A 57,671-nucleotide genomic window follows, 5' to 3' on the forward strand; every position below is an offset into this window, starting at 1 on the left:
GGCGCGCTGCGGGTAGTGCGGGGTGCGCCGGGAGGGGCGGGCGCCCGGCGTAGGGGGCGACCGCGGGCTGTGCGGGGATGCCGACCGCGGAGGGCGTGGTGGGTGGTGCGGGGTGCGCCGGGAGGGCGAGTGCCTGGCGCGGAGGGCGTGGTGGGCTGTGTGGGGTGCGCCGGGGGGGGGCGAGGGCTCGGCTCGCGGGGCGCGCTGCGGGGTGCGCGGGGATGCGCGACCGCGGAGGGCGCGCTGCGGGTAGTGCGGGGTGCGCCGGGAGGCGCGGGTGCCCGGCGTAGGGGGAGGGGCAGGGGATGTGGAGGGAGTGTGACGATTGTGGAAAGTCGGGTGATTCATAGTTGAAAGACCGTTGCTTTCGCGGTGCGATTGCGTGCGGGGCTGTCTGGCCCGATTTAGGGGCATCTGGGATTGGGGCGCTTATCGTTTTGCAAGGTGGATCGCGGAATTTGTACGCTTTCCAGTCACCTTATTTCATGTCAAAAAGTCTTGGCTTCGTGTAACGGAAAGGTTACAATGAAGCAACCTTTGGGATAGTTATGCCCAAAAGTGGAAATCGGGGCGTTCCGCGCGTCTCCTTCCATCGCCTAAGAGCCTGGCAAAACAAGGGCTCCAGGGTGGCATGGGGGGGGGGTGCTCTGTGGCTCGTCGCGATGACTCGAGAACCAAGGTCGGCCGAACGGCAATCGGTCGGCAGGAGAGGGTCGGCGCCGCCAAGGGGGCGGCGCGAGGCAAAGGCCCTCATAGGCGTAAGGATTGAAGCGATGGGGCAACAGTTCAGAGAAATGCTGACTCAGGCTATAACGCGCGCACGGGCGCGCAGGAGCGACGCCGTCGCGCCTGCGGCTGCTGATGCCGTCGAAGGGCGCGTCGCCGCGTGTCTTGATGACGTTGCGGCAGACGTGTCGGACGCTGGCGACTGCGTTGCGCATCAGCCCGATAAGGCGCTGATGGCCTGCGATGACGCCGCAGCTGCGGATCTCCGCGTACGCGCGGGCGCAAGCGCGAACGCATGCGCGAAGCGCGTCGGCGTGGTTTCCGAGGTGGAGGCCCTCGCCGGCGACATCGCGGCTGAGACGCCCGTGACCTGCGACGATGCCGCATCCTCGGGCTCTCGCGTACGCGCGGGCGCGCACGAGGCGTGCGATGGCGCGGTTGCCGAGGCTGCTGTCGCGCCGCAGGAGGCGGTTGCCGAGGCGGCCGGCGTGCTGCAGAAGGCGGCCGGCGACGCGACTTGCGGCACGGCCGATGGCGCGGAGGGCGCAGATGCGGCGGGCCCGGCAGGCTCTGGCGCCGCTTGCGCCGCAGGCTCCGGCGCGGCGGACGCGGATGCCGCTTGTGCGACGGTCTCGGCCTCCGCGGCCGAGGCAATCGCCTCCTCCGGCGCGGCTCGTACCTCCGCTGGCGCCGCAGGCTCCGGCGCGGCTCGCGTCGCCGCTTGCGCGGCGGCCTCGGGCGCGACCGCCTCTCGCGGCTCCGCAACCCCCGCGACCGCCTCTGCTCGCGGCGCCTCCCACGGCGCGGCGGCCCCCGCGCCTGATGCGGCCCCGACCGGCTCTGCGGTCATGGGCGGCGTGGTGGCCACTACGGCTCCGCGGGTCATGTCGCTGCCTCGCCGCGTGCTGGCGGTGGCGCTCTCGGTGCTGCTCGTGTCCACCATGTGGACGGACGCCTCCATCGCCGAGGCCCGCACCCGCGTGCTGGGCGACGCCGCCAACGTCGCCGCGAACGATGACGCGAAGAACGGCGCTGCCGACGCCGACCAGAACGCGAAGGACGCGGAAGACGCCGCCGCGACCGACGCCGACAAAGACGCCGACGCCTCCGCCGACGCCGCCGACACCGATGCCGACGCCGCTACCGCCGCCGGCGACAAGGACACCCCCTCCGACGCCGACGCCGCGGGCGACGACGCCCCCGCCGCGAACGAGCCCGACCTCGACAGCTTCCTGCCGCAGGGGCTGGTGGACGCCGACAAGGTGATCCCCTCGGTCTCCGACAAGCTGCAGCAGACCAAGCGCGACCACCTCATGACCACCGCCAGCGCCAAGGCCGACGACGTGAAGCGCGCCCTCCAGGGGCGCTTCGGCTTCGACGTGGCCGCCTCCGGCGCGCTTCAGGCCTCCGACGGCGCCTACCCGCTGGCCGGCACCGCGCTCAACCTGGCCGCTGACCTGGGCAACCTCGACGTGCTGCTGGACGGCGGCTACCTGGGCGCCGTGGAGGACACCGACGTGGTGGCCCTCACGTTCACCGCTCCCTTCGTCTATGCGCTCAACGCCGACGGCACGCCCGCCACGGCCGCGCAGCTGGCAGCCGCCGCCGGCGCCACCGGCTCGGATGCGCTCACGGTCACCCAGACCCTCTCCCAGGAGGAGTGGAAGGCCTACGGCGGCGAGGCGCTCGGCATGCGCGTCGTCCTGAGCGCCGACGAGCTGCCCGCGGGCTGGTCGGTGTGGACCGAGCACCGCGGCCGCTACCTCAAGCGCACCGCGGCCGACCTGAAGGCGGGCCTCTCCGGCACCATCGTCTTCCGCTACGAGGGCGTGCAGGACAACAACGGCATCACCGTGCCTGAGACGCGCGGCCAGCTGGCTGCCGACGCGCCGATGCCCCAGCTCACCGCCCGCATCGCCGGCGACATCCCGGCTGACCAGCGCCTGGACGTGACCGCCGGCTACGCCGTGAGCAGCTACACTGCCGCGCTGGAAGAGGCTGCCGACGGCAAGCAGGAGCCCAAGGCCGACACCGTGGTGATCCCGCTCTCCGAGCCGGAGGCGGTGAAGTTCACGCTGACCAACGTCGCGCCCCAGGTGGGCGTGGTCGCCGAGGTGGCCCCGCTGGCCGCCCCGACCATGGGCGAGGCCGAGGGCTGGGCCACCTTCGCCGTCACTGTGCGCGCCGCCAAGGGCGACTACGCGCTCAACGGCGCCGTCCTGCGCCTGACCGACCTGCCGGACATCGACGGCAAGGGCACGCTCAACGCCGCGCGCAGCTTCGCGTTTGACATGACCGACCTCACCGACGAGCAGCGCGCCGCGCTCGATCCTGCCGATGAGGAGGCCCTGGCCAAGCTGGCCGAGGATCAGGACGTGAAGATGCCCCACGGCGTGGCCGTGGGCGAGCGCGGGGCCGACATCACGTTCGACCTGCGTCCGAAGGACGCCCAGGAGGGCCCGCGCCAGGATGCCAAGAGCTCCAAGACCGCCCAGGACACCGAGCGCGTCTTCTTCGTGGCCGTGGCCTATGACGAGGACGCCCTCGTCCCGGCGGAGGACGGCACGGCCTTCCAGCCCACCGACCTGACCATGGCCCTGACCGCCAACCTCAAGGCCAAGCTCGTCCAGGAAGAGAAGATCGACGCCACCCACCAGGCCGACGCGGAGGCCGTGCTGGCCGACGAGGAGGCCACCCAGACGGTGGCCCTGGGCGCCCAGACCCTCGCGTTCCCGCTGCCCCCGGCGCCCGAGGAGCCCGAGGCCCCCGCCGAGCCGACCGAGCCCAGCGAGCCCGCCGACGACCCGGCTGACGAGCCCGCCGACGAGCCCAGCGAGCCTGCCGACGAGCCCGCCGCCGACGCTCCGGCCGAGCCCGCCGACGAGCCGGAGCCTGAGGAGCCCACCGGCGCCTGGACCCCCAACGTCCCCGCGCGTCCTAATGCCGTGGACGAATTCGATGCTCTTCTGGTTGACGAGAGCGCCACGGTTATGTCCTATGCGGGCGTCACCACGCTCGACGATGTGACCGACCCGATGAACACCCTCAACGGCGAGGATCCGGTGGCCGTGTCCCTGGCCGTCATGGCGTTCACCGCCTCGCGCGCCGGCGCGAGCCCGCGCGCGGTGTATCCCACCGGTCCCAGCAGCGGCATTGCCCTGGACGACAAGCTGTTTGACCCCAACTTGGTTCCTAGCGGAGTGTCAACCTCCCTCGGAAAGGGCGTCTACCTGGTCAACGATCAGGAGAGCCCCTCTTTGCAGCTGGCCATCAACATTGGCGCCACGAGCGGCTACTTCGGCGGATACAGCAGGTATACCGATGACTACTACGGCACCGTCGACCCCGCTACCGGCGTCTACACTCCCGGCAGCGATAAGGAGTCGCCCTCTGTCTCCACGGCCAACGACGCCATTAACCGGGCGGTGGAAGACGGGCTAACCCTGGGGTACTACACCGATGAGATCGCGAAGGCGAAAACCGAAAACGAGAAAAACTACTGGCTGCTCGAAGACTACAACTGGAGCAAGGTTGTGTGCGGCTATAACGAGATGGCTGTCTCCTTGGAGCTGAACGTCCCGTACCTCTATACCAACAGCGAGGGCGGCACGGCCTCTACCTATAGCTATCCAGAGTGGGTTGAGCACCACGGCGGTTATGCTGATGACGGCAATCCGGCTAATCCCTCGCAGGCCCAGCTCTTCGCAATCAGCCTAGGGGCTAACCAGAACCAGATGCTGAACTATTGGAGCGTCTATTTGGAGGTCCCCGGAGTTGCCGTGAAGGAGAACGATCCCTTCTATAACCTGGTGTGTCTGGATGAGTACCTTACGCAAGGCGGCTCAACTGATGAGGGAGCAGCCGTCATAGCCGAGATCGTGAAGAAGAATCCGGCCATGGAGGGGCTGAACTTCTCCCAGGGTCTGACGGGCACGCTCAAGTTCATCTGGCACGGCGAGACGGACGAGACGAGCCCGACTCAGTTCAACCAGAAGCTGTACGTGGAGGGACACATGACGCGGTCTCCCTCCGTTGAGGTGAAGATGCTTGGCGACATTCCCGAGAATGCCGGCGGCTCCATCACCTACGGCGGCGACGCCTATGTGTTCTCTGCCCTGAGGGGCGCCACGGAGCTTTTGTACTATCCGGACAGGAAACCTGGCAATAAGTATCACGCCGCCGTCGGCACGGGTACGGCCAACTCCATCCGCACCATCACGCTGCTCAAGACCAACCTTACGTGGAAGACCACCTACGAGGCCATCTCGGACAACGTGCTCTACGACCGCTACAACTATATGGTGTACAAGGTGGATACCTCCAACACGTCCACCGGCTCGGCGGAGATCGACTACCTGGAGTACTTCTTCCGCGTGCATAACACGCAGATGAACAACAACCAGGGCATCACCGAGCAGGACCTCAAGCAGTGGTACGAGTATCCGACGGGCTCGGGCGAGGCCGTCCGCAACCCGATATGGGATAAGGACTACACAGGCGACGGAGCGGGGGCCGTCCCCGACTCCGCCAAGTACATAGGCGTGCCTAACTCCGGCGGTGTACTCATCTACGACACCACCAACTGGCTCCCGCAAGACTACGACGTGCTGGACATGCGCACCTTCGCCAACATCGACTCCATCATGGCCCGAGCGGATGCCCGCCCCTTCAGCTACGTGGAGGAGACGGACGACTCGGGCAAGGTGGTCAAGCGCACCAAGGTCTATGACGATCGCAACGACGACCAGTACGAGATCGTCGACGCTCCCCTTGTCGATGGCAAGCCCGACATCAAGACCAAGCCCATCCCGTACCGCACCAACAACGAGTCCGGCCGTGTCAACTTCACCGTGTCGGGCACTGAGGGCGGTCACCTGTATCCCAATAGCAATTTGGAGGATGGAACCGACGGGCACTTCTCGTTCCTCATGGCGGTGCCCTATACCACCAACATCCAGCAGTCGGTGGGTAGCCAGGGCCTGGGTTACTACGTGGATCTCGAGCCGCGAACCACCATCTACTTCGGTAAGCTGGGCGAGGGCAAGGACTACTCCTGGTCGGACAACGAGCGCAAGTTCGCCGCGCCGTTTGGCCTGCCCGAGGCCACCATGACCGCCACCAAGAGCGCGCTGGAGACCTACCGCACCCTGGCGTCGGGCGCCATCCAGGAGAAGGATCCCGAGCCGGTGATGACCACCACCCAGAGCTACCTGGGTTATCCGGTGAGCTATCAGATCTACGACTTCACCACCAAGGGCAACATGCCCCTCTACGGCGAAAACTCCAGCAGCCTGACGGCCGGCCCCGAGATCACCGACAGCCTGCCGGACTACTTCCGCCTGTACAACCTGGAGTTCGAGATCGAGACGGACTACCCCCACGACCCGAGCAAGCCCGATCATGCCCTGGCGAAGTACTTCGACGTCTTCCCCAATGATTTCATCGACCAGGTAGCGCTGGGCAACCCGGACGGCAGCGCCGTGGCGCAGTTCCAGGTGTCGAGCCCGGCCAACGACCCGGACAACCCGGACGCGGAGGACTACGAGTGGGTCAACCTGGGCAAGCCTGAGTACGTGGAGACCCGCGAGAAGACCAACGCCGACGGCGAGACCACCTACACCCACGTCTACCGTCTGGGCGGCACCACCAAGGCCACGAGCCTGGCTGCCAAGCTGGAGGCCCGCGACATCGCGCCGCTGCCCGGCGTGGCGCCTGCGACCAACGAGGACGACCCGGATTCCGACAACCTCAAGTTCACCGGTGAGATGCGCATCGTCATGTCCACGCCGGTGGAGGCCAACATCAAGGTGCCCGTCACCCTCAAGGTGAACGGCGTCATGCCCATCCCGCAGAGTGACTACCGCAACACCATGTCGGTGAGCTACGGCAAGCGCATGTGGAACTACGTATCCCAGGAATACGCCTCCAACCTGGAGACCTCCGAGCGCGCCATGGGCGGCTTCCTGCAGGCGAAGGCGCCGGTGCCCACCGTGCAGGCGACGGCCATCTCGTCGGCCGCCTCGCTCTACGACGACAAGGCCGCCATCAGCTCCAACGACGGCACGCGGCAGCCCATCCTCAGCCGCGACGGCGCGGGCTGGCGCTTCACGCTCAACAACACCAACTACTCCAAGATGGAGCCGGCCACCTTCACCGTGGGCGACATGTACGGCTCTACCCAGGGCGCGGGCTTCAACGTGGAGAAGATCGGCATCAGCCAGGGCATCCTCGACTCGTCCGAGATCACCAAGCTCACCCTGCGATACCGCACCGCACCCGGCGCGGGCGGCGGCGCGCTCACCACGCAGACGCGCGTCATCGAGGGCGAGGAGCTCAAGGCGCTCATGGCGAGCCACAAGGAGGTCATCACCAACCCCGACGGCTCCACCAAGGACAACGGCATCGTGCTCACGCCTGAGCTGTGGGCCGGCACGCTGCCGGGCCAGCAGGGCTACTTCGTGTCGCTGGAGATCGGCTTCGACTCGTTCAACGGCCGTCAGGGCATCGCCGCAGGCGAGAAGCTGTGCGTGGAGGTGCAGGGCTCGCCTGAGGAGCTGGACACCATGTCGCTCACGGGCCGCTTCTCCACCGCCTACGAGCAGATTGCCCCCAACCTGAGCAACCGCAACGTGGCGGCGAGCGCCACCGCGTCGTTCACGTCGCGCAAGGCCCCCTACAACCTGAAGGTGAAGGTGGAGGGCATGCGCGAGAGCAAGGTGCCCGGCGACCCGAGCGCGCTGCTGGGCAACTGGGAGTACAAGCGCAACGACGACGGCAGCATCGTGATGGAGAACGGCAAGCCGGTCATCGAGAAGGACGACGCCGGCCGCGACAAGGTGTTCGAGGGCTACATCGGCGACCCGGGCACCGGCTGGCGCATCACCGTGTCCAACGACTCGAACTACTCCATCGGCAACGCCGTGGTGAAGGGCGGCTGGGTGCTCAAGGAGTCCCAGGGCCAGGGCAAGCCGGTCTCCAAGACCGACGAGGACCCGCTCAAGGTGCCCTTCAAGACCAACGGCCGCACCGACTACGATTCGCAGAAGATCGTCATCAGCCCGGCGCTGTGGAAGCCGATGACCGTCTCGGTGGACGCGAACGGCAACCGCGTGCCCGACGGCTCAGCCGCGGCGGATCACACCGAGGACCGGCTCCTGGGCGGCGTGCTCTCCGACCTGCGCCTGACCTACTGCCTGGAGGGCGACGCCAACGAGACGGCGCCCACCGAGAAGAGCGACTTCATCATCGACGGCGCGCTGCTGCGCGCGGCCACCGGCACGCTCACGGCCGAGGACCAGGCGGCCATCACCGCCGGCACGCTGGACGTGTCGGCCCAGCGCATCGCCGACGCGGGCATCAGCGTGACGGCCGACGGCTTCGTGGTGGTGTCGCTCGAGGACAACGTGGCCTGGACGGACGCCCATTACCTGCGCGGCTTCGAGCAGTTCTTCACCGACTTCGGCTCCGGCCTCACCCCGGACGACGGCGGCTACATCGACCTGAACGGCACCATCGTCAACCAGGACACCATGGAGCTGGGCGGCATCTTCAGCACCAACTACGCCAAGGCCACCTGGAACACGGCCACCGACTCCAAGGGCAAGTTCGAGGGCATGCCCTACCCGGCTGACGGCACGCCGCTCATCGAGGCCATCGCCAACCTGGCCGCCGACGGCAAGAGCGACGACATCCACATCACCGAGGGCAGCCGCTCCAAGTTCGCCACCGGCACGGTGGAGGAGGACGTGGCCGGCTTCCAGCTGGCCAAGCAGAAGGCCTACTACGACTACGACTCGGGCTACAAGGTGACCGTGGCCAACGACACCAAGTACGCCATGAGCCTGGGCGGCACGCTCACCGTGGGCCCGCTGCCCAAGTCCACGCTCGCCGACGCCCGCGTCGAGAACGCCCCGGAGGAGTTCGTCGACTACGAGACGCGCCAGGTGGTGCTCTCGCGCGAGCTGTTCCAGGTGAACCCGCAGGGCGGCGTGACGGCCGGTGACAAGCAGGCCGCCTACGCCGGCGACATGATGGACGCCTACATCGAGTACTATGACATGACCGACACGGCCAACCCGCAGCTCAAGACCCTGCCGCTCAAGGAGGTCGTGGAGTGGGTCTACGGCCACGGCATCGACGCCGAGGGCAAGGACGACGGCACCGCCGTCACCGCGCTGCCGGGCTGGGCCACGGCCAAGGTGCTCGACGAGGAAGGCAACCCCACCGCCACCGACGTGGTGTCGGTCAACGCCGACGGCGACATCGTCATCGACTGGCAGGCCTGGGGCAACGGCTACCTGTCCGGCCTGGTGCTGGACTACAGCAAGTTCAACGGCTGGGTGAACAAGGCCACGGACGCCTTCGTGGAGCTGCGCGGCACCACCACGAACCGCGGCGAGTTCCGCCTGGATGCCAAGTTCAAGACGAAGCAGGCCATCGACGACTGGACGCGCTCGTGGACGAGCTCGGTGGCCCTGGACTCGGTGCTGCCGCCCATCCGCCCGAACTCCGCCATCGGCGCCTACGGCTCCGAGACCAACGCCAACCACGCGCAGGCCGTGGACGGCCAGATCCTCAACCCGGGTACCGAGGACCTGACCACCATGCACATCAACCAGGACACGCTCTACGCCCTGGGCACCGTGCGCGAGAAGCAGCAGTTCGCGCAGAACTACTATAACCAGTACCCGGTGGTGGCGCAGGAAATCAAGATGGACAAGCCCATCGCCTACCGCGAGGAGCGCAACTCGGGCTACCGCGCCATCGTCACCAACAAGTCGGACTTCCCCATGTACCTGGGTGCCAAGCTCACCATCGGCAACCTCGTGCCGCGCTGGGACAGCTACGGCAAGGCGCTTGACGAGACGCTCGGCTACCACACCACCGACCTCACGCTCTCCGAGGGCCTGCTCGCCCATTCGGAGATCGACCGCATCACCGTGCGCTATGTGCCCGCGGGCACCAAGATGCGCTCGGGCAGCGGCTCGGGCCTGCTCACCGGCCTGCCCAACACGTCGACCAACACGTCTACCCAGGTGGGCGGCAACCAGGCGCAGATTCCCGGCGGCCTGAGCGTGGACCTGAAGTGGAACGACCTCAAGCAGTACTGGGACGCCGACGGCGACGGTACGCTGGATGCCGGCAACGTGTCCATCCCACACGATGAGTGGAACAAGGGCGAGGCCTACTACTTCGAGGTGCACTTCAAGCGCATCGACGCCAACGTCACCGAGGCCGACAAGGCGTGGGCCGACCTGTTCGGCTATGCCATCGACTCGGCCAACGTGTCGCTGGCCACCGACCCGTACCATGCAGAGTCGGATGACCCCAACGCGTACGCCAACCAGTACGACATCCTCCATGCCGGCGCCACCCACGGCTGGGGCTGCACGGGCGGCGGCTGGAACGTGCAGCTGCGCTACATCGGCTACAACGCCTACGTGGGCAACTACTACGTGACCATCCAGGCAGACAGCCGCCTGAAGGCCACCTACCCCAACAAGGACTGGGACCTGCTGGGCAAGGCCGGCCACACCACGGCCGCGGGCGAGCTCACGTTCTCGGACGACCAGGCCAACCTCTATGCCATCGCCGGCATGCCGCGCACGAACGTGACGGCCAACGCCTACTTCGACAACGCCAAGACGGCCGACGAGGCCATGGCGGCGTCGGGCATCGGCGGCGCGGCCACGCCGGATAACTACGGCACCGGCGCCAAGGCGTTCTGGGGCGAGGACGGCGCGGGTTACCGCTTCCACGTGTACAACGGCGGCGACGACGGCAAGGGCAACGTCCTGCCCGGCCGCAAGATGTTCGAGTCCGAGCTGCAGATTGGCACCGACTCCCAGAAGCTCTACACCGACCCCGAGACGGGCGCTACCACCACCAAGCCCGAGGAGAGCCCCTACAGCACCGAGATAGCCAACGAGGACATCCCCGGTCGCGACGACGTGGAGGACTACGAGAACGCCAAGCGCGGCTACCAGTCCAAGGCGATCATGATCTCGAAGGGCCTCATGGCCAACTCTGAGATCAAGGAAGTGGAGGTCACCTACTACCCGCAGGTGGCGGACGGCGCGCCTGCGCCCGCCAAGCAGACGAAGGTGCTGGCCTACGCCGACCTGCTGGCTGCCGGCTACGTCAACGGCGACGGCAACCTCGTCATCCCGTGGGACGAGTGGGGCCAGGGCTTCATGACCAATGCCGTGGTGCGCTTCACGTCCGTGGGCGTGGGCGCCGGCCTCAACACCGACGACTGCTACGTAGACGTGTGGGGCGAGGCCAACAGCGTGCTGGACATGCCGCTGTCGGCCTGGTTCGGCTGCACCTACAAGCAGGACGGCTGGCACTACCGCCTGGATGAGCCCAAGCAGCCCTACGGCGCCAACGTCAAGGGCTACGCCAAATACAAGTGGGACGGCACGAGCGAGGGCGCCTACGCCTACGCCACGTCCAACCGCTGGAAGGCCGGCTGGCCGAACAGCTGGGCCCAGGGCGCCACGTGGCCCAACGGCTGGGGCAACGGCTATACGCGCATCGGCGACTTCGTGAGGTATGGTTCGGATGGCGGCACGGTGTCTGATGTCACCAAGCCCGAGAACGCCTACGACGCCACTCGCGCACCGCAGTTCAAGCGCCTCATCGCCCAGTGGGAGAAGTACTGGCGCGGCGCCAACGTGTGGCAGGCCGGCGCGGCCACCGCGTGGGTGTACGGCCGTCCCTACGAGGTGAACGAGGTGGTGACCGCCCAGACGTTCATGCGCTCCGACGGCCCCGCCTCCGACAGCGGCTATGGCGATACCGCGCCCTACAACGGCACTGCGGACCAGACCAACGGCAACCTCAAGCGCAACACCACCACCACCGCGTACTGGGAGGAGTCCGGATCGGGCTTCCGCTTCACCCTGGCCAACGACACCGACTACCGTATGCGCAAGGCGTACTTTGCCACCGAGGCGCTGCCCTACAACAAGTACGAGGGCAACCTGGTCAACTTCACCACGGAGGCCGTGGTGGTAGGCGCCGGTATGTTTACCAAAACTAACTTGCGCGACCTCAAGCTCTTCTACGCAGCCTACGACGCCGCTGCCGACGCCGTCACGCCGGGTGACGTAACCCTCTCCGGCGACGACCTGCAGACCTTCGCCAACGCCACCGACGCGACGGACGCGGACGTGGCGGCCCTGGTGGGCACCGCCGATTGGTTTGACGACATCCGGATGGCCGACGGCTTGCTCACCGCGTTCGACGCCGACGGCACCGTGACGATGCAGCGTGACGCCGACGGCAACGTGGTCATCAACAAGGCGCTGTGGGGCGGCCACTACTTCCTCAACGTCGAGGCGCATATGCGCGACTTCGCCGCCCGCACCACCAACGCCGACGACGCCTGGTTCGAGTTCTGGGGCACCGGCTCCTACCGCTGGCTCGACAAGACCATGTACGGCACCTTCCGCACCGACTGGATCACCCAGTGGTGGAACACCAACAACAAGAACGACCAGTACGCCGCGAACAGCAGCTACGGCACCCTGGTGGTGAACAACGCGCGCAACAACGTGTTCACCCCCGCCTGGATCGCCAACGCGCGGGCGCACGCCTACACCTACGGCACCGCCAGCTACGACTACAACCCCTACAGCACGCAGAAGGGCAACACCGCGGCTCCCGCCAAGCCGGCGAGCCTGAGCGGCAACGCGCCCTATACGTCCACCGTGGGCGCGCGCCTGAACGTGGCGCTGCCGCCGGTGCGCCCCAAGGTGGAGATGTGGGGCTACAAGAACGCGGCCGCGGCCAACACCGAGCACAGCCTGCTCACCGACAAGTACGCCACCGCTGGCAGCGCCGAGACGGCGCGTGACATTCCGCGCACGCCCACGCTCACGCCGCGCCGCTCCGTCGACTGGGGCACCGAGCCCCGCGCCTACTGGCAGGACGAGCACGTGGGCTACCGTGCCGTGGTGACCAACGACTCGCTCTACGCCATGCCGCATGGCGCGCAGATCAACATCGGCCCCATTCTGCCGGTGTCTGACGAGGCCGCGCCGGCGTTGCTGCAGAACGCGGGCTTCCGCACCACCCAGCTCACGCTCTCGCGCGCGCTGTTCGACGCGGGCATCGAGCATGACGTGAAGCAGGACGACGGCACCACGGCCGACGTGAGCCGCATCAAGTCCGTCACCTTCAGCTGGTATGCGAAGGACGCCAAGGCCAACTCCCAGTGGAACACCACCACCTGGCAGGGCGACGTGCACGGCACGGGCGGCGTGAAGAGCACCGTCACCGCCCGCACCGGCAAGCTGGGCAGCGAGCTGCACACCACCACCTACGACGCCGACCAGGTGAAGCAGTGGTTCGACGACGCCGCCGGCGACGACGTGGTGCTGACGAGCGAGAAGTGGCTCGACGGCGACCTGGCCGGCGTGACCATCGAGTACGACTACTTCCAGAAGGGGCTGACCGGCACCGACGCCTACGTCGACTTCTTCGGCTACACCATCGACTCGCCCGATGTGGACAAGCGTCGCGCCATCACCGACACCTGGTGCATCAACGACGGCTGGGAGGCCGACGACGGCAACACGGTCACCCAGTTCTGGGATTGGTACTACACGGTGGTGCAGCTGCCGTCTGAGTTCCGCACCACCTACGACGTGGCGGAGTGGAACTACCTGTACGCGGGGTCTGACTACGGCGCGGGCAAGAAGCCCAACGGCTACAACAGCTACAGCCCCAACAACTACGACGAGCTGACCAACACGCGCGACTGGGGCGAGCTGTTCGCCCACATGCCCGCCTCCAGCCAGAACGTGACGGCCAAGGCGTACTTCGTGGACGGCGCCACGCCCATGGGCGCGCTGGCAGCCGGCGTCCTGAAGGACACCGAGGCTGCCTACTTCCGCTACTACGGCGCGGGCTGGCGCTTCGCGCTGACCAACTACGCCAACCCCACGGTGGTCATGGCCAACAACAACGTGGCCAGCCTGCCGGGCGGCCACAGCACGTGGGATCCGGACTCCAACGTCTACGACGGCGCCTATGAGATGTTCGACAGCTACGTCGAGGTGGGCGTCATGCCCAAGGAGGCCGTGCCCGACGGCAGCGTGAGCGGCACCGCCGACGAGCGCGATGACTACGAGAACGCATGGCGCACCTTCGATGCCAAGACCATCAGCCTGTCTGCGGGCCTGCTCCAGGCGGCCACGTGGGACAAGCTGGGCACCGCCCGTGGCAACGCGGTGAAGACCATCGCCATCACCACGCACCCGAAGCCTGCCGCCGACGGCGACGGCTCCGGCGACGGAAGCGGCGACGGGGACGGGGGCGATCCCGACCCGGCTCCGGGGGAGACGGTCGAGACCGAGACCTTGGCCGACGGCAGCACGCAGGTAACGATCACCCGCGCCGACGGCACCACAGTGGTCACGCACACCGCGCTCGACGGCACGGTGACGGTCACGCGCACCTTCGCGCTCGACACCATCCAGGCTGCTGGCGCCACCCTGGACGCCGATGGCAACCTGGTCATCCCGTCTGAGGTGTGGGAGGGCGAGTACTTCCTCAAGGCGCGCGTGGATTTCGCGCACTTCAACGCCAACGTGCGCGAGGCCGACAACGCCGCCGTGGACGTGCTGGGCCGCACCGACGTGTCGCAGAAGAACGTGACGCTGGCCGCCACGTTCAACACCTGCTACGGCGAGAACACCTCGCTCTCGGGCGCGCTGACCCCCGGCGAGGGCTGGGATCATCGTGACGACCGCTACGGCCGCTGGGGCAACGCCATCAACGGCACGAGCGTGTCGGGCGTGGCTGCCGACAGCGTGGACACGCTCTTCAACCACGTGAACCCGGCGCTGACCAAGGACACCAACGGCAACCAGGCGCTGCCTCACAAGACCCTGGGCATCACCATCCGCCAGAACAGCACCATCATCGACCGCCCGAGCCTGCTCAACCGCTCTAACGGCATGGATCTGGAGGATCGCGCTACTCTGGTGGCCCAGATCGATCCCATCAAGCCTGACGTGATCGGCGAGACGCTGCTGGGCGCCCCGCGCCCCGGCACCGACCGCGCGGCCCTTACGTGGGACGGCAGCGAGAAGCCGGAGGATCCGGGCAAGTACTTCGACGACAAGGAGCTGGAGACCCTCATGGGCTCCGAGAGCTCCGGCTGGCGCCTGAGCCTGACCAACACGTCCGATTACGCCCTCGACCACGCGCGCTTGAACGTGGGCCCGGTGTACTCCGAGCTGGTGGACGGCGTGTGGCGCGGCTTCGACGTGACGCACCTGTACCTGAGCGACCAGGCCATGGCCGCCATCCTGGCCGGCAAGATCGCCGAGAAGAACAACGCTGACTTCAAGGATCAGTACGAGACCATCGGATCCTATGACGTGCCCGCCTACAACCAGGCTGCTTACGACGCCCTGACCGTGGACGACGTGAAGGCCATGCTGGAGGGCTATACGGTGGACCTCTACACCGTGGGCCGCGAGGACGCCACCGCCGTGGGCACCACGGCCAACGCCAACGGCAGCTTCGCCGCCGCCGTCCCCTCCACGCCCTCGGTCACGCTGAACCTGGCCGATTACGTGGTGGAAGAGGACATCTACGACGGCGCCTCCGACGACGTGACCGGCAAGAAGCGCATCGTCATCGACATTCCCAAGGAGGCCTGGAAGAGCGACGCCGAGGATGCCGATCCCGATGCCGGCACCGAGGCCCATGCGGGCAACTACCTGCTCAAGGCCGTCTACCACCTGCCCGGCTTCGCCTCCAATGTGCCCGGCTTCACCACCGACTCCGCGGGCAAGCCTGCGGGCAACGGCGCGTACCTGGACGTGTTCGGCGCGCCGAGCCGCGCGGTGACCATGCGTCTGGACGCCACCTTCAGCACCGAGTACAAGACCGAGAGCTGGAACCAGAACACCGCCACCCGCACCACCGATAGCGACTACTCCACCATGCTGCCGCTGACGGCGGAGCCCTCCATTCGCACCACCTTCAACTGGACGGGCGGCACCTCCAGCGAGGATCACCGCAACGTCACCCTGGTGGAGGACGGCTACACCGACGCCGATGGCAAGGACATCGACCGGACCATCTTCAATGCCAACAGCTACGTGCCCTACCGCTGGGGCGAGGGCCCGACGGTGGACAAGAACGATCCGACCGGGCCTACCGAGTGGGCGTGGTACGAGTACGTCCTGGAGAACAACACGCGCTCCACGGCCGAGAACGGCTACTACGACCTGGTTATCAACGAGGTCTCCAATCCCAACGGCGATGCTCGCGGCTTCATTCTGAAGGAGCTGCAGGTGGACGGCTGGCAGCGCTATGCCACCACCGGCCGCCATCCCGTGCTGACCCCGGATGACTTCGCCGCGAATCCCGACGTTGCCTACGAGTGGGGCAACCGCGCCGGCACCATCGGCGAGCTGTGGATCTACGGCTATGACCAGACGGTCTACCACGACAACGGCGACCACGCGACGCCTGAGGCCACGCCCATGGCCAAGATCCCCCTGGACGACGCCTTCCTGGAGACGTACCTGGGCAGCACGGTCAAGGGCGAGCAGGGCACGCTCATCCTGCCCCTGGATGAGGCCACCCTGACGCCGTACCTGACGGCAGGGGAGGACTTCCGTCCCATCGGCACCGTGCGCCTGATATACCAGTCCATGGCCTCTAATCTGGTGTGGAATGCCGACGAGTCCCAGGACACGTCGTTTACCGCGCGCCTCTACGGTGACGTGCGCACCCACGGCACCCAGACGAGCGTGACCGACGCGAACAGCTACAGCAATCTCATGTCGTCCAAGACGGCGTACTTCCCGCTGTCGTCCTACTACGGCAACATCAACCGCACCACGGAGTGCAAGGTCAACGTCACCAGCTACTACGCCACCACCACGTCCGAGGCCTTCAAGCCGGCCTCGGCGCACCCGAATGCGGGCACGGCGACGAAGAAAGCTACGGTGGAGGACGTGCAGAAGTCCACCACCGACGGCGGCACGCGCCAGCCGCTCGCGGCCGTGGACAGCAGCAGCTACCCCTACATCCGCAACAACACGAGCCTGGCCAACGGCAACCGCGCCGTGGTGGAAGTGGCCAACAAGGCCGACGACGCGGGCTACCACTTCACCTACCGCAACTCCACCCGCGCCCGCTCCGACGCGGCCACCATCACCATGCGCATCGACTCCGTGTCGATGAAGGCGCGTCAGATGCTCACGTCCAACGCCGATCCTGCCGACGACCTGGACTTCACGCACTATTACGACGAGAACGGCACCCTCCAGAGCGACGGCTTCTACACCAACCGCGGCGTGGTGCGCGGCTTCAAGACCGAGACGCTCGACCTGAGCTCGGCCACCATGGCCATGGGCCAGTTCCAGTACGCCGACCTGACGTTCCTGCAGCCCAACGGCGTGCGCTTCACCCTGCGCCTGAGCCCGGATGAGCTGGCCAAGTACCAGAACGCGGCCGACGGCTACACGATTGACTTCGCCGCCGCCTGGGGCACGACCCTCGTGCGCGACCTGGTGGCCAGCCCCGATCTGGCCGGCAGCCGCTATGCCGCCGCGGACATCATCAACTACAACGTGCCCAAGCAGCAGTACGCCATCGACGACTGCTACCTGTACCAGATCGACCTGCAGTACGGTTCGCTCGAGCCCAGCTGGCGCCCGACGAACCACCTGGAGACGGCCGATGCCGCCGCTGACGCCCAGGGCCTGCTGGACGTGCGCGCCACGGGCGAGACCGACTGGTACAACGCCGCGGGCAACGTGGACACCAACCAGCACACCCACAACGGCGCCGCGCAGAACCGCTGCCAGTCTCAGTACTTCACCACCTACACCAGCGGCGGCGTACTGCGCTACACCAACTACTACCCGCACGACAACACGCTGCACAGCTCGCTGTTCCTCACCCAGACGGGCGCCTACGACACGCGCGCCCTGGTGGAGAAGTGCGCCGGCATCAGCGTGCCGCGCCCCCGCATGGAGGTGCACAGCTTCGTGCAGTACGGCCAGGCCGACTACACCGAGCAGGTGCGCGCGGACAGCAGCAACCCCGACGCCAACCGCACCGAGGTGACGGTGCCCTACGCCAAGAACTTCACCTTCCAGGCGCAGCTGCGCAACGAGCCGCGCTCGGGCGCGAGCGCCTATTCCAAGCTCGACGACGCCGACGTGACCGTCACCTACCCGCTCGACTTCGAGGCGAACATCGTCACGGGCCCGGGTACCACCAACAACAAGATGAGCACGTGGACGGGCTTCCATCCCGTGCAGACCACCATCAAGGACGAGTTCATCCGGTGCTTCCCCGGCGAGACGGTGGGCAAGATCCGCATCTACGGCTACACGCGCTCGCAGGTGGCAAGCGTCCGGAGCCTGGCTGCGGCGCCTACCAACGTGCCGAAGATCGTCCTGCGTCCGTACTACGAGGACGGCGCTCTGGCTGGCTTCGAGGTGGAGGACGCGCCGGAGAAGAACGCGGCGGCCAAGACGAAGTTCCCGCTGGCGGCCAACGGCGACCTGGTGCTCGAGGAGAAGGACATCTACAACCTGGGCATCGAGATCACCAAGACCTTCCAGCTGTGGTCGTGGAAGAACATGACCGAGGACGCGGTGGACTACGCCAACCAGAACATCGTGGTCCAGGGCTACACCGACACCTACTTCGAGAAGCAGCGCACCATCCGCGTGACCACCGAGAACCACCTGGACAGCTTCCGCGAGGCGCCGCTCGACCTGCCGCTGTTCACGGCGGGCCAGCCCCTCGTGGCCGGCAGCGTGTACGGCAACGCCAACACCGTGGCCGACAACTACATCGTGTCTTACACCGACAGCTCGCTCTACTTCGTGTCGAAGATGTACTACGACGCCGTGAGCCGTGCGGCCTACGCTGATGTGATGAGCGGCGAGGCCGTGGAGGACAAGAACGAGGCCGACGCCAACAAGAGCCCGCTTGAGCAGGCGGTGGGCAAGAAGTTCGAGCTGGCGGCCGACAAGAGCGCCTTCGACACCACGCTGTACTCGTTCGACGAGAAGGACGTGTGCGACGGCTACCTGACCATCCCCGAGGCCAACCTGGGCAGCTACGTCTACGGCGAGGATACCCCCGAGGCGTCCAAGACCACCGTCTACGTGTACCAGGAGAACGCCGATCCGACCAAGCCCGGCACCTACGTGGAGGCCACGCTGGGCCTGGGCGCGCCGGATGCAGACGGCAACCCCACCTACACCTACACGGTGGGCGCCCTCACGCTGCCGGCCAAGGGCGTGGGTTTCTACACCTACGACGCCGGCGCCATCCACGATGGCTACACGGCCATCCCCGCCGGCTCGGTGAAGGACTACCTCACCAACGGCAAGAGCGTCTTCGTGAACGAGGGCGGCTCCTACCAGGAGGCCGTGCTCGTGAAGGGCGAGGAGGAGGACGGCGGCTCCTTCGACATCACCTACTGGCTGATGGGCGAGGCGCTCAGCGGCGCCCCGGCCGATGAGAAGGCCACGGCCAAGTGGATCCTGCGCAACGCCAACTACGACATCGTGGTGGAGTACGCCATCAGCGACCCGCATACCGACGAGAACGGCAACGAGGTTCCCGCCGTGCCGAAGGGCCACGTCATCATCGCCACGGAGACGAAGCCGGCGGCCGACGGCAAGCGCGCCGTGGTGACGGTGGTCGTGAGCCGCGGCACCACCGAGGAGGCCGAGGGCGAGGCCGGCAACCCCATGGCCGACCTCGTGGGCAAGACCGAGCAGTACGTGCGCGACCAGATTGCCGCGATGAACGACTACGAGGCCCAGTCCGAGGTCAAGTACGAGTACAGCGACCAGGCCGCCGGCACCGTCATCGCCATCACCCCCGCGCCCGACCTGACCAAGCCCATCCTCGACGACAACGGCAACCCCGTGCTGGACGCGGAGGGCAACCCCACCTACGCCCCGCTGACCAAGACGGTCTCCGACGGCAACGGCGGCACCATCCTCGTGAACATCATGCAGCTGACCGTCTCGCTCGGCGCGTACGTCAAGGGCGAGTTCGAGGACTACCTGGAGATGACGCCCGAGGACGCCAAGAAGGCCCTCGCGGACGATGGCTACGAGGTGCTCGCCACCGAGGAGGAAGCCAACGACGACATCAAGCAGGGCGAGATCATCCGCATCGTGAAGGACAAGGAGGCCTGGGACGAGACGGTCGCCAACCCGGACGGCTCCACCTCCACCGTCCACCATCCCACCCAGGTGCACCTGGTGGTGTCGAGCGGCCTCACCCCGCAGACGGCCGAGAAGAAGCTCTTCGAGTCATACGCGGGTCAGGACAAGGACACCGTGCTCCAGGCGCTGCGTGGCCTCAACTACACCATCGACGAGGCTGACATCACCGAGGAGCAGAGCGACGACTACGGCCTGGGCATGGTCATCAGCATCGCGCGCAAGGACGCCTTCAGCGACGACGCGGGCAACCGCGGCGCGCTCTCGGTGGTGGTGTCGAGCGGCTACACGCCCGCCAAGGAGCGCGAGCTGCTGTTCGAGAGCTGCGTGGGGCTTACCCAGGACGAGGCCACGGCCATCCTGACGGATGCCGGCTACACCGTGTCCAAGGACGTGAGCTACGAGGCGAGCGACGACGTGGTGGACGGCAGCGTGACCACCCCCGGCATCGCGGCGGGGCACGTGGTGTGCATCCACCTGCTGGACGCCGACGGCAACGAGGTGACCGGCAACGACGCGCCCCTGGGCCTGAAGTCGGTCAAGATCGTGCTGTCGAGCGGCCCCTCTGCCGGCGACGGCAGCGGCGGCAACGTCTCCGGCGCCGTGGTGGGCGGCCCGTCGCATGCGTTCGGCGGCCCGGACGTCACCGACGGCAGCCTGCTCAAGGGCGACCCGGAGGCCAACCGCTTCACCAACTACAACTCCGGCTCGAACGACGGCCACCATCAGGGCCACTCGAGCTGCTGGGGCAGCTCGGCCGACGAGGGCTCGGACGACCTGGCCATCGGCTACAAGGCCCAGGGCTCGTTCCTCGTGGACTTCCGCCAGGTGGACACCGAGCCCAACGCCGCCGGCCGGGGCCTGGGCAACACCACCGGCAACTGGCCGGAGGGCACGAGCTACATGCAGCAGGGCAACTCGGGCTACTTCACCAACATCTGCACCACGTGCAACAACTGGGCGTACCACGACCGCACCTACCACTGGATGTACGGCAGCCTCAACGACGATGCGACGGGCAACATGCGCCGCATCTACCACTACAACTACGGCTACTACAACCAGTACCACAGCTGCACCGAGTACGACGACAACAGCTCCACGTCCACGTACAACAACAGCGCCAAGAGCGGCAACCCGCACTACGACTCGGTGGGTTCCTACACCTACAACACCGGCGCGCACCTCACCATGACCCAGAAGCTCCAGGGCGACGGCTTCGACGCGTACTACGTGAAGATCAAGCGCCAGGCCCTGCCCTACCTGGACAAGGTGACCGTCAACTTCAACAAGGGCAAGGCCCTGGAGGTGTCGGGCACCCAGATTCGCCAGGCGTACTACGACGAGCTGACCCGTGCCGGGTCCAAGGGCACCTCCGTCCAGCGCGACAGCGACGGCAACTACTACTTCCGCCTGAACCTGCTCAAGCGCGACGCGGCCGGCAACCCGGTGGCGTCCTTCGGCATCAACTCCGATGACGCCTACCGCGACACGTTCAACGACTACACCCAGGGCATGGACATCTACCAGGTGACGTCCATCGTCTACGACATCACCATCAACCAGGGCACCACCGACAGCGCCGGCAACGCGCTGGCGCCCGACTACGGCCAGTGGTTCGACGACCGCCTGACCGACCCGAAGAAGTGGGTCGAGAACATGTCCTTCGAGGTGACGGGCCGCTTCATCAAGGCCGGCACCTACAACGCCGACGGCTCCTACGCGCCGGCCACGGTGACCGCCGTCACCGACACGGGCATGACCATCGGCGGCGAGTACGCCGGCACGGCCACCGTGCACAAGGCGGCCCAGCGCTACGATTCCCCGAGCCAGCGCTACGACAAGTCCGGCGACGACGGCCGCGGCACGTTCTCCTACGCCAACTACCACCGCAACGGCGGCTGCCACAACACCAGCTGGTACCACCAGGGCTGCGGCTGGCACGGCCACCACACCCACTACTACACCTTCGACGAGGGCAAGATGCGCCACCTGCGCACGTCGGTGCGCTTCCTCACCTACGAGAGCCGCAACTACCTGCGCAAGTCGGTCACGCGCAACAGCGGGTCGATGGGCGTGCAGGGCAACAACTACGTGACGTCCAACAACTCCGACCAGCGCGTGTTCGCCGGCGATGAGGCGTACTACCTGTCGATGTACCGCTACCCGGCGGGCTGGAACTCCACCAGCTACTCCGACCACGACTACCGGCCGTGGGCGGGCTACCAGTCGGCGTCGGACAATATCCGCATCACCGACAACCTGCCGCTGGTGTACCCCGACGATGACATCGAGTACTTCGGCTTCGTGGGCACGGGCCTCAAGTTCCTCAAGGGCTCGACCACCCAGGCCAACTCGAGCATCTGGGCGCACCTCAACCCCGACACCAACCTGGCGGCCCACGAGCGCCAGGCCAACTTCGACAAGGTGTTCATCACCCTGCGCACCACCAAGTGGGAGAAGACCGCCGACACGACGAACTGGCCCAACGGCTGGGCGCGCAACGACGCGGCCGGCCAGACCATCCGCATCCGCAAGAACAACATGTACCGGGTGAACGCCGACGGCACCGAGACCATGGTGGACCAGAACCTGGCCACCATCGGGTCGGCCGCGGCTGCCGGCGCGGGCGAGGCGACCGACGATCCCAACAGCCCGGGCCTGGCCTACCTGTTCTCCAAGGGCCTGAACAAGGATGGCGACGCCATCATCTACTTCCAGCGCCCCTACGACTACACGCCCGAATTCATGGACGCGGCCAACTGGGCCAGCTGCCCCGAGTACGCCTACGACCACAGCACCAAGACGCTCTCCGAGACGCCGGGCAACACCGACCACGCGCCCATCACGCTGCACCTGCCCGACGGCGAGTTCGTGACCAGCTACACGCTGGACCTGGGGCCCTACGGCGGCGATGCCGACGCCACGGCCGAGACGGCCCGCGCCTATGACGGCGATGCCGGCGCGCCGGTGGCGGGCGGCAACTACGTGTCCGACTACGCCGTGCTCGGCCGCCCCTACATCTACAAGGGGCAGACCAACAAGCTCTACGGCAAGGGCATCGGCGCGGCCAGCTACATCGACAACGCGCTGACCCGCGGCACGGTGACCAACAGCCACTTCTACGATCCGAGCACCCAGGTGGCGTCGCCCAACAAGGCCACCCACTACAACAACTCCTACCGCATCACCAACGGCGGCCTCACCCACGGCACCGTGGCCGACTGGGGCCAGGCGTCGTCCGGCCGCCTGGAGTTCAACAACCTGGGCAGCGCCTCGTACAGCTGGGTGCCGCGCGAGAGCTCGAGCGACACCGCCTGGATGGTGGGCTACCGCGTGGCCTACGGCTATGCGGCCGGCATCCAGACCGAGAACAACGGCGCCCTGACGGCCAACGCCTTCAAGACGTCGAGCGAGCTGTACCGCAACCAGTGGATCAACGACCAGAGCCAGTGGAACTACAACCCGCAGGATAAGAACCTCAACCAGTCGTTCAACACCGACGTGAAGTACGTCTACGACTACGGCAACGGCGCCGCGGACAACACGACTGACGTCAACCTGGCGCCCACCCGCGCCGTGTACGAGGTGCGCTTCCAGAACCGTGCCGACGAGGGCAGCCAGACCAACCAGCGCCGCGCCGCGCACCTGAGCAACATCTCGCTCACGAGCACCTTCGACGAGAATCTGTCGAGCACCGCGGGCAAGGGCAAGGCCTTCCGCCTGCAGAACCTGTACGTGCCCGCCTACCTGGTGGGCAACGACGGCCACACCTGCGCCGACCACGCCAAGGGCACCTGCATCAGCTACCAGTACACGCCGGTCGTGAAGAACCCCGACGGCTCCTACGTGCCCTACACGGGCGAGCGCCACGTGGTGGACGGCAAGCAGAAGGCCGCCGACGGGCGCCAGATCTACCTGACCGTCGCCGGCTCGGCCTACACGGCCAGCGACAACGCCTACATCGAGGCTCTGGCCTGCACCGACGCGGCGGCCGCCACCGCCGTGGACGAGCCCGGCGTGGATTCCCACGCCGCCGCCGGCTGCCAGGTGAACTGCCTGGCCTGCGACGGCCAGTGGTTCAACGCCACCCAGTTCAAGTTCACCTACCTGGACGCCGCCGGCGCGGAGCAGTCCAAGACCACCACGTGGGCGGAGCTTCTGGCCGAGGGCCGCGTGACGGGCCCCTACGCCGTGGGCAAGGACGGCGCCATCGTCTACAAGGCCGACAACACGCCGGTCACCACGGCCGACGGCGACTACACCGTCACCCCCGCCACGGGCGACCCCTACACGGTGAACGCCGCCGACGGCGACTACGTCATCGACATCGAGAGCTACTTCCGCGACGCGCAGCCCGTGACCGGCACCGAGGTGGACGACGAGGGCAACCCCGTCATCACCCACTACGAGAACGCGGCCGTCACCAACGACGCGGGCGACCCCATCAGCTTCCCGCTGTTCAAGGCGTCTGACGCCCAGGAGACCAACACCATCGCCGGGTTCGCCGGGCTCGACACGCCCGAGAACCAGGACTACGCGCGTGCCGTGGTGACCTCGCTCAAGGTGGACTTCGCCGCCGTGAACGCCAACCGCCGGTTCCCCAACACCATGCTCGACTCGGGCCAGTGGCTCACCCGTGCCAGCGAGGCCAACCTCAAGGCGGGCAACGCCGTCAACTGGAACCACGCCTACTACGGCTACGACGCCACCAACACCAACTACGCCTTCAAGTACGACGGCGTCTTCGTCGACCGCCCGGCCGACGAGTTCACCAGCGCCACGGCCGCCAGCGCCGCGCTGACCGACCAGAACCTGCTGGTGGGCGACGCCAAGGAAGCCAACGCCGGCAACTGGGACTACGAGTCCACCCCGACGTTCGGCAAGATGGCCAACGGCTACCAGGGCACCGACGCGCGCCATCGCCTGTCGGTGGCCGTCAAGTCGAAGGATCCCAACACCGAGAGCATGGCCGCCTACGTGGACGACACCGCGGCCTACCGCGTGGCCCACAAGATGGGCATCATGGAGACCTCCTACGTGCGCGGCCGCAAGGTCGACCCGGCTATCGACTACGGCGCTGCCAAGAAGGACACGGTGTTCGCCTACGACGCCAGCACGGCTGACATCACCGTGCCGGGCACCACGTCGGCCATCACCCAGGACACCACGTCGGTGACCAACGAGTTCAGCTTCGCCGCGCCCAACGTGGTGAGCGACATCCCCGACGGGGCGCTCTACGCCGGCGACTACCTGGAATACGTGCTGTACGTGGGTGCCGACGACCTGTCGCAGCTGCCGCTGCGCCACGTGGACGCGCGCTTCACCGTCGAGCCCGGCCAGCGCATCGTCGGCTGGGAAGTGGTGCGCGAGGGCGGCAAGGTGCTCAACACCGTGGGCACCACGGCCGCGACCGACGCGGGCAACGCCGTGAGCCCCGGCGTCGTCGACCCCGACGGCAACGCCACCACCGACCCGCAGTGGTACGCGACGGAGTCGAGCTCTGCCCGCGTGACCGCCCAGATGCTCGACGGCGATGGGTTCGTCACCCTGGCCGACGTGGCCCCCTCCACCGACGTGACCAAGGTCTCGCACAAGAAGCGCGTGCCCGTCGTGCCCGTGGATCCCGAGCCCGTCGAGCCGACCGACCCCGATGAGACCGACGGCGAGGACCCGGCGCCCGAGCCGGCCGCCCTGGCCGACGAGCAGGCCTACGACGTGGTGGACACGCCTGCGGGCACCGAGCACTACGCCGAGAACCGTGCGCTCGTGTTCTCCGTGGGCAGCAAGGCCCAGCAGGTGGAGAAGGGCGAGGGCGTCTACATCCGCGTCATCACCCAGATGACCGACGAGCTGCAGGCCAACCCCGACGCCGACACCTACAACGCCACGGGCAACGACGCGTTCACCAACGACGCCGACCGCCCGTCCTACAGCGCCGCCCAGGTGCGCGCCTCCTTCACGGCCACGGCCCAGCCGCTGCACGGCTACGCCCAGTACCGAGTGGGCGAGGAGACCAACCTGCCCACCGCCAACAACTCGGCCGGCGGCGGCGCCGTCGGCACCGGGTCCAACCTGTACAAGACCCTCTACGACGAGGGCCTGGACGGCGTGGACTACTTCCACCGCACCGACATCCAGTCCAACCTGGAGCAGCGCCCGCAGTACGGCGCCCTCATCGACTCGGTGGTGCGCTTCTACAGCCACAGCGCCGACAGCCACGGCGTGCTGGCCTCGGCGGCCGCCAACGCGGCGGGGGTGGTGGCCTCCACCGCCGCCAACCGCGACGGCGAGAACCAGATGACCGGCACGTCCGGCCGTCGCGTCAATGCCAACACCACCAACACCAACCACCTGCAGGACGTGAAGATCGGCTACAAGTGGATGGGCGAGTCGCTCACCCGCCGCTCCATCGCCAACCAGGACGGCAACCCCCTGCAGCTGACCGTGAGCGGGCTGAAGAACCCCACCTTCCACACCAACGACGTGACGGTGACGGTCAACTTCACCAACAGCTACGACACCGCGGCCCAGGCGCCTGACGGCCGCCGCATCTTCGAGGTGTACGGGCACAACATCGCCTACCCCGACGGCATCCCGGCCAACACCACCAGCTCGGTGAGCTATCCGGATGACGGCGACCCGACCACCCTGGAGGGCGACCCGGCCGTCAAGGGCCCCGAGGCCGCCGAGGGCCGCCGCAACGTGCGCGTGGAGTACTACGTGCCGCTGACAGCCGCCGACCAGGCCGACCTTAACCGCGCCCTGGCCGAGTACCCGGCTGGCGTCACCCTGGCCACCAAGGACGTGACCACCGGCGAGGGCGACGACGCCGTCACCACCACCAAGACGCTCGGCGCCTGGTTCGCCGAGGACCAGGACAACGCGGCGCTCGAGGCCTTCATGCGCGGCCGCACCCACCTGGTGGCCGGCACCGCGGGCACCTTCGACATCAACCTGTACCGCGAGGCCACGGCCATGCGCTGGACCTACTTCGACGTGCCCGCCACCGCCGACGGCGTGGCGCCGTTCGCGCTGGACAACGTGGTGCTGGACGGCGTGGGCCGCTTCAACGACACCCGCAGCCTGCTGACCAACTTCCGCGACATCGCCAACTGGTACGAGGGCAAGGTGACCGTGGACGTGGCCTACAACCACTTCCACAACGAGGACACCACGCTCGACTTCGCGGACAACGCCACCCCGGTCGAGCACGGCCTGTGGCGCACCAAGCAGAACGAGTGGAACGTCACCGACACCATCCGCGTGTACCGCCGCAGCCCCAACGCCCAGTTCCAGAACCAGGTGTTCCAGACCCATGACCAGGCGATGGACACCTACAACGAGAACGCCGCCCAGAAGACGGGCTACGTCCCCGGCGAGACGTTCTGGTACAAGGACACCGTGACCACGTCCAAGCTGGCCGTGTCGGCGAGCGCCATCAGCTACACCATGTACGACAACGGCAACTGCGGCAACGCGTGGAGCGGCAACAACTCGAGCGGCTACTTCAGCACCAACCACGGCCACAGCACCTGGGCCCAGATGCGCATCGACTTCACCGTGTACAGCACCACCACCATATCGTGGCAGCAGTACGTGTCGTCCGAGAGCGCCAGCTACGACTGGCTGCGCTACTACATCTACAAGAACGGCGCGAACATCGGCGAGTACGGCAACTGGGGCGGCTCGGTGGCCTGGCATACCCGCAGCCACACGCTCGACCCGGGCAACTACAGCATCTACTTCCGCTATCGCAAGGACGGCAGCGTCAGCCGCGGCGACGACCGCGCGGGCATCCGCAACATCCAGATCGCCAACAGCCTGGACTCCCTCGCCGGCGGCACCACCATCGGCAACGGCGAGCCCAACACGATGATGATCCCCACCACCCAGGAGGACGGCGCCGGCGAGGGCGAGATCTACAACCCCGTGTTCTACGAGCGCATCCCGCTGGACTACCTGAAGCAGGCCGCGCCCGAGTCGTTCGGCGGCACGGGCCGCGTGGGCGAGGGCACCGGCATCGACGCGGCGTACCTGGAAAGCGTCCTGAACGCGCGCTACGCCGACGGCAGCTTCCGCAACATCACCTGGCGCGACCGCTACGGCAAGAACGTGACGGACATCCGCACCCGCGGCCTGAAGGCCAAGGTCACCCTCGTAGGCACCACCACCGAGGCCGCCGACTACGGCGGGTCGATGAACTACACGTCCACCGGCGGCACCCTGTGCCCCACCTCGGTCACCGACCAGTGCACCGCCGGCTACCGCACCACCGCCGGCAAGGCCTACAGCGACCTGAACCCGCGCGCCGACGGCGTGTCCAACACCACCACCTTCGGCCTGTTCAAGATCGAGTGGGAGGCCGACCCGAACTGGGCTGACGGCAACGTCGTCATCACCGATCCCGACGAGCGCGTCGCCGCGGGCAAGAACGGCCGTTTCCCGTCCGAGAACGAGATGACCACCGGATCCAAGCTGGACGAGTACAACCTCGCCCTGCGCCCGGTCGACCGCCCGGACTACGACTCCACCGTGCTGGAGGTCGGCGACGTGCTCTCCGTCGCCTTCCCCGTGCGCGCGGCCGAAACGGGGCTCCCGCAGGTGTACAAGAACCTGGACGAGTCCACCACCACGGCCACCAACGCCGACGGCACCACCAACACCGAGGGGCTGAAGCCGGCCTACCTGCCGCGCCTGGGCGAGTACTACTTCACCGCCTACCACAACTGCGACAACACCACCTACGGCGCCGGCAACTTCCAGACGCTGCCCGGCGCGGGCAACGCCAACTTCGGGCTGTCCGGCAACCTGTCCACGGCCAGCGCCAACCGCATCCAGACGCAGAACGTGCTGATGGACATGGACGCGCTGCTGCACGAGTCGGCCTTCACCGCCGATAAGCCCAAGCACGTGGACACCTACGAGATGCTGACCAAGTCGTACTCGTTCATCCCCGGCAGCTCCAACAACTACGCCGGCGACGACTACAACAGCCGCACCCGCGGCAACAACAACATCTTCATGGACGGCGACGCCCTGACGAACGCCTACCGCCAGAAGATCAGCTACATCCTGACCGGCACGCCCACCACGGGCACGGTGAACGACGCCGTGAACGGGCTGCCCACCCAGTACACCTACGTCACCGCGGGCCAGACCTCCACGGGCTACACCCGCGACTACTTCCGCTACGTCACGTCCAGCCGCATCGCCGACGCGCTGTCCACCCTGAGCAGCAACGGCGTGGCCGCGGCCCCGCAGGACGTCAACGTGACCGAGGCCTCCACCGGCACCGTGACGGTGGGCACGGGCGACGCCGCGCATCCCGTGAGCGGCGCCCAGGCCGTGTCGCCCACGCCGCTCATCTGGTCGCAGACGCGCCTGCACATGCAGAAGGCGTGGCTGGCCACCACGAGCGAGATGGTGAGCGACTACGACGATGGCTACGGCGCCGCCAACGCCGGCGACGACTACCAGGCCGCGCGCAAGTACAGCGAGGACGGCACCCTGTTCACGGGGTACAACTCCAACGTGGCCGTCACGCTGCCGGGCGCCGACCCCAACTTCAACGACTACCACAAGATGATCCGCGGCAACGGCCAGAACAACCTGATGAAGAATCAGTACGACTACCGCGAGATGGAGTTCGGCCAGTACGAGGACGCCCTGGAGCTGGGCCAGGAGTACACGAGCCAGCTGACCGCCTACAACTACGGCGACCGCAACCTCGACGGCGTGACGTTCACCTACGTGATGCCGCGCGGCGTGGAGCCGGTGCTCAAGGCTGACGGCACCGTGGACCTGGGCGCCGAGCTGCTCAAGAAGGCCAACAGCGCCTCCAACGGCCGCGGCACCGCGGCCAACGACGGCGCGCCCTATGTGGACGAGACCTACGCGGCCATCGACTCCGGCCTGGTGGACGTGGAGATCGTGCAGACGCCCTACGGCGCCTACCACGGCTACGACGCCCCGAGCGCCATCCAGGATCCGGCCGAGTACCGCACGGGCAACGTCATGACGGCCGAGGCCGACCTGTCCGCCGCGCTCGATCGCTCCACCTACACCAACGTCTCCGGCGCGGCCGCCGGCGGCGCGGGCGACAGGGTGGTCGACGGCGAGATCGTGGCCGACCCGGCGCAGATGCGCGGGGCCGCCTACACCCAGAGCTCGCAGCCGTGGGTCATCAAGGTGACCGTGCGCCAGGACCTGGGCAAGTGGTTCGGCCGCAGCGTCGACGGCACCGCCGTCAACGGCGCCGATCCCGACCCGACGTCGATGGCCGACTGCTACGTGGACGGCGGCTACAAGCTGCGCGTGAACCTGCGCAGCCGCATCTTCGGCAACAACGAGGCCGAGGCGTGGTACGACCGCCTGCTGACCGCCCCGTGGGACGACACCGCCAACACCGGCGGCGTGGACGCCGCCACGCGCGGCACGGCCGGCACCCCGGCCGACCCGGGCGCCGGCACCGCCGCGCAGCCCGGCACGCCCGACCGCGAGCCGTTCAACAGCTCGGCCTACTACCAGATCTACGACGTGGACGCCTACGAGGGCGGCGCCGCCATCCCGACGCGCCGCCAGAACGTCCAGCCCTTCGGCATGGACTACACCTGGACGCTCATGCACGGCAACCTGGCCGGCGCCCACGCGCCGCTCTACGCCCAGTTCTACGGCTCGCCCACCATGCCGGCCGTGAACGGCTACACCGTGCTGAACAACTCCGTCGTCACCGACGGGGCCGTGGCCGGCGACAACGCCGACCTGGCCTCGCTGGCGAACATGGGCCTGCGCGTCACCGATGCCGATCAGGTCAACTACGCCGACGGCCTCAAGCGCGCGAAGAACGCCGACGGCACGCTGGGCGCGCCGGTGACGGTGTACGCCCAGACCGGCACCCACGCCGTCATGCGCAAGCCGATGGTGCGCGTGTGGAACACCGTGAGCCCCTACGAGGAAGAGGTCGGCGTGACCTCCGACGCCGTGCGGGCCGTCAACGAGACCTACTACGTCGACACCGAGGCGGACCGCCGCCAGGTGAACGTGCACATCGAGAACCGCTACTGGCTCAACGACCAGCCCTACAAGTGGGAGCGCGTCAACAACAGCTGGCCCTACGCCTACAACGGCACCGTGTTCGACTCGCGCTACCGTAACAGCTACGCCGTCGACGGCGGCCAGAAGGGCGCGCTCACGCTGCCCGTGGTGACGGTGGTCCTGCCCTACGGCGTGGCCCCCTACTCCAAGGCCACCGGCCAGCCCTACCTGCCCGAGGGCGACAAGGCGGCCAGCGCCGGCCGGCCCGTGGGCTGCAAGGACCTGCGCGTGGAGGACTGGGACCTGTCCGCCGTGACGGGCGCCGACGCCGACAACTACGACAACCTGACGGCCCAGCCCGCCGACCCGTCTGACCCGACGGGCTACCAGACCCTGGCCAGCGTCAACGACAACCTCAGCGACGCCTACAAGGCGGCCAACTGGAACGCCAGCTACGACTACGAGCCCGTGACCACCGACAGCGGCGCCACCGAGTACCGCTACGTCATCCGCTTCGAGCCCAAGGCCGACGGCTACAACGACCCGCGCGACCTGGTGACCCAGATCGTCTCGGGCGGCCTGGACACGTTCAAGATCAACGTCATGACCTACGACGAGCCGAAGATGGGCATGGAGCCCTCCGTCACCGCGAAGGGCTACGAGAACATCCGCGCCTTCGTCACGTCCAAGGTGGACGGCTTCCAGTTCCTCACCGACGAGGACATCGCCGTGGTCAACGGCACCACGGCCGACCGCGTCATCCAGGCCCAAAACGGCGGCGGAACCACGTCGCTGGTGAACAGCACGGCCTTCAACCCGTTCACCGTGGGCGCCGAGGCCCAGCTGCACCGTGACCAGAAGCTGACGTGGCTCAAGTACCGCGCCGACCACAGCAACTGGACCACCATCAACTCCACCACCTACACCAACCTCTACCGCACCACCGGCTGGTACAAGGAGGACAAGCGCCTGGACGCCACGGAGTCTACCTACTACACCTACGTGGCCCAGAGCGCTGATGGCAGCAAGTACGAGGCCACGCCGCATCCGACCGGCTTCATCCCGGCCAAGTACATCAACTGCGGCGTGCGCACCAACGAGCGCGTGCCCAACAACTACCTGGCGGGCTTCAACGGCACCTACGTGGAGGGCACGGGCACCACGCGCATCCCCAACGCCCTGGGCGCCTCCGGCCCGGCCGCGCGCCCGCTCTACGGCGGCAACGTCACCGTGGGGCCGGATGGCGAGCCCATCGCCGCGGACGCGCAGGTGTCAAACGGCAAGGGCCTGCTGGTGGGCGACTATGAGTACGACAACAACAACTACGGCCTGAGCTCGGCCACCACGGCCGCGCTCAACCGCGCGGGCGATGACGCCACGAGCCACGACGAGGCCTTCGTGAGCCGCCTGACCATCGACGGAGACAACCCTGACGGCGTGGCCGCCACGCACGAGGACGAGGGCGTCTACTCCACGGTGAAGCTGCGCACCAAGGTGCCCACGCTCAACGTGGACTACGAGGTGGAGGCCAACCCGAAGGACCGCCCGAGCGACATCGCGGGCGCCAGCGGCAACGTGGGCAACAAGCCCGGCACCAACGCCACGGGCAACGGCGCCGGCAAGGACTCCATCCTGAAGACCGACGGCTCGGTCATCTCGGCGCCCGTCAGCACCGAGGTGGGCGACAGCACCGTCACCGACCGCGTGATGAAGGATACCGACGGCAACGAGCTCATCCACGTGCAGCGCGTGGTGGGCCCGGACGGCACCACCATCGTGACCATGATCGAGAAGGACTCGGCGGGCAACACGCTGCGCACCGCCAAGCGCGTGACCGCCGGCGACGGCTCCACCGTGTCCCTCACGCTCAAGGAGTACGAGAACAACGAGGTGAAGTGGTCGCTGCAGAAGACCTTCACCCTCTCGCAGCTCACCGGCGAGGTGGATCAGACCAACGCCAAGCTGTGGCTGGGCGACTGCGACCGCGCCGACGAGACCAAGGGCGACAAGCATCTCATCACCGAGACGTACCGCCGCACGCGCCGCATCGTCTACGGCACGATGCCCGCCACCTACGAGCCGGTTCCCAGCGCTGATCTGGGCCACTACGTCTACGACAGCACGGTGCCCGACAACCTGCGCACCTCCGTCTACGTGCGCCCGACTCCCTCCGACCCCTACACGAAGGTCGTCCTGTCGCGCAACAAGACGGACGGCTCGCTCGAGTACACCCTCGACGGCGTGACCAAGCCGGTGGTGGGCGTGACGTTCTACATCAACGGCGGTGGCACCTCCGCCGTGGGCACCACGTTCTACACCCGCAGCTACCGCTACGACCCCGCCACCGTGGACTACACGGGCACGCGCTACGTGAAGCGCCCGATTGCCGGTACGGATCCCGTGGAGTACGAGTACATCGAGGAGTCCAAGGCCCTCGACGTCACCTCGGACGAGACCCGCTACAGCCGCGAGGAGGTGTTCACCCCCATCCCGCGCACGGAGGCGGCGCTCGAGTCGGCGCTGTCCCAGGCCATCGCCCAGGGCGAGAAGCTCTACGTGGGCCAGGGCGACGCCTACGTGGCCGCCACGCTGGAGAAGCTGCCCGAGAAGGAGAAGGAGGTCATCGACCCCTACAGCTACTTCGAGTACAAGCCCCAGGCCACCGGCACCTACGAGGCCGCCGGCGCCACGTTCTACACGCTGGATGAGGCGACCAAGGAGTACAAGGAGGAGGAGATCACCACCCTGGCCGACCTGCAGTTCTGGTCGACCCCGGGTGCTCCGGCCCTCTACGTCAAGACGCCGATCAACGGCGAGGACGCCTACCTGCGCGCCCGCCTGTCCGACAAGGGCCTCGACCCGCTGCTCGACTACGGCTACCGCGTGAAGGACAACTCCAATCAGGATGACGACGTCATCGGCGTGGACTTCTTCACCCGCACCGAGACCGAGGAGCAGAAGAAGGACGAGAACGGCGACCCGATGTGGGTGCTGGGCGGGGACAACAAGCCCGTCGTGGATGAGAACGGCAACTACATCCCCATCATGGAGACGGTGCATCACTACCATGCCGCCACGGTGGACATCACCACCATCGAGGGCTTCATGGACCCGGATGCCGACACGCTCTACGTCAAGACGGGCAAGGACGCCGACGACAAGGACGTCTACGAAGAGGTGTCGCTGTTCAACCGCAACCGCGACCAGCGCTACAAGTACAGCTACACCATCGACGCCATCGCCCAGACCACGGCCGTGGGCGCGCAGTTCTACACGCGCACCGAGAAGACCACCACCACGCCGATGAAGGACGAGAACGGCAACGTGGTGAAGGACGAGGCCGACCACATCGTCTACGAGAAGGAGTCCGTCTACACGCCGCTGGCCAAGACCGAGAAGCTCGGCGACTACCTGGAGCCCGAGGCCAACGACCTGTACATCCAGCTCAACGTCAACGGTGCCGACGAGTACGTGATGATCGACCTCGTCCGCGTGAAGGAGGAGGTGCCCGAGCCCGATCCGGACCCGTACGAGCGCTTCCAGTACCGCGTGGAGCAGACGGTCCAAGACATCCGCTTCACCACCACGCGCAAGGTCATCTTCGAGACCGAGCTGCGCGACCCCGACGTGGCCACCATGCCCGACCCGGACAACCCGGGCCAGGACATCCCCTACACGTTCAAGGGCTACGTGGTGGACGGCCACACCCTGGCGTGGGTGGTGGAGAACGACCCCTACTACAAGTACAACTTCGCCAACCCCGACCTGCTGAGCCTGGGCTACGACACCGGCATGCTCGACAGCTTCGGCATGGACAACAACTGGGTGGAGCATGAGACGCTGTTCCTGCCGAGCGACGAGAACGACGCCTGGGAGTACAACGACACCCCGTGGTTCTCGGCCACCATCCTCAACTCGGCCGACCGCCTGGATGCGAGCGAGTATACCGACATCGTGGAGGCCCAGGGCGCGCTGAAGCACGCCAAGCTCGTGTACGCCCTGCACCTGCCCAGCCAGGTGACGTTCTACGACGGCGCCATGCTCACCGATGACAAGGAGCTGGCCGACAGCAACAACGCCTACAAGTGGATCGGCGACTACGACGAGGACGAGGCCGACTACGCCTTCTACGTGGAGCGCGTGTTCCGCGACCGCCATGCCACCACGGCCGACCTGGCCAAGGGCGAGTACGTGGTGGACGCCGAGGGCCATCAGGTGTTCGAGGTGAACGCCGACGGCACGCCTCAGGTGGACGCCGACGGCAACAAGGTGCCCAAGACCACGGCCGACGTGGATGCGGGCGAGGGCGTCATGAAGACCGAGCGCCTCACCCCCAAGCAGCTGCTCGACCGTGGCTGGACGGTGAAGATCACCTACCAGTCCGACTACGGCGACAACACCTTCGCGGAGTCGGGGTCCACGGCCGTCCGCGGCGGCAAGAACAACGCGCACTACGGCAAGGCCGACGCCGACGACCCGTCCGACACGGTGGAGTACCGCGGCCTGGTGAGCGACACGCTCTCCGGCGCGACCGAGGCCAACCAGGGCGTGGGCTCCTACGCGAGCGTCAAGCCCAACGAGCACGACCGCGAGGTGGTCGTCTTCGAGCTGGCCGCGCCCGACGACGCCGACGACGACGAGTTCAACGACTACGACAGCCTGCTCGAGGGCTTCTACGGCGGCGTCCATGCCGACGGCTACCTGGGCTACGGCGACTCGCTCACCCTCAAGGTGAAGACGCGCCTGGACAACCTGGGCGATGTGGATACCGCCATGGACGACGGCCTCTACGAGGACGGCCAGCTCGTCAGCTACAAGAAGCAGATGGAGACCATCAGCAGCTGGGACGGCGACGACTCCCAGGTATACGCCACCGCCCATGAGACCAAGCTCAACTGGATCGACGACAACGACAAGCAGGGCTGGGACCATCGCCCGGACAACGGCGGCGATGTGGAGTACAAGCCCAAGACCGAGGGCGAGGAGGCCAAGACCCTCATCGGCACGTCGTTCCACGGCCAGTCCGTGAACCGCTTCTACCGTGCCGGCGAGAAGGCCGCCGACCACCAGCGCAACGGGCTCAACTACGACCGCGACAGCGACTACGACGACCTGTACGTCACCAACACCTCCGGCTGGTTCCGCATCCGCAAGCCGTCGGTGTCGGTGCGCGCCGACACCGCCCAGTTGCGCAGCCTGCTCTACAACTCCGACATGAACGTCTACACCGGCCAGGACGTGCAGCTGAAGGGCGATAACAGCTTCTACCTCACCCAGGCCATCAACACCGGCGGCGCGGTGAACAGCTTTATCGTGGACTGGCAGGTGCCCTTCTGGGCTACGGCCGGCAAGGTGCAGGGCGCCAACGCCATGACGGTCAACAACGCCAACTTCGAGAGCGACGAGTACGCCCTCGGCCGCATTCAGTCGCTGTTCGAGTCGGTGTCCACGGGCGTCTGGGAGGTTCCCGGGGCCCTCTACACCACCAACGGCAAGGAGGACGGCACCATTGTGTCCGCCAACTCGCCCCAGGCCATACCGGCCAACGAGGCAGCCGAGACCGAGAGCCAGCTGCGCCTGTTCATGTTCGCCCGCGTGGCCACCATGGATCGTACCCAGAACAACAACGTGTTCGAGGAGCAGAACGGCGCCATCTACAACGAGTACGAGAACTTCGCCCTGCCGGGCAGCGACGCCGACCGCGACTACTGGTACGGCGAGGACGACCTGGACGACTTCGGCAGCGCCGACTACAACACCGCTGACTCCCAGATGTGGGTGCCCATCGGTGAGCGCACCGGCTACGCCATCTCCGATAAGGAGAACGTCACCATCGACGACTCCTTCCTCGACCAGTACCCCAACTTCCAGGTGCGCCAGATCCGCTGGGTCATCAAGGCCGTGCCGGCGGATAACCCCAACGTGCGCGACGACACCCTGGCCACCAAGGTGGCCGTGCCCCATGGCTTCCGCCTGGACGTGGACGCCATGCTCGACTCCGATCCGGTGATGGAGGACTCGGCGGGCAACGTGGTCGACCCGGCTGGCAAGCAGGAGGCCGACGACTTCGACCCGCTGCGCCTGAACGTGGGCTGGAAGTACCGCCTGAACAACCTGGGCCTGCTGGACACCCTGGATGCTGCGGGCAACTACTACCCCGACACCACCGCAGGCATCCACGAGGGCATCACCAACTCCGCCCCCCTGATCCGCTTCTCCACCTCGGTGACGAGCAAGCTGGTGGTGGGCCTGGGCGGCCGCGAGCCGGTGGACGAGGACTCCGGGCGCTCCGCTGACACCAGCGAGGTGCACGTGAACCACTTCGTGAGCGCCGTGCCCCGCTACGACGACACCAAGCACGTGGAGACCGAGCGCAGCCGCGCCGGCTTCATCCGTACGCCTGAGAGCCCGGTGCTGGCGCTGACCATCTCCCAGGGCTACTTCACCGGCGACCGCAAGCTGTACCAGTGGCGTAGCGGCAGCAACACCATCGACAAGACCGTATCGCGCATGATGCGCTACAAGATCATGCTCGCCAACCTGAGTGCCGAGCAGATGGCGGCCCTGGGCTTCGAGGGCTACGAGCCCGACAACTGCGGCGATCCGCAGATCTCCCAGATCCTGCCCTTCGTGGAGGGCTACGCCGAGGCCGAGCTGGCCGGGCGCCCGCTCACCTACGTGAGCTATGAGGACCTGCAGAAGGACGCGGCCAGCGCCAAGCCTCAGTTCGCCTACTTCGACTGGGATTACAAGAGCGAGGCCTCGGGCAAGCTGAACGCCACCAACATCAATAGCAAGACGCCCATCTGGACGTATTACGTGGCCGATATGACCGACTTCCTGGACGTGGACAAGGTTCTTACTAGCCAGACTCCGTCAACGCCGCGCCTCACCGATACCTCGGTGGGCGGCGACTTCCTCATGCGCGACAAGGCCGGCAGCCTCGACCCGACCACGGGCGAGCCCGTCATGCCCGAGCGCAAGTTCATGAGCTGGCAGTTCACCGGCCAGCGCACCACCTACGAGGAGGACGGCGAGACCTACACCGAGACCGACCGCGGCGTGCTGCGTCCTGGTCAGGGCATCGTGGTGGAGCTGCTCATGCCCATCGACAGCTCTAATAACGACCTGCTCTCCGAGGATCTGCTCATGACCTCGGCCTACGGCTACAAGCCGGGCAACTTCATGCCCTTCATTCCCTCGGCGTCGTCTAACGACGGCTCCACCCGCGGCCTGGTGTCCGATACCCGCGACGTGAACATGGACGGCCAGCGCAGCCAGTCGATGATCATGATGCAGCTGAGGGCCCTCGAGTTCGAGGCCCAGGGCACGCTCAACATCACCAAGACGGTGACGAGTGCCATCGAGGCTCTCACCAACCTGGCGGCTGTGCCCGAGGGCTCCACCTACACCTACCACGCCAACATCCTCAACAACGACGGCGACGAGAAGAAGGCCCAGAACTTCAAGGACATCGTCTTCTACGATATCCTGCCCTACGCGGAAGACAACAAGATCCTCGTCTCCAACGGCGGCGACGCGTCATCCCGTGGGTCGCGCTGGAACGGCGTGGTAGCCGACCTCGACTCCATCCAGGTCAAGCGCTTCTCCGCCAGCTCCTCCTACGGCCTGCCGGCCGACGGCCAGGTGCTCGAAGACGGCAACCAGATCGAGATCTGGGTGGGCCCCTACACCGAGGACGAGAACGGCGTGCTCCAGGCGGGCGTGCCCGACGACCTCATGTGGCTCTACGACAAGACCGAGAAGTACACCTATGGGCCTAAGTATCCGACCATTGAGGATATGAATGACCCCAACTTCGACATAAACGAGACGCTGCCTGACGGCACGCTCAAGTGGGATATGACCCAATTCGAGAAGCGCGAGGATACCGTCTACGAGACCATCGAGGCCATGCGCCTGGGCGAGTCCGACATCGTGGACGGCCAGTACCAGGAGATCATGACCGCCGACGAGAAGAAGCGCGCCTGCGGCCTCATCCCGCTCTCCGAGCTGAAGGAGTACGTGGCCGACCATCCTGAGCGTGAGACGGAGCTGACCTACGCCCTGCGTGCCGTGTGGGTGCAGGCCTCCCAGAACGTCATCGTGCCGCCGCGCGGCTACGTGCGCCTGCTCGTGGAGCTGGAGGCCCCGCTCAACCTGCCCAAGTACCTGGGCGACAAGGAGAAGAACCCCAACGACATCCTCTCCGACCAGAACGCCACGGCCGACGCCAAGCGCCGCGCCATGGAACTGCTGGCCGTGGAGCAGACCAACACCTTCGTGCCCCGCGTCAACCAGACCGACATCGTGACCAAGGAGTCGGTGTATAAGCAGGAGAGCCCCGAGGCGTCTGCCTTCGTGGACGCGCCGGACGGCCGCGGCTACATCGGCGACTACGTGTGGCTCGACTCCGACTGGTCCCAGACGCCCGAGGACGACGTGTCCGGTTACCAGACCGACAAGGACGGCAACCCCGTGGTGGACGCCGACGGCCATGTGGTGGGCAGCGCCTACCAGGAAAGCGCCAACGGCCGCTACCTCATCCGCGGCGAGAACCGCACCATGGACGATGCCGGCAACGTGACGAGCACCTACTTCGATAACTCCGCCACCACCGTGGACGGCAAGGAGGTCACGCGCTTCACCGACCTGGACTACGACGGCCAGGTGGAGGACCCCGGCATCAACAACGTCAAGGTGGAGCTGCTCAACGAGTACGGCCACCCGGTCAACCGCGACGGCGAAGTGGTCAAGCTGGTGAACAACCAGGGCACCAACTACCAGAACCGCTGGGTCGTCTGCGACGCCCGCTCCGGCGAGCCTCAGCGTGACGCCTACGGCATGTACATCAACGCCGACTCCGGCGCGCCGTGCGTGGCCTACACCCAGACCGACTACTACGGCAACACCGGCTACTTTATCTTCTCCAACCTGGAGCCGGGCAACTACCGCCTGCGCTACACGTTCCCGGAGGAGTACTACAACTTCTCGCCCACGGCCAAGACCATCGGCGACCAGGGCGCCTACGCCAACGCCAACGATACCGACCTCACCATCGAGCGCGTGGAGAAAGACGCGGCCAACAACGTGGACGCGGCCCTCGTCATCACCACGGGCACCATCAAGGTGGACGCCGTGCAGTACGACAAGGAGCACTACGGCTCCGCCAGCTACGACGAGTCCATCCACCGCGCCTACGACCAGGCCATGACCTCGTTCAAGCTGGGCATCGCCCAGGGCATCACCTTCGAGGGCGTCACCTTCCGCGACGACATCCTGGCCTCGGGCGACCTGGAGGACGTGACCGAGATCAACTCGCTGCTCGACTCCGTCAACACCGGCGACGGCGAGGGCCTTGCCCAGATGCAGGGCGCCACGGCCGTGGAGGAGAAGCGCCTCGAGGGCATCCGCGTCAACGTGTACGAGTACCATCAGGACACGGGCACCATCGACTCGCGCATCGCCACGGACGCCGACGGCAACCTGGCCTCCATCGTCACCGACGAGACCGGCTTCTTCCGGTTCCGCCTGAAGGCCGGCACGCAGTACGTCATCAAGACCTCCGACACGGTGCAGAACCGCCTCATCAAGCCCACGCTCAACACGTGGAGCCATGACCCGCTCGAGTACCCGCAGAAGGGCGTCTACTACGACGGCACCGCGGCGCTCGTGGGCGACAACGACCTGCGCTACGTGTCCGGCTCGGCCCGCACCTATCCCATCGAGGCGGAGATCCCGCTCGACGAGAACGACGTGGCCATCTACGAGGACTACCTCAACCAGTGGATGGGCTACCAGCGTCAGAGCAAGCTGGCCCTGGGCTACGTCGACGGCACCAAGGGCTACCTGGGCGACAACGTGTGGAATGACGAGAACTACGACGGCATCCAGCAGCCCCACGAGGAGGGCATCGGCCAGGGCCCGAAGAACGGCGGCGTGCGCGTCAAGATGGAGACGTGGTACTACGCGCCCAAGGAGTTCACGGTTGAGTCTGTCCAGAAGGTGGACGAGAAGGGCGATCCTGTCTACGAGATGGTCTGGAGCGACGAGCTCCAGGACTACACGCCCAAGCTTGACCCGGTGACCAAGGACAAGATCCCCGTCATGGAGGACAAGGTCACGGCCAGCGACGAGTACGAGTGGTTCCTGCTGCCCGGCGACGATCTGCGCGAGGCGTGGACGGGCGACGCGGCCGCGGCCGGCACCTACCTGTTCCGCGACGTGAGCACGTTCGTGGTCGACCCGCGTGACACCCGCGACTTGGAGGAGGACTACAAGACCAAGCGCCTGGCGGGCTACCGCCTGCGCATCGACCAGGACGACCTGATGAGCCTGGACGAGGACTACGCCGTCACCGTGCGCGACGCCCTCATCAAGGACGAGAACGGCATCGCCCTGGGCAACGCCATCGACTCGGATTCCGACCTCATGACCAAGCCGGTGGAGACCGCCGTGCTGCGCCAGGCCGGCGACGACCAGGCCGAGGACGGCACCAACGCCGCGGGCGAGACCGTGCTCACCTACTACCTGAACGAGCGCGGCTCGCAGGCTGAGGCCGGCACGTTCGCCGACGCCGACGGCAACCAGTTCATCGTGCTGTCGAGCATCGGCCAGCAGACGTCCGACCCGACGCCCTTCACCGAGATGACCGAGGGCGCCACGGGCCAGCGCATCACCTACAAGACCACCTACGTCAACGAGACCGATACGGCCCAGGACATCACGATGATCGACCCGTACCCGACGGGCGATGACGTGACCGTGGTGGCCGGCACGCCGTCGTGCGACTACGCCGGCGCCACGTTCAACCCGAGCGTGCCCGACGCCGAGGGCAACCTGACGGCCCAGTGGTCGGGCATCCACCTGAACCCGGGCGAGTCGGTAACGGTGCAGATCACCTACGAGCTGACGGTGGTCAAGACCATCACGCACACCGTCCGCATCAGCGGCGTCGGCGACGCCGAGGTGGAGACCAACGCCGTGAGCCACAAGGTCAAGCGCGACATTGAGGCCCTGCGCCCCGAGCTGCCCGAGCTCATGGGCTCGTCGCGCCAGGACCGCGACATCCAGGAATACGACGAGACTACTGGTAAGCCGCTGCCCACCATCACGCCGGACATCCCCACGCCCAACGTGGTGGGGAAGAGCTATGCCGTCGCCAAGGCCGATCTGGAGACGGCGGGGCTGCGCGTGGGCCGCGTGACTGTGGAGACCAACGCCTCCGGCGCCCCTGACGTGGGCTCTGTGACGTACCAGCAGGCGGCTGCGGGTGCCATGAAGTATGCCGGCTCAGCCATCAACCTGTGGGTCTATGACCCGAGCGGCTCCTCGGCGGACTACCCGACGGAGCGTTACTCCGATACCGCCGCGGTGGATAAGGCGCTCGACAGCCTATACGGCGACGTGCGCGACCTGCAGACCGCCCTTAACGCTAACCCCGACCCGAGCCTGCCTCCCACGCCGGCATCGCTCGATCCGAGCAGCGAGAAATATCAGTGGCCGAGCTTCCTGCCCGAAGGAGTGACGGTTACGACGCCGCCTACGGCCGAGCAGAAGGCCAAGGCCGAGACTGATGCCGCTGCAGCCTGGAACGCCGATTGGCAGAAGTTCCTGAGCGACTGGTACGAGGTGCTCGGCTTCAGCTACTACGACGCCGACGGCCAGCTGGTGACGCCCACCCCGTCCACCAACTCCGCCGCCGACGCGGCGGCCGGCCAGTACGGCCAGCCGTGCCGCGAATACAATGTCGTGCTGGGCAAGGACAACAAGAGCTTCAACAAGGACGCCTGGGAGATCTACAAGATGGCCTACAGCCCTGCCGACCAGCGTCCGGCGGACTACAAGTTCCTCTTGGCCAGCAATGGTCTTACCATGGAGTTGGAGACCCCCGACTTCGCGGGCTATCAGGGTATCTACAACGTGATGGCGGCTCGTCACATGGCGGCCAAGGCCGACTACGACGTGGCCAACGACCTGTACACCGCGCTCAACAACGAGTACACCGACTACAAGGCGCGCTGGCGCTTCTACCTGGCCGAGAAGGCCGAGTACGAGGCCGAGGAGGACTACGGCTCCGGCAAGATGCTCAACGGCCTGCCCGTGTCCGACAACGCGGCCGGCGCCACCATCTACAACCTGGGCGACGCCGCGCGCCTCTACAACTGGGATGCCGGCCTGACCGAGGTGCCGCGCTCCACCATCAACGGCTTCATCTGGGACGACTCGTACCACGGCGCCGTGGACGGGGCCGACGACGCGGCCCTGCGCGAGCGCGCCTACAACGGCGTGCGCGACCAGGCCGTCCTGGCCGATGACGGCACCACCGTCGTGGCCGAGGCCGAGCCCGGCCTGGCCGACCAGGTGCTCTACCTGACCCAGTGGTACTACGTGCCCTTCGCCAACGGCGACGACTTCCACTTCACCACCCGTGACTGGAACGCGATGACCGCCGACGAGCAGGCGGCCGCCCTGGCCGCCGCGGGCGTGACCGACAAGCACACTGCCGCCGACTGGGAGCTGGCGACCGACGGCTCCGGCCTGTGGGTGCGCAGCCTCACCTTCGGCACCGACAAGGCCACCGGCGCCTGGAAGCGCGAGATGGTGCCTGCCGTGGACGAGATGGGCAACCCCATCTTCAAGGACGACGGCACCCAGGACACCATGCGCCAGGAGACCCTGATGGGCCCGCGTTCCACCGGCTCGTGGCAGGTGGAGGGCAAGGACGGCGTCATCGCCGTCAAGTCCGACGGTGTGAAGACCATCGAGACCCCGCGCGTGGACGCCAACGGCAACCCGGTGCTCGACAACGAGGGCAACCCCATCATCGACGTCACCTACGACGACAGCACCGTGGGCACCTACGTCTTCGACGAGCTGCCGGCTGCCTATACGTCTGCGGGCGGCGTGCACTACCTGGCGTCCTACCGCGTGGAGCTGGGCGAGTTCAACCAGGAGGACACGCGCGGCGACACGGCCAGCGCCTCCGACGACGAGCAGTGGCTGCTCACCCGCTACCACGAGGGCGAGAGCGCCGACGCCGACTCCGACGCCAACGGCGGCGCTGACGCCAGCGCCGTCAAGCCCGGCGCGGGCGGCGGCGTGGCCTTCACCGCGCAGGACACGGTAACCACCCTGGCCGGTGCCGAGAAGGACGGCGTGCGCGCCCACAGCGGCCACATCATCGTGGCCGGCGCGAGCAACGACACGAGCTGCTCCAACGTGGATCCGAGCACCACCGCCATCGACCTGCAGGCCTCCAAGGTGACCATCCCCGTCTCCGACGTGCTGAACGTGGCGGCTCCCGCCCAGGGCGCCGACGCCGACCTGCTGGTGAGCCGCGAGGAGTACGTGACCTACGACTGGCTCACCTACCGCCAGACCGTCGACGAGAACGGCGACGTGGTGCTGGATGAGGACGGCGAGCCGCTCCAGGTGATCCACGGCGGTGACGCCGGCGAGGTCAAGCCGCCCACGCAGTCCATCACCGGCGTGGTGTGGAACGACGCCGACAACGACGGCATGCGCGGCACCAAGGGCGCCGACGGCGCCTGGACCGGCCTGGCCGAGGGCGAGGAGCTGCTGCCCGGCGTCCAGCTGACGCTCGAGCGCTACTACCAGGTGGTCGGCGACCCGCAGGCCACGTGGACCTACGACCCGACGTGGGCGGTGAACGACGGCGCCTACCAGGCCGACCCGACCGTGGGCCTGCTGGGCGACAACCACTACGGCGCCACCCCGGCGCCGGCGCCCGCGCCTGACGACGCGGACGACCCGGATGCGCCGGCCACCCGTGAGGGCGAGGGCGAGGGCGACGCGGGCGACGAGCCCGAGCAGCCCGCGGCGGCCACCCACAACACGGTGACCGACGAGAACGGTGCCTATCGCTTCGACAACCTGAAGACCCAGGGCTGGCTGGACGTACCCGTGGCCGCTGCTCCCGACGCGGAGGGCGAGGGCCCGGCTGCCAAGGCCGACGAGCCCGCCGCCACCGAGCGCAAGCGCGTGGTCTTCGGCTACAAGGTGCGCGTGACCGATTCCGACTGGTGGAACCGCTACTGGGGCACGGCCAAGTACCTGCAGGGTGACAGCTACGCGCTGGCGTCTGAGGACTGGGCGGCCGACTCCGACCTGATCCACGAGGACGGCTACCTGATGGCCCGCGCCGAGGACGGCACGCCGGAGGAGGTGACGGTGCTGCTCGACGTGGCCACCGGATCGTCCCCGACGGTCAACGACGCGGTGGTGGCCAACGCCAACAACGCCAACATGAACACCGGCGACCGCTACGGCGATGACAGCCGCTACGGCACGACCGCCCGCCCGGGCGCGGGCTCTGCGGTGCCCGCCGTGCTGACCACCAACGCCGCCGCGGCGGCGGGCGCGGCCTTCGAGGCCACGACCACCTACGACCTGGCCCGCGGTGCCGACCGCGCCGGCAACGACGCCGGCTTCCGCGAGCCTGCCTTCGAGTCTGTGGAGGGCATCGTCTGGAACGACGCCGACTACGACGGCCTGTACGAGCCCGACGCGGGCACGGCCACGGCTGCCGACGACGCCGACGGCGACGGCTCGGGTGATGCCGAGCCCGCCCCGGCCGAGCAGGGCCTGGCCGGCAAGCGCGTCATCCTCAAGCAGTGGTTCTGGGCCCCCGTGGCCGTGGAGCCCGCGGAGCCCGAGGTGCCCGAGGTGCCGGCGACCCGCACGGGCCGCGCGGCCGACGACGCCGACGATGAGGGCGCGGATGCGGAGAAGAAGCCGCACGTGCTGACCGCCGCCGAGCTGGCTGCGGCCGACCCGGATACCTATAAGTGGCAGTGGGTGCTGAACGAGGACTTCGGCGCCGACAACTACACCCAGGCCATCGGCTCGACGGCCGTGGGCGACGCCACGCTGCCCCATGCGCTGACGAGCGCTATCCCCCAGGCTACCCATGATGACGCCCTCGGCGCCGTCTGGACGCTCACCGAGGGAGACGCTGCCGGCGCGACGGCGGGCCGTTACGCCTTCGGCAACCTGCCCGCCCGCTACGTGCTCGACCGCCGCGCCGAGGGCGCGGACGTGGCGCATCCCGCCACCGAGTACCTGGCCGGCTACACGCTGGAGGTGCTCGGCGGGGCCGAGAGCGCCGATGCGGAGGCCATCGCCGGCCTGCCCGCCACCCTGCTCCAGCAGGGCGCGGCCGACGCCGACAACTCCAAGGCCATCAGCGCCCTTGAGGCCAAGGCCGACAAGCTCAACTTCTCCGACTACGAGGACGGCAACTACCCGATTCGCTGGAACGAGATGACCGTCCAGGTGACCGACGGCGAGGACACCGAGAAGGCCACCCTTGACGGCAAGCTGATCCTGGCCGCCCAGGCCCTGGCCCAGCCGCTGGCCGCCGATGCCCCCGCGGGCGCCGAGGCCACGCGCGACGCCGCCTCCGGCACGCGCAACGACGCGTCCCTGGCCGCGAGCCGCGGCACCCAGGCCCAGTACTACGTGCGCGAGACCCGCGCCGCCGACGTGGCCGGACAAGCCGCCGGCGCCGAGGTGGCCGCCCATGGCGACCAGACCGTGGTGTACGACTTCAGCCGCGCCCAGTCCGACACCCGCATGAACGCGGGCTTCGGCGAGTACGGCTACACCACCGTGTCCGGCAAGCTGTGGCAGGACCAGAACTTCGACGGCATCCTCAACCCAGGCGAGGAGCTCATCCCGCAGGGGACGCTCTCCATCACCCAGTGGTTCTTCGTGCCCAACGGCACGCTGCTCGACAACGGCAGCGACCTTCTGGCCGCGCTGCGCGCCGACGCGGCCAGCGCCGACCCGCACTTCGTGCTGGACGAGAAGACCGACCCGGCCCATGGCGTGTGGGTGCGCGCCCTTGACGAGCGCACTACCTTCGCCCGCAAGGACGTGACCACCGATGCCGCCGGCGCCTACGCCTTCAAGCAGCTGCCGAGCTTCATCTACGTGAAGGGCGCGGCCACCGCGGCCGACCCGGATGATGCCGACGCGGCCATCACCAACAGCTTCCAGGTGCTCCAGCCCAACGACACGACGGGCGTCGAGGGGGCCGCCAACGCCAACGAGGCCGATGACGCCTCCATCGACCAGCTGTTCATGGCGGCCTACCGCCTGACGCTGGCCGACACCGCGCCGGACTACTCGCTCACCACCGCGCACGTGGGCATCAACGTGGGCGACAAGAACCTCGGCAACCTGAGCAACATCGTCGTGCCCGGCTCGGACTCCGACGGCGTGCGCCAGGACGGCGACCGCGTGATCCAGGTGATCCCCGAGTACTTCGACAACTCGTGGAACGCCGAGCACACCTTCGACGAGTACGACAAGAACACCGACGACGCCTACCAGAACGACGACCGCGGCCAGAAGGGCGAGGACGCCGCCGGCAAGCCGAGCAAGTGGCGCACCGACGGCTACGTCATCGTGTCGGCCAAGGGCTCCATGCACAACTCCGACACGGTGGGCGAGGGCGACGACGCCGTGACCACCGACTACCGCACCTACCAGTACGAGCAGGTGTACAACGGCGTGCGCTACGACGTGCCGCGCCCGATGCTCGCGCAGCACGGCGGCGACGTGGGCCTTATCAAGATCCCGCGGAGCAGCCTGACCGGCAGCGTGTGGGACGACACGGGCAGCCGCGTGTGGGACGACCCGGCCAAGACCGGCTTCACCGACGCCTTCGCCTACGACTACGCCACCGGCTACAACGGCGTCAAGGACGACGGCGAGTCCGGCATCCCCGGCCAGACCGTCTACCTGACGCAGTGGTACTGGGTGCCCGACCAGAAGAGCACCGGCGCCCAGTCCGGTGAGGGCGAGTGGGTGCGCAACGAGCAGTTCGGCAGCGACACCTACACGTCCAACCTGCGCCGCAAGGCCGACGGCGAAGCCGTGGCGCCCTACGCCACCGACCGCGCCACGGGCCTGCCGCTCGCGTACCAGTCCGTCAACCCGGACGGCACCGACGCGTCGGCCGGCATCCTCAAGGTGACCACCGACGCCGACGGCCAGTGGACCGTGGACGGCCTGCCCACCGTGTACGTGACCGAGAACGACGAGTACTACCTGGCCGCGTACCGCACCGAGCTGGCCGACCTGTACCGCGAGCCCGGCTCCAACGCCGTGGACGGCACCGACAACGACTGGTCGCTCACGCGCTACCACGACACCGGCGCCGCGGCGGGCCATCCGGCCGTGAACGCCGTGGTGAACGGCTCGAATTCCGTGGACGCCGACTCCGACGTGGCCGCCGCCGTCAAGACCGACGGCACCGCGGGCACGGCCGGCGGCATGGTCATCGCCAGCCGCGTGGCCGACACCACGGCGGGCGCCGCCTCCGACGGCACCGGGGCCGACCCGGCCACCGATGCCAACCGCACCACCCGCAGCCATGACGGCCAGGTCATCCTGGCCCAGGCCGCCCAGGCTGACAAGAACGTGAACGCCCACATCACCTTGCCTGCGGGCGAGGGCATGGGGCCGCAGGCCGAGACCTACGACTGGATCATGGACCCCGACACGGTGGACGTGGACGGCACCGCGGTAGCCGTGCCCGTCCAGGCCGGCGACGTGGGCCAGGTCCAGGCGCCGCGCCAGGCCATCAGCGGCTTCATGTGGATGGACGGCGACAACGCCGGCAACGGCAACGACGGCCTCTACGACGACGGCACGGTGAGCGGCACGGCCGAGGCGCCCGTGGAGGGCCTGGCCGTGGCGCTGGAGCGCTACGTCATCACCGCCGAGCAGCAGGCCGACGGCAGCTTCGCCGTGGCGCCCGACGCCACGTGGGAGCGTGACGCCGACTGGGCCGACAACTGGGCCGCCTACGACGCCGACCCGACCGCGGGCCTGAAGAAGGGCCCGCTGAGCCGCACCGCCCAGACCGGCGCCGACGGCACTTTCAGCTTCGGCGACCTGCCGAGCCAGAAGTACACGCCGGGCGCCGAGCGCGAGGTGACCGAGACCATCGAGGGCGAGGACGGCCAGGTCGAGACGGTGACCCGCATCGAGCGTGACCCGGCCACCATCACCCTGTACGGCTATCGCCTGCGCGTCATCGACCCCACGTTCTGGGAGCGCAACCTCGGCGTGGCCAAGTACCGCCAGGGCGCGAAGGACGCCAACTACCAGGTGGACTCCGACCTCGTCTACGCCGACGGCTACCTCATGGCGCCGGGCGAGTACGACGTGCTGCTCAACGTGGTGAAGGCGGACAACGCGCCGGCCACCAACCGCGTGGAGGCGCCCAGCTCGAACAACTACAACCAGAACACCGCCGACCGCTACGCCCTGGCGGCCAGCCCCGATGCGGCTGCCCCGACCGCCGGCGCCTACACGCCGGCCTCGGGCGTGACGCGCAACGACGCCTCCACCGCCAACGAGGTGACGGACGAGGGCTTCCTCGACTGGCACAACGTGGCCGCGGGCGGCACCACGTCTACGCGCACCCTCGTCTACGACCTGGCGCTCGGCGCCGATCGCGCCTTCAACGACGCCGGCCTGCGCGAGCCGGTGAGCAACGCCATCGCCGGCGTGGTGTTCAACGACACCGACTACGACGGCACCACCCAGCGCGAGGTGACCGCCGACGACGGCACCGGCACCATCGTCACCACTACCGAGGACGAGCCCGGCTACGCCGGCAAGAAGGTCATCCTCAAGCAGTGGCTGTGGAACGCCGAGACCAGCGCGTGGGAGCAGAACACGAGCTTCGGCAACGACTACTACACCCAGGCGGGCGCCAACAAGAGCGCCAACGCCGACGCCACGGTCATCCCCGGCGCCACCTACGACGCGGCCCTGGGCGGCGTGTGGCTGCTGACGGACGCCGACGGCCGCTACGAGTTCGCCGGCCTGCCGGCGCGCCACGTGACGCCGCGCGCCACCACGGACGGCGTGACCGGCGCCGCCACGGAGCGCCTGGCCGGCTACACGGTGGAGGTGCTCGGCAACGACGCCACCGCCGAGCAGTCCATGAACGGCCTGCCCGCCACCCGCATGCAGGTGAACTCCGCCGGCGAGGAGAGCTGGAGCATCGACCCGGCCACCGACCCCGTCAACTCCAACGTGGCCAGCGCCGCGCAGAACGCCGACGCCTCCTACGTGGCCGGCAACTACCCCGTGCGCTGGAACGAGCACACCACCCAGGCTGAGGCCACGGCCGCCGGCGCCACCGACGCCTTCGCCAAGGCCAGCCTGGAGGGCAAGATCGTGCTGGCCGTGCCCACCACGGCCAACGCCGCCGAGGGCGCCATGACCGGCTTCGGCGCCACGCAGGACCAGTACCGCGTGCAGGCCACCGGCAAGGCCAAGGCGGACGACGCCGACGCCACGGTGGACGTGGACTTCGACTTCTCCGTCGGCTTCGACCAGCTGGCCATGAACGCCGGCTTCGGCCTGTTCGGCACGACGAGCGTCTCCGGCCGCATCTGGCAGGACGACAACTTCAACGGCATCTTCGACGGCGCCACCGTGGACGGCTCCGGCAACACCATCGCCGGCGAGCCGCTCGTCGACGGCAAGATCGTCACGCTCACGCAGTGGTACTACGTGGAGGACGCCGACAAGGAGAACGACACCTTCGAGCCTGCCTCTGGCGAGCGCGTGGTGGCCGGTGCGCCGCTGCGCGAGGTGGAGGCAGACGGCAAGGTGGTCGGCGCCTGGATCCAGGTGCCCGGCTTCGTGCGCAGCGCCACCTCCGGCGCCGACGGCAACCCGGGCCACTACGGCTTCGACGGCCTGACGAGCTTCGTGTACGTGGAGGCCGAGGGCGGCAAGAACGTCGTCCGCCAGCCGGGCGCCAAGGCCGGCACCGACCCGCTCGAGAACGAGCACGAGGTGACTGCCGACAAGCTCTATATCACGTCCTACCGCCTGGTGCTGACCGAGATCGCGCCAGACTTCTCGCTGACGCGCCCCTCCGTGGGCATCAAGGTGGAGACCGCCTCCGCGTCGGCCCCGGCGGCCGATGGCACCGTGACCGTCAACCGCACCGAGAAGCCGGCGACGGCACCGAGCAAGCCCGACGGCACCGACGGCGCGGGCAACCCCGTGACCGACGGCACCCTGGGCCGCGAGGACCTGGACTCCGACGCCATCCGCAACCCGGACGGCACCATCGAGATCCGCGAGGAGTTCTTCGACGGCGTCCAGAGCCAGTGGCGCACCGACGGCTACGTGCTGACCGCCGACCACGCCCAGGCGGGCGACGGCCACCAGTACGAGCTGGCCTACGGCTCCGGCGCGTCCGGCACCGTGACCTACGACGTGCCCGACCCGATGGGCGTCCAGCGCGGCGGCGACGTGGGCCTGTTCCGCGTGCCGCGCAGCTCCATCACCGGCGTGCTGTGGAACGACGCGTTCTTCGGCAGCGCTGATGCGCGCACCTACAACGGCATCCGCGACTCTCAGACCGTGGCGGCGCCCGACGGCACCACTACGGTGGAGGAGGAGCCCGGCATCGCCGGCGAGGCCGTCCTCATCACCCAGTGGTATTGGAAGGACGGCACGTGGGTGCAGAACACCCAGTTCGGCCTTGACCGCTACACCTCCAACCGCGACGACGTGAACCGCGTCGCGAGCGACCCGGTGGAGCCCATCCTCTACGACGGCAACACCAAGGATGCCGCGGCGGGCAACGCCACGGGCACTGTGCTGGCCTACGTCTACGCTGATGCCAAGGGCAACGTCGTGGACGCCAAGGGCACGCTGCACACGGCGGCCACCGCCGGCGCCACGCGCGTCGACGGCGTGCTGGCCCTGGTCACTGCCGAGGACGGCACCTACTACTTCGACAACCTGCCGACGGCCTACGTGTCCGAGGATGACCAGCACTACCTGGCGGCCTACCGCCTGGAGCTGGCCGATGTGGAGCATAAGGAGAACACCGACGGCAGTGATAACCAGTGGCTGCTCACCCGCTACCACACCGATGAGACCACCGACCGCGAGCTCGACTCCGACGCGGCCGACGTGACGGCCAAGGGCATCGCCGGCGGCATGGTCATCGGCGGCAGCTTCGAGGAGGGCGGCATCCAGACGCGGGCCAACGACGGCCAGGTCATCCTGGCTCAGGAGCGCGTGCTGCCCGCCGGCGCCATCACCAACGCCGATGGCTGCGTGAGCTTGCCCGCCGGCCAGGCCATGGACACCCTGGGCGGCCGCGTCTACGACTGGACGAAGGCCGCACGCGGCACCGACGTGTTCGGCAACGCCGACGTGGCCACCGTGCGCGGCGGTGACGTGGGCGAGACCCAGGCCCCCATCCAGAAGATCACCGGCCAGCTGTGGTTCGACGACTCCAACGACGGCATCCGCGACGCGTCCGAGGACCTGGCCGCGGGCCTGGACGTGACGCTCGAGCGCTACTACACGCTGGCCACGCTGAACGCGGACGGCACCTTCACGCTGCCGGCCGACGTGCAGTGGCTGCGCGACGACGAGTGGAACGCCGCCGACGGCGCCAAGTCCACGTGGGCGAGCGCTGCGCAGTGGGAGGCCTACGACAAGGACCCGGCTGTGGGGCTGGGCGATGACAACCCGGCCGGCTCGGCGAGCGCCGCGGACGCGGACGTGCCGCGCACCGTGGCCACCGACGCCGACGGCACCTACACCTTCCCCAACCTGATGAGCCAGGAGTGGGTGGGCTCGGGCGCCGACCGCAAGCTGGTGGTGTACGCCTACAAGGCGCGCGTGACCGACCTGGATTGGTGGAACCGCTACTACGGCACCGCCAAGCTCAAGGAGGGCACCGACCGCGACGCCGACTCCGACCTGGTGTACGCCGACGGCTACCTCATGGGCGCCGACGAGTACGACGTGCTGCTGCAGCTCTCTGACGGCAAGTGCTCGCCCAAGTCCAACGGCTTCACCGGCTTGAACTCCAAGAACCCGAACAACCGCAAGGACGAGGCCGCGGGCGGCGTGGCCGACGTGACGAGCAACACCCGCACCTACGACCTGGCGTGGGGCATCGATCGCGACGGCAACGACGGCGGCCTGCGCAAGCCGCAGCTGCAGTCCATCAGCGGCCTTCTGTGGCAGGATGCCGACGGCGCCATGACGCAGCTCGACGGCACCGACTACAACGGCCTGCGCGACGAGGACGAGCCCGGCCTGGCCGGCAAGCGCGTCATCCTCAAGCAGTGGTACTACGTGCCGAGCGCCGACGGCACCTCCGGCACGTGGCACCAGAACGTGAACTTCGGCAACGACGCCTACACCGACGCCGCCGTGAAGAACGGCGTGGACACGCCGACCGACGGCGCCGCCGCCATGAAGGTGATCCCCGGCTCCACCCTCGACGCCACCCACAAGGGCGTCTGGGTGCTCACGGACGACGGCTCCGCCGATGCCGAGGCCGGCCGCTACACCTTCGCCAACCTGCCCACCCGCTACGCCGAGCCGCACCAGGGCACCAAGCCCGGCGCCGAGTACCTGGCCGGCTACACGGTGGAGCTGTGGGGCGGCAACGCCGAGGATGCCCTGCAGGGCATCCCGGCCACGCTCTACCAGCAGCCGGCTGACGACGCCACGCCTGCCGACGTGGCGGCCGACGTGCTGAACTCCCAGGCCTACAACGGGCGTGACGTGGTGAGCGCCGGCGCGCTGGCCGGCGGCGCGACCACGCCCTACACCGCGAACAACTACCCGCTGCAGTGGCGCGAGCTCACCGCCCAGGACACCTACGCCGCGGGCACGGGCGACGACGCCGTCACGTACACCAAGTACACGATGGACGGCATGATCGTGCTGGCCGGCAAGGCCGAGGACAACAGCCAGGCCTCCACCACGGTGACCTCCGGCGGCCTGAGCTTCGACTGGACGCTCGGTCGCGACGAGGTCAACCTCAACGGCGGCTTCGGCTTCTACGGCACCGCCCAGGTGAGCGGCTTCGTGTTCCAGGACAAGAACGTCGACGGCTTCTACACCGACGACGACGCCCTGGCCGAGGGCGAGAAGAAGACGGGCGACAAGCCGGTGGCCGGCGAGACGCTCCAGATTGCCCAGTGGTTCTTCGTGCCCATGGGGACGAAGGCCGCCGACGGCCGCGATATGGTGGAGGCCCTCAAGGCCGCCGGCTACCAGGAGACGGCCGATGCCGCCACCAACGACATCGACCGCACCACGAGCGCCGACGGCGTGTGGGTGCGCTCCAAGACGTTCAGCTACCGCACCAACGTATCCGAGCTGCCGGCGGGCGTGACCGTCGACGGCGCGGGCAACACCGTGGCGCTCGACAGCCGCGTCAAGGTGGACGCCGCCGGCTACTTCGAGGGCGCGGTGACCGACGCCGACGGCATCTACGGCTTCGACGAGCTGACCCCCTATGTGTATGTGGATACGCTGGCCGAGGGCGAGGGCGATGCCGCCACGTCCCAGCTGCGCGACATCCAGCCGTACTTCGCGGGCCGCACGCACGTGAACCTGCCCGTGGGCGACGTGGTGATCGGCGGCGCGACCGCAGCCGACGAGGGCGAGCAGCCCGGCGAGCCTGAGCAACCCGCGGAGCCGGTGATCGGCGAGGGCGTGACCGTGGACGCCATCGACGGCGAGGCCGACCCGCTGCGCACCCGCGCGGCCCAGGTGACCTCCGACAAGCTCTATATGGCGGCCTACCGCGTCATCCTGGACGAGGTCGAGCCCGACTACGCCATCACCTTCCCGCATCAGGGCCTGCTGCCCGACCAGAAGCCCGGCCAGGACATCACCACCGATTCTGACGCCGTGCGCAAGACGGGCAACATCATCAACCTCGTCGAGGAGGTCGACGGCGAGACCAAGGCCGACGGCTCCGCCGGCCCGCGCGTCGACGGCTATGTCATCGTGGCCACCGAGCTGGGCGACGACGTCACGGATGACGCCCGCGGCCAGTACCAGATGAACAAGGCCTGCTCGTCGGAGAACACCGAGGCGTTCTACAACGGCAAGCGCTACGACCTGCCGCGGCCCACGACCGAGGTCATGGCGGGCGGCGACGCCGGCCTGGTGGAGCTGCTCAAGGCCAACATCGCCGGCCGCGTGTGGGACGACCGCAACTACGACGGCATCCAGGCCACCAAGACGGTGGACGGCAAGGTGGTCACCGACAACGACGCCGAGCCTGGCATCGCCGGCAACGAGATGCGCCTGACCCAGTGGATCTACGTCTCGCCCGAGAAGTGGGCGCAGTTCGCCGCGGATCACGCCGACCTGGTGACCGGCTCGCAGGACGTGGTGGACGCCGCGCTCGTGCCCGGCTCGGTTGACGCCGACCATCCGCACGGCACGCTCAAGCAGGGCGTGTGGCTGCGCAACCTCCTGTTCGGCAAGGACCGCTACACGGCCTTCACCGATGCGGACGGCGTGCACCATCCCTACGTGACCGATTCTGAGTACCACGGCAACGGCATCGTGAAGGTGTGGACCTCCGACGGCTCCAACGTGGCCAACGGCGGCCAGGAGCAGGGCGTCTACCTCTTCGACAAGCTGCCCACCGTGTGCGTGGTGCAGTCCACCACCGGCGAGGCCGACGAGTTCTACCTGGCGGCCTACCGCGTGGAGATCCCGGCCATGAACCAGACCACGGCCCTCGACGGGCCGAAGGCCGCCGACGGCGCCAACCCGGCCGAGGACGGCGTGGCCGGCAGCGCCGCCGACACGTGGCTGCTCACCCGCCATCGCGCGCTCGACGCCGCGGGCAACGCGCTCGTGTCCACCGACTCCGACGTGGCCGACCTGAGCGCCGGCAACATCGGCGTGGCCGGCGGCTACATCGTGTGCCAGCAGAACTCGCAGAACGCCAACGACGCCACCGACCGTCAGCTCAACGGCCAGATCATCCTCTCGCAGGTGGCCGACGAGGACAGCAACTCCAATACCACCGAGGACGTGAACGACTCCAACAACATGTCCTCCGATGATGTGATCTACGATTGGATGAAGGAGGTGCCCGACGGGTCCGGCCTGTACCATGGCGGCGACATCGGCGAGGTGCTCCCGCCGTACCAGACCATCTCCGGCACCGTGTGGCTGGACAAGTCCAACGACGGCATCCAGAACACCTACCGCGACGACGTGGCCGGCGTGACGGCTGATGAGCCCGGCATCGCCGGCGTGCAGGTGTCGCTCGAGCGCTACTACTACGTGGCCGACGGCGGCGCCGACTGGAAGTGGGACACGCAGTGGGCGGACGAGGCCCCGACGCAGTTCCGCGACCAGTACGCGTCTGCCCGCAACGACATGGTTCCGGGCGTGGGCGCCTGGGAGAAGGGCGGCGCGAACGTCGATGGCGAGGGCTTCGCGCTCGACGCCGACGGCTACCACGTGTACGACCTGGACGGCTACGGCTACGCCAACGTGCTCACCGACGCCGACGGCCGCTTTGCCTTCGACACGCTCAAGAGCTCCGATGTGCGCCGCGTGGACGCCGCCGGCAACCTGGTGGCGCCCAACGAGGCAGGGGAGTGGCCCGCCGGCTCGCGCGAGGCCGTGGTCATCTACGGCTACAAGGTGCGCCTGACCGACGAGAAGTTCCGTAGCCGCAACCTGCTGGCTGCCAACCTCAAGGTGGACGACCCGGGCGTGGACGGCACCGTTCCCGACTACACCAACGACTCCGACCTGGTGTACACCACCGGCTACGCCATGGCCGCCGACGAGTACGCCGTCCTGCTCAACGTGGCCGACGACGCCGCGTACCTGACGAGCGATGAGAACGCCGACCCGACCAAGGTGTCGGTGGTCTCGCAGCCGAGCAACGTGGTGGGCGCCGGCAACTCGTTCAACCCCAACCAGGATGAGGCCGACCGCTACGGCCGCCTGCCCGCTCCCATGGGCATGGATCGCTTCACCGCGGAGGACGCCGGCCACGACGGCGCGAGCGCCCTGCTGGCCTACGACCGCGCCAAGGGCGCCGACCGCAGCCGCAACGACCTGGGCATCATGGAGATCCCGACCCACTTCATCAGCGGCTACGTGTGGGCCGACACCAACTACGACGGCGTGTACGACACTACTAATAACAACAAGTTCACCGTGGACGGCAAGCCCTACGAGGAGCGCGGCCTGGTGGGCAAGAAGGTCATCCTCAAGCAGTGGTACTTCAAGCCTGCCGCGGGCGATGCCACCCACACCAAGGGCGAGTGGATCCAGGTGGAGAACTTCACCAACCGCGACGCCGCCCAGGCCAGCGTGGGCCGCTCCGTCTCGCTGGCGACGCTCTCGGCCATCGCCAAGGCCTCCGGCACGCCGGCGGCCCGCGATGCGGCGGTGGAGTGCTCGACGCTCACCCAGGCGGCTGCGGCCGACGGCTCCACGATGGACGGCTACTACCTGTTCGACCGCCTGCCGGTGTACGTGGCCGTGGACGGCACCGAGTACCTGGCCGGCTACACCGTGGAGGTGCAGGGCGGCACGGAGGCGACGGCCCTCAACTTCCCCGTCACCAAGGCGGAGGAGACCCAGGCGGGCCAGAACTCGACGGCGCACGTCATCGGCACCCAGCTGGTGGGCACGTCCGACGTGGCCTACCGCCCGGCTGCGGGCGCAGTGGCCGACAACGCCTACGCCAATACCGACTACCCGCTGTTCTGGGGCAACCTGACCGGCCAGGCGTTCATGGAGGATACGTTCAACCGCATTGACGCGGCGGGCAACGAGGTGGTGGTCGACCCGAACGGCGCC

General features: G+C 67.8%; 1 protein-coding gene (cut by a window edge). It reads left to right on the forward strand.

Annotated elements, in window-relative coordinates; all coding sequences use genetic code 11:
* Window positions 1-773 precede the first annotated feature (773 nt).
* Window positions 774-57,671 carry the 5' portion of a PASTA domain-containing protein gene (locus tag AC6I0Y_RS01175; RefSeq protein WP_497732430.1) on the forward strand. 2,211 nt of this gene lie beyond the right edge of the window, so only the first 56,898 of its 59,109 coding nucleotides appear in the window; it begins with the start codon at window positions 774-776; its stop codon lies off the right edge, out of view.

Source organism: Adlercreutzia sp. St.1H8 (genome assembly GCF_059728655.1).